Below are 57,671 nucleotides of genomic sequence, written 5' to 3' on the forward strand. Positions count from 1 at the left end.
GTCAGCGCCAACTGGCGAACCAATTCCAGCATGCCTTCGTAACCGGCATAACCGAATTCGCGCTCTTGGTTGATATCCAGGAACGGGATTTTGGCTTTCAACGCGGTGTACATATTGCGGCCACCGGCGATCAGAATATCGGCCTTGTAATCGTGAACGACCTTCAACAAGGCTTTCGGGCTGCCGTCCTCGATCATCAGCGTATCTTCGCCCATCAGCTCGCGGATGCGCGCCTTGTCTTCCTCGGTGGACTTTTTGGTACCGGTCGCGACCACGACCATCCCCAAATCCTGCAAGGCCGAAATCACCGACCAGCTCTTGACGCCGCCGGTAAACAACAGCACTCGCTTGCCTTTCAAACGCTCGCGCCACGGCGCCAGCGCCGCGCGGATTCGAGCCTCTTCGCGGGCAATCAGCGCCTCGGTGCGTTCGGTCAAATCCGGATCGTCGATGACCTTGGCAAAATCGCGCAAGGACTGGCTGGTATCGGTAATGCCGTAGAAGCTGCCTTCGAACCACGGGGTTTTGTAATCTTTTTCCATACGACGGGCCACGTTCAGCATTGCTTTCGAGCAGACCATCATGTTGACTTCGGCCTTGTGCATGGTTTGCACCTCGCGGAAGCGGGCGTCGCCGGACAAGGTGCACAGCACCCGCAAGCCCAGTTCGTCCAGCAAGGGCAGTACATGCCAGAATTCGCCGGCGATGTTGTATTCGCCGACCAGATTGACGTCGTGAACCTTGATACCGGGCCGCTCGGTACCCGGCGGCAATGGATCGGGATCGCGCGTGCCGACCACATGGTTCAGCATCGCATCGGCCGCGATCCGGTTGCCCAGATTTTTAGTGCCGTAGAAACCGGCGCTATCGATAGGTACCACCGGCACGCCCCACCGCTCCGCGGCTTCCTTGCAGGTCGCGTTGATGTCGTCGCCGACCAAGGCCGGTACGCAGGTGTTGTAGACGAACACCGCCGGCGGATTGTAGGTCTCGATGGCTTGTTTGATCGCGTGGAACAGCCGCTTTTCGCTGCGGCCCATCACGATATCCTGTTCGGTCAAATCGGTGGTCATGCCGATCCGGTATAAGTCCGGCCCCGACGACCGGGTCCCGCGGTTATCCCAAGAGCTGCCGGCGCAGGCAATCGGCCCGTGGACAATATGGGCGACATCGGCGATAGGCAACAACGCAATCTGGGCACCGTCAAACGCACAACCGCCCGCGGCGGAGCCGGGTTTAGGCTTGGCACAACCGGATTTCTCCTTCTTGTTGTGTTCGCAAGCCGGTTCGTCCAATAATTCCGCAATGTCTTTATTCGTTTTCATGACACGACCCCAAGTTTTTGCTTATCAACTTGCAACCGGCGTGCCAAGCAATAACCCGATGATTTTCCAGCGATTCCCGGACAAGCTTTTTGTAGGAAAACCGACAAACCACTAAGCGCGGGCGACAAACATTTGTCGGATACTCGGTCGTTCCGCCCGGCGATTCGGCTGGACTTTGTCGAACGCCCCGTAGCCGCCAGCCTCTCGCTAACTCTAACGCTTAACGCTACCCGCGCAATCCAGTGCGACCGGCCTACTGAAGTCCATGGCTTTTGCGCCCCTACTCGATTCGACGCTTACCAACTCGGACAGCCCGTTAAATGTTGAAAATAGGCAACGGCGGCGCGAAGCATTGAACTTGCTCATGTTCGGTTCGAAAACCTATCCGACCGGCCGCTCGACATCGGACTGGTCGTTGTCGTATTGCTAAGTATTGGTACGGAGATACGGAACAGCGTCGTCAAGATCCAACAGCGCTGTATCGGCTATTGGTCCTGAGCAAAAGGCTTACTACCGCGCTGTTCACGCTGGAACACTCAGGAACCGATGACGTAAAAAGCCGCAACCATTTATCGCAATGATTCAAAACAACTTTTTTCAGGAGATCACTATTGATTCGACACGGGCGAAAGCGCACTATCTTCGCCGTCGCCCACGCATTGTTGAAAACCGTGTGTTTGGCGATCCGATAGGGCGACTGCTATCGGAATGCCCAAACTGATGCGGATCTTTCAGAACTACTATTAAAGGGCCGGCATCGCTACACGGTTAGGATTGCGCCCCTCTACAAGCTATTAACCAGCTATGGACTTCAACCTATCATCGATCGACATGTATCCGCATCATCTATATGTCGCCAACTCTAGAAACCCGCGCATCGCGTTCTCTAATCCGCCGAACTGATGGGCTGAATCTCTTCCGGCAATTTGGTACCCAAATGCTTATTCAATTGGCCCTTGCTCGCCAAAATTCGGTACTGCGAGAATAACTCGTCGTATTTGGCGTTAATCAACGAGCTCTTGGCAACGTACATCTCGTTGTAGGTATCCAGCAAGTCCAACAAGGTGCGCTGACCGATATTGAACTGCTGTTGGTAGGCGGTGATGGTTTTTTCGGCCGAGTCTGCGTGTTGTTTGTAGAACTCCATCTGGCTTTTCACGGTCTGGTAAGCCACCCAGGACAAACGCATACTTTCGACCACTTGGCGATGGGTGTTGTCGCGGATGTCCTTGGCCTGATTGATCAATTGCGCGGTCTGCTCACGGCGGGCGATGTCCTTGCCGCCGTTGAACAGATTGTAACGCATCCGCAACATCGCGGTCATGTCCGAGTTGGTGCCGCGGATACCGTCCAAGTTGTAATTGTGGCTGACGCCGGTTTCGATATCGAAACGCGGAAAGTACGGTGCCTTGGCGGTTTCGTGCTGGGCGAAGGCCGATTCCACGTCCGAATTCGCCGACTTCAGAATCGGATGGTCGGCCAGCGCTTCGTCGATGGCTTGTTCCATCGTCGCCGGCAACGCGGCGGTCGGCGCGGCGACCGGTTCGACCGCGTCCGGCAAGATGCCGATCACCCGTTGAAAGCCGGTTTCGGCGTCTTTCAGGTTACCGGTCTCGGACCAGACGTTCTTCTCGGCCAAAGCCACCCGGCCCATCGATTGATCGACGTCGGCCCGCTTGCCGACGCCGCGCTCGCTACGCAATTTGATTTGCTCGTTGGTGCGCAAATGCAGTTGCAGGTTGTCCTTGGCTAGATTCAGTAACTCCTGACGGCGCAACACTTTCAGGTAGGCTTCGACGCCGTCCAGCGCGGTGATCTCGGACTGGCCGAACACGGTGTAGGCGCGCGAATCGGTACGTTTTTCCTGGCGCTCGACTTCGTTGGGAGTAGCCAGACCGTCGAACAACATTTGCCGGACCTGGATGGCGCCTTCCTCGCGATGATAAAACACCGAGCCGTCGCCTCGGGTACGGGTGGTCGGATTGTTCGACTCTTCCCAACCGATGCCGGCCGTGGCGTCCACGGTCGGAAAGTAACCGGCCTTGGCTTGGCCAATTTCTTCCTCGACCGCCCGGCGTTCGGATTTGGCCGCCTGGATCTTCGGGTTGTCGTCCAGCACTTTCTGGATCGAATCCTGTAACGTTACCGCGTAGCCGTCGGTCGCAAACGCTAGTTGTATCGCGATGCTTACACCCCATCCGGTCGTCGATTTCATGCCTATCCTCTTTGATATTGGTCGGTTTCTTTTAACAATATGGCCAGATGCAAGCGATCGTCGACACCCAATTTGCGGAATATCGACGATAAATGCGCCTTGACTGTGCGCTCTGAAATATTCAGCGCCAGCGCGATACGTTTATTGTTTTCGCCCTGGCGGATCAGATTGGCGACTTCGAGCTCGCGCGCCGACAAGCCGGCGATCTGCTGCAGTTTCTGCTCGGCGTCGTAACGATTTTTCACTGTTTGAGTTTGTCTGGCGCGGGTCAACGCCCCGATCACCTTGGGGACCAGGGCGCGGCGTATCCAGATGTCGCCGTCCAGAATGCAGGCGACGGCCCGCTTCAATAATTCGGCGGATTCGGATTGATCGCAGTAACCGGCCGCGCCGTTGATCAACACTTCGATTTGCCGGCTATCCGGCCAATCGCAGCCCATCACTAGAAAACGGGTATGGCGGTTGGAAAACAACGCCATCAGACTGGCATCGTCGTCCAGCTTCTTAGCGTCCAGAATGACCGCGTCGGCGGTGAATTCGGTCTTGGGATTGTGCAACATACTGACCGTGTATTCCGAAATCAACGCGTGGTTCCATTGCGCGGTCAACTGGGGATTATTAGAACAAATCAATAGGTTAGCCACGGATATGCCGTTTGTAATTATCGTTCTCTCAACGCCCTATCCCTGGCCTTGAATATCGGCTTCATCAGGTATTCGAGCACGGTTTTCTTGCCGGTCAATATATCGACCTCGGCGGTCATGCCGGCAATGATCTGCAAGCGTTCCCCTCGGTTTTGCAAAGTGTTCGTGGCGGTGCGCAGGCGGATCAGGTAATAGCTGTCCTCATCCTTTTTTTCGCCGGGAATACTGTCGGCGCTAATATGCTCCAACACTGCGTCCAAACCGCCGTATATCGAATAGTCGTACGCGGTTAGTTTTACCACAGCTTGCTGTCCGGGGTGAAGAAAAGCGATGTCGGCCGGGCGGATTTTGGCCTCGATCAGCAACTGATCCTCGACCGGCACGATTTCCAACAAATCCATACCCGGCTGAATTACGCCGCCGACCGTATTGATCTTGATGCGCTTGACGGTGCCCTTGACCGGCGACAACACCCGCGTCCGGCTGACCCGGTCTTCCAGCGCAACGGCGGAAGCGCTGGTGCGATCCAACTCGGCCTTGGTCTCGTTCAATTCCTTCAAGGCCTCGGTCCGAAAGCGCGCCTTGATTTCGGAAAGTTTGTTGCGGGCTTCGTCCAGCGCCGAACGCGCGCGCGGCATCGCCAGATTGGCCGAATTCAATTCGCCGCGCAAATCGTTGGCGGCCCGCTGCAGCCGCAACAATTCGACTTGCGACATCGCGCCGTCGGCCACCAGCGGTTCGGACATTTTCACCTCGTCCTGCAGCATTTTATAGCTACGTCCGAGTTGCTCGCTCTTGGACTGCAACTCGACGATTTCCTGTTCGCGCTGGCGAATCTGCTCGCTGAGAATATCGGTGTTCGACTTCAGTTCGTGTTGGCGGGAAGCCAACAACTGCCGGACATTGTCGGCGATTTGCGGCGCCTGCTTGACTACTTCGTCCGGCAATTGCAACGCGCCGCCGTTGATTTCGGCGTTCAAGCGGGCGGTATTGGCCAGTAGCTCGTAATACTTCAGCTTGGCTTCCTGAAACGACGAGGCAAAACGCACCCGGTCCAGTTGCAGCAAGACTTGATCTTTTTCGACGCTATCCCCCTCGCGCACCAGGATTTCCGAGACGATGCCGCCTTCCAGATTTTGTACGACCTGGATCTGGCTGGACGGTATCGTCTTGCCTTGACCGCGCGTCACTTCATCCAACGTCGCGAAATTGGCCCAGACCAGCGCGACGACCACGAAGACCAGCGTGGTCAGCAAAATCAAATGACTTTGGATCGGCAATTCGTACAGCGCGCTGCCGTCGGCGATGTCGAAATCGCGGCGGTCCTCGCTGCGATAGCGGTAGTCGGCCAGCCAAGCACCCAAAGTTTTTTTCATCCGGCCACCTTGATCTGGCCTTGCCGCAAGGCTTCCAACACGTGGTCTTTCGGCCCGTCGGCGACGATATGGCCGCCGTCCATGACGATGACCCGGTCCACCAGACTCAACAGCGAAGCTTTGTGGGTCACTAGGATCAGGGTCTGATCGGACAATTGCGCCGCGAAGCGCTGCTTGAAGGCTTCCTCGCTGCTGTTGTCCATCGCGTTGGTCGGCTCGTCCAGCACCAACAACGCCGGCTGCAACAGCAAGGCCCTGGCCAGCACGATGCTTTGGCGTTGACCGCCCGACAAACCGGCGCCGCGCTCGCCGACCGGCATGTCGAAACCGAGCGGATGGCGGGCGGTAAACTGCGCGACGCCGGCCAACTCCGCCGCCCGCAGCATCGCCGCGTCGTCGACGTACCCGGCGCCGAATACGATGTTGTCGCGGACGCTGCCGAACATCAACGCGTTATCCTGCGGCACGTAGCCGATTTGGCGACGCAATTCGGCGGGATCGAGCTGGCGACTATCACAACCGTCCAACAAAATCGCGCCTTGTTGCGGCTGGTACAGCGCCAGAATCAATTTCTCCAGCGTACTTTTGCCGGAGCCTATCCGCCCGATCACGCCGACCCGCTCGCCGGCCCGAATCTTGAACGACACATTGTCCAGGGCCGGCACCGGCTGGCCGGGATAGCTGAAGCCGACTCCGCGAAACTCCACCTCGCCGGCCAGACGCGGCCGGTGCAGATAATCCTTACCGGCCTCGCGTTCCACCGGCAGGTCCATCATCCGCCGCACCGAGGCCAGGGCCATCCGCGCCTGATGATAGCGGGTCAGCAAGGCCGCGACCTGACCGACCGGCGCCAAGGCCCGGCCGGCCAGCATCGTGCACGCCACCAGGCCGCCGGTGGTCAAGTCGCCGTCGCCGATCCGGTAAACCCCGGCCACGACCAACAGCACCGCCGCCAGTTGTTGAAAGAACGCAGTCAAATTGACGGTCAAGCTGGTGTACAACCGGGACTTCAAACCCAGCCGCGCCAATTCGCCGATATTGTTTTCCCAACGCCGTTGCAACTGGCTGGCCGCGCCGGTGGTTTTAACGTTTTCCAAATTAGTCAGGGCTTCGATCAAGGTCGCCTGGTTCTCCGCGGCGTAGCGAAACATCGTATCGACGGTTTGCCGCAACGGCGCCTGCAAGGCGATGCCGGCCAATACCGCCAGCGGCAATATCGCCAACGGAATCCAGGCTAGTGGGCCGGCAATGCTGTACACAATCAATACGAACAGCAGCAAAAACGGCAGATCGACCAAGGTCACCAAGGTGGCCGACGTCAAAAACTCGCGGAAGGCCTCGAATTCGTGCAAGCGGTTAGCGAATGCGCCGGCCGAGGCCGGGCGAGCTTCCAGGCGAATGTTCAACAATTTTTCGAAGATGCCGGCCGACAACACGATGTCGGCGCGCTTGCCGGCGGCGTCTATAAAGTAGCCGCGCAACAGCTTCATCGCCAACTCGAAGCCGAACACGATCAACACCCCGAGCGCCAGCACCCATAGCGTTTCCAGCGCGTGATTCGGCACCACCCGATCGTAAACATTCATGAAGAACAACGGCGCCGCCAACGCGAACAAATTGATCAGCAACGACGCGGCCAACACCTCGGCGTAGATCGGCCAAGCCGCGTAGACCACATTGCGTATCCAATGGCCGGACCGTGCCGCGCCGAGATCGGCGGTTCTGGCATCGAAGCGGTGATTGACTCGAACGAAGAAAGCCCGGCCGGCATACAGATTCTCCAGTTCGGTGCTGGGCAGCGTCTTCTCGCCGCCGGTTTCAGACACGGCGATGCGGCAGTTCGTCCCATCCTTGCCGATCAACACGCAGGCGTGACCGTCGCGCAGCAACAGTACCGCCGGCAAACTCAAGGCCGGAATGTCGGCCAGCGGCCGGCGCAGCAAGCGCGCCGACATGCCGGCCCGCTCGGCGGCCCGCCCGAACAGCGCCGGCGTCAGTTTGTGATCGACCAAGGGGAGTCCCGCGGTCAACGCCGCCGGGGTTTGCGAAATATGCAGGTGCCGGCAAACTGCCAATAAGGCGGCCAGCAACGGATCGTCGAAACCGGTGTCCTGGGTTCCGGCTATCGTTAGGTGGTCGAGCATGAAGGCGGGAAAAATGGTTGAATAAGTGACGGTATCGACGGTTTGGTCGGCAATTATAGGCTAGTTGGCGCGCGGCGGAGAAAATCGCCAGTCGCTGGGGCTTAATGGTCTCTGATAGGTAGCAAGCTTGACGCCGGCAGGCCGCTAGTGGAAAGCACCGAAAAGCACACCGGCGCCAGAGACATGGAGTTCGAACGACTGAATTCTGACGATCAGTGACCGTAATTCAATGATTACCAGCATTTCATATTAACTGAGGGAGGCTCTATTGCAAGACCTGACCCCGTTTTTGGACTACGCGTTTTATTGCGAGCTCCGTCTGCACCACCTAAATTAGGCCCATTTTGCATCTTTATTTATTACAAACATCAGAGAGGTACGGAAGAATCATGGCAAGTTTATCTTCACCAAAATGAACGGTCTCCATTTGCATCTCGTGGTTATACCTGATTTTAATAAAATGATCGGATATGGATCTTATTAAATCATCGATGTTTGTTGTTAAATACTTAGCTTGAAATCCATTTTTAATTATGTCTGACTGCATAGCCCATAATTCGATCAGAGAGTGATTTCTTGGAGCTTTTTTGCCATCCTTCTTTAACAGAAATTTCAGATACATTTCACAAGCAAAACACCCACAAACGACATGGGGAAACACTAACAGCTGGTTCTGCTCAGCAATTGGAACGGTTGAGTTAAAGCACCTAATCGACGCGTCCCTAAACTGGTTTGCCGTAGCGACCATGTCATCTAAGGCGTCGGAGTCCGGATTTTTCGACGGCACTCTAAATGAAGCTAAGTGAAACGTGCATTTTTCATCAGTCATCCGTATCGCCTAAACGACAAACAAAGTCCTTGCATAGATAGGGATACCATGTAGTGGAGCTAACCGGCTCTGCGCAGCTTTATCCCGCTGCATCCAGCAACTGAAAGGAGCGAGGTTGGGCGCAGAATTAGAAGCGTTCCGTACCTGCACTTTTGGCTTCCTTTCTCGGATTATGTGGCCCGCAAAAACTGTAGCCGGAAACAGTATGATTTTTCTTCATGTCGTCTGAAATGTTCACCACAAGCTTGAATAGACTACCCCACGTTGCAATTGGAATGTGCTTTCCGGAAGGGTGCTCAGGCTTGAAATCGAGCTCAATGGTCGCGGAGGCTAACCAGTTTTCCGGAATGCCCTTCGCAGAAAGATGCTTATTTAGGATTGAGCTGTAGCCGGAAACCAGTTTTGAAAACTCTGAACTTGCTGGGAATATTGATTTCGTAAGGAGATCAAGGCGAACTATTTGAACACCACTCTGTTGCGCAAGAAGACAAAGTTTTCCAATACCCCAATAGCCACCTACATCGTTGTTGCGGCTTATGAACGAACCATATAACCCGGATGCGATGTTTTTGAGCTCCTTCCGTCGTGCCATGGTGAACCTCTAATTAATCGAGCTCCGATTAGCGATAGCATAACCGGAGAAATGTTGACTTCGAAACGAGCGATTTGGCAAGCTAATTTCACAATTGAAGGCAGCTTATCTGCATTTTTTGTCTATTCAATTTCATCGTCATTGACCTGCTTAGGGTCGATTACAGTTATTAACTGTCAACACTAGACTCCCATTCACCGAGCGCTATTGGTTATTCGAAAACATCAACGGCTACAATCCTGTTCCTTATTCAAACTTCAAGTACTCGCCAGGCACCCCATTCAATGCCAAGGCCAGGTTTAAACGATCAGACGCCCCCTCAATACATCCGCTTGCGGAACAACCAACCCGCGCAGCTTAGCGAGGCCAAGCCGATCAAGGCCATCGGCCAGTATTGATGCAGCAGCGCCGGGCTGTCCAGGCCTTGCAGGAATACCCCGCGGACGATGACCAGAAAGTAGCGTAGCGGATTGAGCAAGGTCAGGGTTTGCACGGCTTCCGGCATGTTGGCGATCGGCGTGGCATAGCCGGACAGGATCACCGCCGGCACGATGACTAGAAAGCCGCCCAGCAAGCCTTGCTGCTGAGTCGTCGACAGCGAGGAAATCATCAGGCCGACGCCGACGATCGCAAACACGTAGAACACGATGCCGATATACAAGGCCGTCAAACTGCCCAGCAGCGGCACCCGAAACCACAGCACCACCATGACGATGCTGAAGGTGGCTTCGAACACGCCGATCAAGAAGCCTGGCACGGCCTTGCCGACCACGATTTCCCTGGGCGTCAGCGGCGTCACCAATAACTGGTCGAAGGTGCCCTGCTCGCGCTCGCGCGCCACCGACAGCGAAGTCACCAGCATCGTCACCACCAGGGTCAACAAACCGACGATGCCCGGCACGATGAACCAACGGCTTTCCAGATTGGGATTGAACCAGGCTCGGGTCCGCAATTCCGCGGCCGGCAGCGGCAAACCGTGGTCCCTGGCCCAGGCGAGGTTGAAATCGGCGATCACGCTTTGCGCGTAGCCTTGGGCAATTTGGGCGGTATTCGAATCGCGGCCGTCCAGCAGGATTTGCACGTCGGCCGGTTGGCGGCCGCTCAGCAGGTCGCGGCTGAAATGCCGGCCGATATGCAACACCAGCAACACTTGCTTGGTATCCAGCACTTCGGCGACTTCGGCATCGCGCTGCAAGCGCCGCGCCTCCCGAAACGCCGGCGCGCCGCCGAAGCGGGCGATCAACTCGCGCGAGGCGATGCCGGCGTCTTCGTTGTACACCGCGATCGGCACTTGGTTGAGATCGTAAGTGGCGGCGTAGCCGAACACGAACAATTGCACGATGGGCGGCGCGATCAACACGAAACGACTTTTCTTGTCCTTGACCAGATCGAGGAACTCCTTGACCAGCATTGCGTAAATCCGCCAAAACATCGCTCACTCCAAGCGGCGCGGCGCCCGCCACCAGGCCAGGGCCATGAACAGTGCCGCCATCAAGGCCAGCGCCAGCGCGTTGGGGACGACGACGTCCCAGACGTTGCCGGCCAGAAACACCGTCTGCAAGATCGCGACGAAATAGCGGGCGGCGATCAAATACGTCGCCCACTGGACGACGGTCGGCATACTATCGATGTTAAAGATGAAGCCTGACAACAAAAACGCCGGCAAAAAGGTGATGATGATGGCGATCTGGCCGGCGACAAACTGGTTTTTCGCGGCAATCGAAATCACCAAGCCCATGCCCAAGGCCGCCAGCAGGAACAACGAGCCGCACACCAGCAACACCCACAACGAACCGATCAGCGGCACTTCGAACAGCCACACCGCCATCGCGATCGAAAGCAGCATGCCGCCCATGCCTAGCAAATAATACGGTATCAGTTTGCCGAGCAAAACCTGGCGAACGCTGACCGGCGTGGCGATCAAGGCCTCCATCGTGCCGCGCTCCCATTCCCGCGCCACCACCAGCGCGGTCAGCAAGGCCCCGATCAAGGTCATGATCACCGCGATCAAGCCCGGCACCAAAAAATTCCGGCTGCGCAGCGCACTGTTGTACCAAACCCGATTCCGTAATTGCACCGGCCGTACCGCCCGCAAGCCGCGGCTTTCGGCGCGCGCGTTCAGCCAGCGGTCCCAAACGCCGAGCACGTAACCGCTGACCAGCCGGGCGGTATTGGCATCGACGCCGTCCAGAATCAATTGTATCGGCGCCGGTTCGTTACCGTGCAAGCGCCGGTCGAAGTCGTCCTGCAAGTTGACGATGGCATTGATTTCGCCTGCCTGCAACGCAGCGGCGGCGGCCGGCATATCCGGAAAATAACGACTGCGAAAATACTCGGACTGCTCGAATCCGGCGGTCAGCGCGGCGGTCTCGGCGCTTGGGGCGGCGACTACCAAACCGATCGGCACCCGCTTGGCGTCCAGCGACACGCCGTAGCCGAACAACAGCAGCAAGAACACCGGCATCACGAAGGCGATCGCCAGGCTACTGGGATCGCGCCAGACCTGCAGGAACTCCTTGCGGATCAAACCGATCAGCCGTTGCCGGGTCGCCGTCATGCCGTCCCTCCGCCGCCGGCCGCTTCCACCAAGCGTATAAACGCTTCTTCCATGTTCGAGGCCGCTTCGCTTCCGCCGGCCCGGACGATTTGCGCCGGCGTGCCGGCCGCCAGAATGTCGCCCTCGCGCATGATCAGTAGGCGGTCGCAATATTCCGCCTCTTCCATGAAATGAGTGGTCACCAGCACCGTCACGCCGCCGGCAGCCAGTTGGTTGATACGCGCCCAAAATTCGCGGCGGGCCAACGGATCGATACCGGAAGTCGGCTCGTCGAGAAACAGGATTTCCGGCTCGTGCATCAGCGCGCAAGCCAGCGCCAGGCGTTGCTTGTAGCCCAGCGCCAAATCGCGACTGTCGGTATCGGCAAACTCGGTCAAGCCGAACTCGCCGAGGGCCCAAGCGATGCGTTCCCGGCGCGCGCCGCCCCGCAAGCCATAGGCGTGGCTGAAAAAATCCAGGTTTTGCCGTACCGACAATTGCCCGTACAACGAGAATTTCTGCGACATATAACCCAAACGGCCCCTGGCCTGGGCCGCCGCCCGCCGCAAATCCACGCCGGCCACTTTCAGGCTGCCGTTGCTGGCCGGCAACAAGCCGCACAACATTCGAAACGTGGTGGTCTTACCGGCGCCGTTGGCGCCCAGCAAACCGAAAATTTCGCCGCGTCCGACCTGAAAGGAAAGTTTTTTGACGGCCTGAAAATCGCCGAACCAGCGATCCACCGCCTCGACCTCGATGACCGGCGCGGCGGTTGGGCCGATAACCGCCAGCGGGCAGACGTTCTCGACGACGCCGTGGCCGCCGTCGCGCTCGGTCAATAGCCAAATGAAGGCATCTTCCAAGCGCGCCGGCACCGACCGCGCCGTCACGCAGTCGCTTGCCGTAAACCAGCCGGCCCAGTCCGGCGCGGCACCCGGCGCCATGACCGCCCGGACCGCATCGCCCTGCACTACCGCGTCGATGACGCCATGCTGGCCCACGATGCGTTGACGCAGTTGCCGACTAGACAACACCGCGCTAGTTAGACGATAGCCGCACCCCCGCACCAATTCGTGCAGCGCGGCCGGCGCGCCCTGTCTGAGTATTCCACCATGATCCAGTACGATAACATGTTGGCAGCGCTCGGCTTCGTCCATGTAGGCGGTGCTGAGCAGGACCGTGGTACCGTGGTCGCTGACCAGCGCGTCGATGATATGCCACAGTTCGCGGCGGGACAGCGGATCGACGCCGACCGACGGTTCGTCGAGCAACAGCAAACGCGGCCGGTTCAGCAAGGTGCAAGCCAAACCCAGTTTTTGTTTCATGCCGCCGGACAAGCGTCCGGCCAAGCGGCTTTCGAATTTGCCGAGTCCGGTCATCGCCAGCAATTCGGCAAAGCGCTCGGGTCGGTCGGCCTGGGCGATACCGTGCAGATCGGCATACAGCGTCAGGTTCTCGCGCAGACTCAGATCTTCGTACAAACCGAAACGCTGCGGCATGTAACCGGTGGTGGCGTGCAACAGCGGCCCGGCCGTCGCGGTGTCGTTACCAAAGCTTTCGACGCTGCCGGCTTCCGGCAGCAACAAACCGGCGGCCAGACGCAACAAGGTGGTCTTGCCCGCGCCGTCCGGCCCGACCAGCGCGGTGATGCCGCCGCCGGGCAATTCGAAATCGATCCGGCGCAAGGCCGCCACTTCGCGGCCGCCGGCCCGGAACGATTTATCGACGCCTTGGAACCGCAGCGCCGGGGCGTTCGTCGGCGAGATCACGGCCGCTCGGCGCAGCCCGGCTGTCCGGCCGGCGGAGCGTCGACATCGATCTCGACGCTGACCGGCATACCCAAGCGCAGTTGATCTTGGGCATTGCAGACGTAAACCCGCACTTGGTAGACCAGACTGGTCCGCAACTCGCTAGTCTCGACCGACTTGGGCGTGAATTCGGCGGTCGGCGAGATATATCCGACCCAACCGGCGTAATGCCGGTCGGGAAAACTGTCGCTGACGATGCGGGCCGGCAGGCCGTGGCGCAATTTACCGAGATCGGTCTCGGCCGCGTAAGCTCTGGCCCACAGCGGCTCGGTCAGGGCCAGCGTCAGCACCGGCGTCTGGGCGTTGGCCATGTCGCCGGGTTCGAGAATCCGGTTTTGCACAACGGCGTCGGCCGGCGCGTAGAGATGAGCGTCTTCCCAGGATTTCTTGGCCAACAGCAATTCGGCTTCGTCGACTCGAAGTTGAGCTTGGGCGGCTTGAATGTCCTCGCGGCGCGGGCCGATCGCGGTCAACTGGTATTGTTCCTTCAGGGCTTGCAAGGTCTCGCGGGCACCGTCGTAGGCGGCCTTGGCTTGATCGACCGACTCCACCGAGGTCAATTTGCGTTCCGCCAAATTGCGCATGCGCTCCAATTCCTTCTTGGCCAATACCAATGCCGCTTCGGCGCCCTTGACGTCATTGCCGGCCTTACCGATTTCCTGCGGCCGCGAGCCGTTCAAGGCCTTATCGACCACGTGGCGCTGGACCTCGACTCGGGCTTGCGCCGCATCCCAGGCATACTGGAAACGTTCCAGGGTCTGCACCGCCAACAATTGGCCGCGCTTGACCCTCTCGCCCTCTTGCACCTGAATTTGCGCGACGTGTTCGGAATCATGGAAGCTGAGTTCGACTTGGCGAATATCGATATTGCCGTAAAGCTTGAGCTGGGTGGGCGGCGATTCGGAATGCCGCCAATGAAACCCTGCGGCGGCGATACCGGCCGCCGCGAGAGTGGCGAACGCCGCGATGCGTAGACTGGACATGGTGTCCTTCCCGGTCTGGTTAAATCCGTCCTGGGACGATTAAAGGCGGCCCCTTCCCGATGCCGCCGCCGTCGGCCCCAGCCGACGACGGTCTCAGTATACTGAACGGACTCGCCGCCCGCCAATGACTTACCTCCCCCAACGCACCGGCGCCGAGGGGACCGGCCGAGTTGACTGTACGCTCGGCATCGACCATCCGCCATCCTTGCCAACTTGCACGGTTCGGTTGAGGATATTGACGACGCAGTTTTGATCCAAGCCGTTGGCAATCGCTGGCCTTTGCCCTACCATTCCCAGCAGTAACGCCACGAGTACCGAATGCCACACGCCCAAACCAGTACCGAATTTGTCGAAGCAAGCGCCGCCGGCAAAATCTACGTTTGCTTTTTGTGTCCGCCTAATTTGATTTCGACCATTTATTACAATCGTCATATAAATGCAGATTATATTTGGTGTCGGCACAAACCAAAATCATCGTCGGACTCGGGTAATGTCCGTATCGAATGCAAATGGTCTGACAAAATTACCACCTGATAAGCACCTTGCAAAAGTTCACATCTATTGTGTTTATTACCAATTCATGCGCTCCTAGAGGTGTCAATCGCGCTCGCTGACTTATTGCTAAGCGCTTATCCGTCGTTTTCGGCTATACAAATCAGTTATTTCCGATGCATGCATCGCGGAAACATGGAGGCGAGCGTAACGATGCGAAACTCATTCTATCGACCTTCAAAAGCCCAATGAATATCCGCTATAAAATCCTCCTTAGCTAAAACTTGACCTGTGTCGATTGTCTGATCGAGAATTCTAGCCTTTATTAGCTCATCGTTAACTCTATAGTAGACATATGAATCGTTTACCCAGAGAATTTCACTACCCCCTTGACTAGTAATTATTTTATATTCTTTGCCTGTATTGATATTGTGCAACATTAAAATTCCCGAGAAAAAAACATTAGCGCTATCAAATCGCCAATCGATCGGCGTGCCGGTTTCTGCCATATGTTTTCTTCTTCTATCAGATCCAGGACTTTGTGTTTTCCTAGCTATATCTGCCACATAGCCCACAAGCCACTCATTCAAACCTCGCACCTCTGTTCTCCCTCCCGGAAAACCAATAATCTTCCATTTAGAGGAACGTTTGTTGAAAACATAGTAAGTACTTTTCCCCAGCTCTTCAGCGGTACTTCTTTGCTTATTGTCTCTTGAACTTAATACCAGCATATTATTTGAATTAACATAAGCAATAACATTATCGCTTTGACTAAAAAGAATATTTTCCGGAAGCCTCCAATTGGTAGTCAATTTTTCACGACCCACCCAAATTGACAATTTAGAATCAGAACCAACTTTAATATAAAAAAAATCACCAGAAATAATCCCACCAGGAATGCCACCAGCCTTTATTTCGACTACGTCATTCAACTTATAATCAATCTGGTTGCCATCAACCCCCCATGACATTGTTATATCGGAATTACTCTTACCAAGAAAATAAGTATAAGCCAACTGTTTATTAGGGAACCTCTGAAAAACTGCCGTTTTGAGTAACAGTCATTTCGAAAGCAGCTCAAAAAATTCAATAATCGCCCGTTTTTTCCATCAAAACAGTCGTTATTTGTCGAAAACAAGCCCTTTTCCGGGCCTATTTTCAAATTCCAGACGCAATCAGGCTGCGCCGCTCATACGCATCGCCGCGCAGTACATTGGCAATCGCGGTCAAAAAGGTCAGACGGGCGGCGTTTTTAGCCAAGCCGCGATAGCGGTTCTTGGCATAACCAAACCGAATTTTAATGTCCCGAAAGACGTGTTCGACCTTGGCGCGGCGACTGGCCAGTTCCCGCGCGGCTTGGCGAAGGCGCTGGGCCTGTTCGCTCTCGTCTTTCGCGAGCTTGGTCAGCTTGCCTGGACGCATCGCGATCACGCAGTCTGGCGGGTTGTCGCTGGACATCTCGGGGCGTTTATCCAAACCTTGATAGCCGGCATCGCCGTGGACGAACTGTTCTTCACCGTGTAGCAAAGAGGCGGCTTCTGCTATGTCGCTGACGTTGCCCGAGGTGACTTTGAGGCTATGCACTAAGCCGGTTTCGCTATCGACGCCGATGTGGAATTTGCTGCCGAAAAACCATTGATTGCCTTTCTTGCTGGCATGCATCTCGGGATCGCGCGCTTTGTCTTGGTTTTTGGTCGAGGTCGGCGCGGCAATCAGGCTGGCATCGACGAGGGTGCCGGCTTTTAAAAACAGCCCTCGCTCTCCCAAGGTTTGGTTGATCGCCTGAAAGATCTGCTCGGTGAGCCCGTGTGCTTCCAATAGGTGCCGGAACTGCAAAATCGTACTTTCATCTGGCACGCCTTCCAGGCGGACACCGCAAAAACGTCGCAGCGATTCAATCTCGTAGAGCGCATCTTCCATTCCAGGATCGGAATAGTTGTAGACAATCTGTGCGACATGCACGTGTAGCATGGCATTCAAGGGAAACGGCTTGCGCCCGCGTCCTTTACCAGACGCATAATGCGGCTCGATCACCGCCACCATCAGCGACCACGGCAATAAGCCCTCGAGCTGGTCGAGAAACTTCTCGCGCCGGGTGACTTTGCCTTTGTTAGCGTATTCGGCATCGGCAAAACTGAGTTGTTGGGGCTGGTCCATGGGTGTCGTCTCTACCGCGATTTCGTTGAAATATTATACCGCTTGCTGTTTTGGGGAATTAATCAGAGGTTCCTTAGGCAAATTGACCAAATGAGTTTCTAATACCGAACATGCCGCACACTTGTCAAAAACACCAGTTTTGATACGTTTTTCCTTCATTGGGTCATCCATTTCAAGAATGTTAACTGTATCCGGCTTAACAGGAGGCGAGCCAATTACAATCAATCTTTCATCGTAATAAACTTTCAGAAATTCCGCACCAAGCTGTTTAGATACGACTTCACGGCACAAATTCAGCGCCTGCTCATTGTTATCATACGAATATAATCGCGTTGGAAACGTCCCTTCACTCAAAGGCGTGGGTGTTGAACTAATAAAAAAAATATCCTTATTAATCTCCGTTGCAAATAAATGCTCATCTGTAAACAACAGCGACAACAATATAAATATGTGATTTATCTTCATCTAAATTCCATATGGCACTCAGCAACGGGGATCAGAGAAAAGTTAAATACAATGTTACTCTAGCCCTATTATTCATTATTGGCTATCCGACCAGGATTCCAAAAATTTAAGTGCATCAAGCAATGCATCAACTTGACACTCAGCACTACCAGATAATTTATTTATTAGGTTTGATAACTTCACCCACTGAGAAATAAACGATAGTAGAAACAACTCTTCATGGATAACGCAAAATTTATAACGAAATAGGCAAGCCGCACTTAATCTATCTCTATGCGAATAGAGGAAAGATAAACTCTTTTCTTTTATAGACGAATATGCGGACTCGAAAATAAAATCGCTTGAATACTCCTTTGCCAACTTAAAAGCATTTACCCTAGAATATTTTTCGCTACAAAAAATAGTTTCTTCATTTGCGTATAATACATCCGGCCTAGTAATTACGTATTGCACCATGTTGCCTGCTATTAGAGTTAACTCCTCATTCCCTGGCAATCCGTATATCTCTTGACATGAATACCAAGTTGAGTTTTCCAGGACAGAAACAAATGCATTTTACATCAAGTCAATACGATCTTTTGAGCCACCGTCCAAACAAAATAGTTTATTTAAAATATCCATTAATCCAGCCAAAATAAATTATTAAGGGACGCAGTTTTTTGCTACTGAAGTTGAGCAATGTGCGGCAGCATTTCGTTTGCTAGAAAAGGCCGCAAGGCGTAATCTTAGGGCGTCGAGAGGCGAAACCGTATTGCGCCGCATGTTGACTTTTAATCATTCGGCGCATTACGCTATTGCCAATGCGCCCTACGCGAGCTATAGCCCCTACTCATATTCGGGTTAACTATCCTACATACACCCATCATACCCAGATCAGTTACAGCCGTAGATCGCTAAGACTAATGATTTTATGCAAAGTAAATTTACCTCCTTCAATAACAGCTTTCGAATTATTTTGAACGACAAAAAGACCATTTTCGTTTTTAAATAAAAAAATCTTAGTCGAAAGGTTAAATATCATTCCTTTCTCTACAAAGTCCTTTTCAATTAACTTTCGACCTCTGCCATCTAATATATCAAGCCTCATGCCATTTTCCGGCAATCCATAAACGACAACAATTCGATCATTATAAAAACTTACACCCCCTGCTATATCAGCTACTTTATTGGCTTTTATCGAAAAGACAACGCTCTCCCATTTCTCCTTAAAATTAGAATCGAACAAACTGACAACTCTGTTTAATGAACCAGACTTGAAATTCTCATACGTAATTACAACATCACCAGTTTGATTTAATTCAAAACTCGCATTGCGTCCTTCAATGAATTTGCTTTTAATTAATTCGCCATCCGATGACAACCAACCAAACCAGATTGAATCTTTACCTTGCGAGCTAAAACCTGAACCAAGCAAAACCACTTTTCCGTCTTTTGCAAATAATCCATTATGAACATCAATATTGGACTCATAATAACGCTCCCATTCAATGACTCCGTCCAAGCCTGCTTTCAGCGCCGCACCTTTACCCTCGGAACTTCCAATCAACAAATAGCCTTTATTCAGGACTAACAGCTCCTGAAATACTGGCGCATGAAATAATTTAAACGAATCAAGCCTAATAACAGGAAATCCATCTCGAATAATTAAGTAACCAGAACTTTCTTTAATTAGACAAATAAAACCATGACCATCTTCAATCGCAGACTCTACACTAAAATCCTGATTTTCATTATTTAGATACTTGCCCTTAATCTCACTATAGACTGAGTCTGACTCAATAGCGCCAGAAACATTAACTCTCCATATTTTTTTACCTACCAATTTCGAACTGCTTCTTTCACTTTCATCTAACATAATCCATAATTTCTGTTTATCTGGAGCAAAAAAAACATTACGAACAATATAATCATTCCTCGAATCGAAAAACTCTTTAATATTTGAAACCGTTAAAATTTCAGCATTTACTAACTGTGGAAAAATAATAAAAACTAGAAATCGGAAAAATATTTTCATGACTAATACTTTGATTTGCAACTCAGTAAGTCTTTATCATCATTATCTTTTGGCGAAGGTTTACCACCTATACAACCAGTCGTGTAGGATGGGTAGAGCGGAGCGAAACCCATCACGAGAACATCAAACCCACCGAAACCCAATGTCAAAATCGACATCTGACCAAAACACGTATTTAAGTTAAACAAATGATTTCGGCCTTATCTGATAGATTTCAGCTATAGTCTCTACCCATCTACGGGGTACGGCTTTATCTTAATCCAACCACACCCAATATATTTTCATATTTCTGGCGGAAGTCGTCAGGCGTTCCGCCATGTCGGAGCCAGCTACTTACCCGAAACAGACGAGTACAGTTGAAGCCAACATTCGGCGGCTCATCCCATGGAGTACTCGCCTTACGGGTTACGGGTTAACCATCTGCGGGCCATCGAAATCCATTTTATGGGCTTTGCCCCAAACACATGAACCATCTTTAAAATATGCTAAATAGGGTAAATTTAAATAATCAACAGCAACAACTAAGGACCCATCGTCATAGCGAAACATTTTAATATCCTTATTTATTTTCGGAACACCAATTTCAAACACTAGATCCTCAGCTTTTACAGCGGATTTTTCAGAACTACTTGAGAAATATACAATCATATGCTTTCCATCTTCTTTATACACGATATTACCCAACCATTTATGTGGCACTTTTATTATGGTAGGCATTTGTATAGGAACAATTGGCATATCCATATTTAATCCATCACCGAAAACGAGGCGAACTAATGGAGCTTTAGACTTACTGTCCACAGAGTAGCGGTAACTTAAGCTTGACGCTTTAACCACGCCTATACCAATAATACCACCCGATTCAATGCATTGAGTATCAACATTACTTCTAACAATTTCCTCTTTGGAAGACTCAGCGCTACAAACACGACAAAATCCTGAAAATAACAAACAACATATTAAAACAACATAAAAATAGCGCATTACATTATCTATCCAGAAAATAAATTTTAAAATCCACATAAACCAAAACCACCTTCCATTGTCAACAATATTTATCAACAAAATCTCGGCGTTTTAAGATGTGACTTTTACTTCTATCAAAGACCAAAAGAAACACGGTCATGCACAGGATCAAACCCAGTTAAATTAACTGTTCATGCAATCGCATCAACATTTTGATCGGCAGGCAAAGTCACGCGCGCATCAAAAGCTGTACCACCACTATGATTGGAATTTGCCGCCGGCCTTTGGCTTGCTAACAAACCGTGCAAAGTGAACTATCCGTCCACATCCCGAGGGATATTCGTCAGAGTCGTCGGCGTTTTGCTGTTATCCCAGTAACAAGTGCAACTAGTATCACAACTCTGACATTCCCCACAATTAAGCGTACACCGCCCCCCTCCCGGCTGAGACCCACAATGCCAGCCCGCCTTAATCACTCCCACGCCGTCATTGGATTTAATGATGCTGACCGTCCCTAACCCAATCGCTACGAATTCTTCCAGGTCGTGGTCGTAGGAGTACATTTCCACTTGCGCGCCGGGTTTGTGGCCGTCGACGTTGGGCAGGGTCAACGTGACGTCTTGGTCGCCGACGGTTTTGGCGTTGACGGTGTCGAGTTTGACCAGGTAGATCGGCGCGGACAGCGGGTTGTCGGCACCGGCGATCGTAAGCGATCCATAAACCCCATCTACCCCGCTCACTTCAATCCGTTAATATAGGCCGGATCGACAGCCCAAGGCAGCAGTTTCTCGATGTCTGCAAGCGTCTTAGCTTTGGGCGGTTCCGTAAAAATAGGCTGCAGATGGCGATAAGGCTCCAATCCGTTGAGTTTGGCGGTTTCGATCAGGCTGTAGAGGTTGGTGCTGGCCTTGGCGCCGCCCACGGTATCGGAAAAAATTCAGTTGTTGCGACCAATCACGAAAGGACGAATGGCGCGTTCCGTGGCGTTGTTGTCGATGTCCAGCCGCCCGTCTTCACAGTAGACGGTGAGCGAGGCCCATTGCTTGCCCAAATAAGCCAAGGCTTTGGATCAGGCTGGTCGTGGCGACTTGAGTTAAGGATACATCGGCCCAGACCTTGATCTCGTTTAATAACGGCACAGCCTGTTCCTGGCGGATGCGGTATTTATCCGCCGCTGGCAGATGCTTGATCTGTGTCTCGATACGATAAAGCTTTTGGATGAAGCCTAAGGCTTTACTGGCCTTGCCGGCTTTGGGTTGACCTTTGCCGGTGGCTTTCAGCGCTTCATCGAAGTAGCGCCGGGCATGCGCCCAGCAGCCGGCGTGGCGCAAACCATTTTTGGCTCACACGGCCGCATAGGCGGTGTAACCGTCGGTTTGAACGGTGCCGGAAAAGCCTTGCAGCAGTTGGTCGGCAACGGCTTGGCTGCGACTGGGCGCGTAGTTGAACAGTACCACCGGCTGGCCGGGCGGGCCACCGCGCCTGACCCAGAGGTACGACTGACTTTCGGCCGCGCGGTCGGGCTCTTTGAGGACCTGCAGGGTCGGGGCAGAAAAATGCTCCTGCATTTTCTGCACTTCCCACATCCCTGTGGGTCGTCGTCCATCTGCAGCGCCGGATAATTCAGCAGATGTTCTTCGAACAAATTGATCAAGGGCTGAATCAACCCGCCGCTGCGGATCATCCAGGTCGCCAAGGTGGCGCGGTTCAATTCGACGCCGATCCGGGCAAACTGCTTGCTCTGCCGATTGAGCGGCAAGGCGGCGACATAGGCCAGAGGCCGGGCGAGGCGTTGCTCTTGGGAACCGGCTGAGGCGGTAACGGCGCGGTTTTGACGTATGCCTGACAACAAGGGCAAGCGTACTTCTTGCGAATATGGCGCAACACTTGCGCCTTGGCCGGGATGATGTCCAGTTGTTCGCTGATCTCTTCGCCGATTTCCTTCAGGGCGTGACCTTCGCTACACAGACGTTGGTCTTCGGGCAGGTCGTGGACGATCTCGACGCGGGGCAGTTCGGCAGGTAAGGCTTTGCGGCCGGGTTTGCGAGGTGCCGTTGCAACGGGGGTTTCCACTACCGCGGAATCGGCGTCCTCGTTTTCGGCTTCGCCGCCTTCCTCGGCATAGGCTTCCGCTTCGTTGAACAGATCGGCTTGCTCGGCGCGGTATTTTTCGCTGTTGGCACCCAATCGCTTGTGCAGCAGCAGATTGATCTGCTCTTGCAAAACGGCGCTCTTGCCCAACACCGTGCTGTAATCCGATTTCAACTGCGCAAGTTCCGTGGCAAGATCGACGGCTAAACGGCGTAGTGCATCCATCTCGTCGGGCAGTTTCAGATCGGTTTCCATGGGGGCCTATTATACCGCATGGAAAACCCATAAGCCATTGAAGCGCAATGGAAAAACATCAAATCACCGACTTGAAATCCAGCGTCTTACGCAGCGTCATCCGGTTGATGTCATAGCCCTCCAATAGCCAATTCAACTGCTGCTTCGTCAACGCCAGCGTACCGGAAGCATTCCCCTTGGGCCAACAAAATCGTTCCTGCTCCAAGCGTTTCTGCCACAAGCAAAAGCCGTTGCGCTCCCAATACAACAGGTCACCGCCGTCGCCGAGCGGTTGCGGAACACATACAAGCTCTTCGTAAACGGATTCAAGCCCAACTGCGCCTCCACCAGCACCGCCAGACTGGCCATACCCTTGCGGAAATCCACCGCCTGAGTACAGACATAGACCGACAGGCGCTCATCCGGAGGCCGCATCATGAGGCTTGCCGAGCCGGTGTCTGTAACAGCGCCGCGCCCGTCGCTACATCTGCACCAACCTGGCAACGCAAATCGCCCGGCAAATCGAACGCTAACGTCAGCGGGCCAGACGCAAGCGGTTTTGCTTCAACCAATGCGACTGCTTGAAACAATGGTCGCTGTGGCCAAGCACCTGATGCCGCCCAAGCCGACAAACGCTGACTCATCGCGTAGAACGTGCTAATCGCCAAACCCTGTTGACGCGCGTAAGCCGCCATGCTCAAGCCTGAGTGCTGCTGTTTGAAATGTTCAAGCCATCGTCGCTGCGCGATGGTCAGCGTGGCTTCGGATAAGGGTGACTCTGTCATCGGCAATCTCCTTGTTTGATTGCCTGATCGTTTCGCGGATTTACACTACGGTTTCGATTTGTGGTTATTCAATCGCTTACGTTTATTCCCCAATATCATAAAACCGCTTCTTCAGCAAATCGCCAAGATCGCTGCGCTTGAGCAAGTCCTTGATCCGGGCCGACGCGCCGCCGGTGCCGTAGGGTTGATGGAGATTAGCCAGAGTTTCGGCCAGTTCGCCGGACCAGACTTTTTCCAGCGCGGCTTGGATCGCTTCGGCTTGCGGCGGGCAATGCAATACGCTGGCGGCGCACAGCCGGCCGCGTTGGCGGTCGCCGATGTCGACGGTCGGAATCTTGAAGGCCGGCGCTTCCAGAAGGCCGCTGGACGAGTTGCCGACCACCGCGTCGACGTGGCGCATCGCCGACAAATAGCGTAGCGAACCGAGCGAGACAAAGGCCGCGACCCGCTCCGGCCAGCGCGCCAGATAGTCTTCGATCAACCCGGCGATGACCCGGCCGCCGGCGTCGGCGTTGCTGTAGGTGAAAATGACGCGAACCTCCGGAAACGCGTCCAAGGCTTGCAGCAACTGCTGAAATTGTTCGGCGGCGGTTTCGGCTTCCAAGGTCGCCGGATGGAAAGTCGCCAACAGGTTACGTTCTGCTAATTTGAAGTCGATGGCTTGTTCTAGCCCGGCGCGATCCAACAAGGGCAGCCGAGCGATATTGTCCAAACCCGGCGCGCCGACGTTAAACACCCGCTGCGGCTGTTCGCCGAGTTGAATCACCCGTTGCCGGTAGACTTCGGCGGCGGTGAAATGCAGGTGCGACAGCTTGGTCAAGGCGTGGCGGATCGCGTCGTCAACCGCGCCCTCGCTGAGTTCGCCGCCGTGAATATGAGCGATCGGAATCCGCAGGTTCATCGCGGCCTGCGCGGCGGCGAAAATCTCGAAGCGATCGCCGAGCACGACCACGATGTCCGGGTTCAGCTCGCCGAACGCATCGGCAAAGCCAATCAAGCCCAGACCCATCGCCTTGCTGATGCCGGTTGGCGTGTCCGACGACAGCAACATTTCCACCTTGCGGGCGATGCTAAAACCGTCGGCCTCGATTTGCCGCCAGGTCAAACCGAATTCCGGCGACAGATGCATGCCGGTCGCGACCAATTGCAATGTCAAATCCGGGTCGGTCTGGATTTCGTTGAGCAGCCAATACAGCAAGCCGTATTCGGCCCGCGAGCCGGTGACGACGCAAATTTTACGCGCGGCCATCAGATCGCCACGCTGCTGGGCAGATTGACCAAGCGTTCCGCCAGGCGCCGCGATTGGCTCAAACCGTCGGTTTGGCAATGCCGGTACATCGGCAAGTCGGGCATCAAGGTCCACAACGGCCGGGTCATCACGCCGTGGGCGTTGCTGTATTCCAGAAACGCGTCGCGTTGCGCGGCATCGTCCAGCAACAGCGCGTTGAGCCAGTAATTGGAGCGGGCGCCGGCCGGCTCTTGGACAATCTCGGCGCCGTTGGCGCGCGCCCAATCCAGATAACGCGCGGCCAGCGCCCGCTTGCTTTCGACGAAGGCCGGCAATTGTTCCAGTTGCGCCAGACCCAGCGCGGCATTCAGATTCGGCATCCGATAGTTGTACCCGATTTGATCGTGCTCGAATTTCCAGGCGTGCGCCAGTTTGGCGGTCGTGGTCAGATGCTTGGCCTGCCGGGCCAGATCGTCGTCGTCGGTCAAAATCATGCCGCCGCCGCCGGTGGTGATGATTTTATTGCCGTTAAAGCTAAGCACGCCGAGCCGGCCGAAGGTGCCGCAATGGCGTTCACCGATGCGGCTGCCCAAGGCCTCCGCCGCGTCTTCCACCACGGGAATTCCGTAACCGTCGCAGACCTTCAGCAAACCGGCCATGTCGCAAGGATGGCCGAAGCTATGCATCGGCAGGCAGGCGGCGATGCGCCGGCCGCTGGTTTTGTTGTAAACAACGCCGGCCCGCCGCTCGCAGCCTCGTTCCAGAAACTCGGCCAGCGCGGCCGGCGCCAAGCCCAAGGTCGCGGCTTCGATATCGATGAACACCGGCTCGGCGCCGCAATAGGCGATCGCGTTGCAGGTGGCGACAAAGGTCGCGGCCTGGGTGACCACTTCGTCGCCCGGCCGGACGCCGGCCAACAGCAAGGCTATGTGCAGTGCGGCGGTACCGTTGACGGTGGCGACCGCGTGCCTGGCGCCGCTGAATTCGGCAATCTTACGCTCGAATTCCCCGACAAACGGCCCAACGCTGGACACGAAGGTGCTGTCGATCACGTCGTTCAAATAGCGCTTTTCGTTGCCGCCGAAACGCGGCTCGTGCAGCGGGATGAAGGCGTCGGTTTGGTAAATCTCCCGCACGAAACCGACCAAACTTTCAAACATTGTAAATATCCGTTTTGTACTTGCTCAGGTTTTCGGCGCGACTAAACCAAGCCACGGTCCGGCGCAAGCCTTCCTCCAAACCGACTTGCGGCGCGAAGCCGGTCAAGGCCTTAAGCTTGGCGTTGTCGCACCACAGCCGATTGACTTCCGACTTTTCCGGCCGCAAACGCTGTTCGTCCACTAAAAATTCGACGTCGCTGGCCATGATGGATTTGATTAGCGCCAAGGTATCGCCGACCGAGATTTCGAAATTCGAGCCGATATTGACCGTCTCGCCTATCACCATGTCGGATTCGGCCAGCGCGATAAATCCCCGGCAGGTGTCTTCGACATAATTGAAATCGCGAGTCGGCGAAACGTCGCCCAGCTGGATTTGCTTTTTGCCGGCGGCGATTTGGGTGATGATGGTCGGAATCACCGCCCTGGCCGATTGGCGGGGACCGTAAGTATTGAACGGCCGGGCGATGGTCAGCGGCAGATTGAAGGCGTTGAAAAAGCTCATCGCCATCGCGTCGGCGGCAATCTTGGAAGCGCTGTACGGCGATTGTGGTTGCAAGGGATGTTTTTCGTCGATGGGCACGTATCGCGCGGTGCCGTAAACCTCGCTGGTCGAGGTATGGATCACCCGGCGTACGCCGGCATCGCGGGCGGCCTGGCAGATGTTCAAGGTGCCGCGAATATTGGTATCGACATAGCTGTCCGGTGCCTGGTAGGAATACGGGATCGCGATCAACGCGGCCAAATGAAACACCGTGTCGATGTCCCGGCAAATGGCCCGGCAGAACGCCGGATCGCGCACGTCGCCGCACACCACTTCGATGTCGTTCTTGCACGCCGCGTCGTCGAGCCAGCCCCAACTGTTAAAGGAATTGTACTGGGCCAGCGCCCGCACCTCGCAGCCGCGCGCCGCCAGCATTTCGGTCAAATGCGAGCCGATGAAGCCGTCGGCGCCGGTCACTAGCACTTTGTTCATACCAAACCTTGTTTAATAAACGCCTCGGCGATGGCCCAGTCTTCCTCGGTATCGATGTCCAGGCTTTGCACCGCGTTCATGATTAACGGCCGGGTGTTGGGCGGATAAAAGGATAGCCGTGCCAGCAAATATTCGCTGGGGCATAGATACATCGCCCCGTTCGGGGTTAGCAATGGACGACTTTGTTGCCGGCTGGTCTGAGTCGGTTGCCGACTGTCCAACGGCACCAGATAGCCGTCGTCGGCGCGAAACAGCGTGGTCGGGTCGCGATGGATTTCCTTGCAACCCACGACCGCATCGACATCCGGCTCCGCCATCATCCGCGCGGCTTGCCGAAGCGCATCTGGCGAACGAAACGGCGAAGTCGGTTGCAGCCACATCAGGCGCTCCGGCAAATAGCCGTATTGATCGCGAAACCATCCCAACGCATGTTGCGCGACTTGCAACGCCGACGCGCTATCGGTCGCGCAGGCCGCCGGCCGGATAAACGGCACCGGTAAACCGTATTGCCGGCCAATCTCGGCATACTGCTCGGAATCGGTCGATAGAATACTCAAGCAATCGGGCAAGTCCGCCTCGGCGATGGCCCGAGCGGTCCAGGCCAACAGCGGCTTGTCGCCCAGCCGCCGGATGTTTTTATCCGGCAAACCCTTGGAACCGGCGCGGGCCGGTACGACGATCAGCGTGGCGATCGACATTAGCCCGGCAACCCGCGAACCCGCAAAATTAAAAAAACCGCCATTCAGGCCATCACTTGTTCGTAAAAGCCGGTCAATCGATGAATATTGTTATGCATTTGCAATTCCTCGCGGGCCGCCACGACATTCCGCTTCAGCTCGGCCACATCCAACATCTCGATAATCTCAGGCAAAAACTCGATTTCGCGTTGATTAATAATCACGCCAATCCGGTATTCCTTAACGATACTGCAAACCGCGCTAAAGCGATCGCTTACCAAAACCGGTAATCCGGCTTCCAAATAATTAAACAACTTGGTCGGAATCAAATGTTTGAAATGCAAATCGCCGGTATAAATACCGCCAAAATCGTAAACCATTAAACCGAAATCGTAATGGGCGATTTTTTGATTGATATGTTGCGGCATATCGCCGATAAAAAAATTGAAATTGCGGTGGCGCTTGGCTAACTCGATAAAATCGGGATATAACTTGGCGTACTCCTCCTCGGCGGCGATCAACGGATTATTGTAAATATCCAGATAACATCCCCTGGCGATTAACTTCATCACCAGTCCCAGCAACTGCGAGTCCCCAAATAATTCATGCGGCCTATTCGCTGAAAACGGTGGCACCCCCCCAACAAACACTAGCCTTTTTTCTTGATTAACAATATTCGAGGCGTGGAAGAAATCCTTGACCGGTAAGGCCGGGAACGCCAAATGCTTGTTCCGTAAATGCGGCGAATCGCGCTTGACCAAGGGCTGCCGATATTCGTCGTCGCCATTAAAAATCACGCCATCGGCATGGTGAACAATATAATTCTCGCAGGCCAGTTGCAATTGATGGTTTTCGATGACATTTTCGCCCCAGGCCATTTTCATCGTATCGGGAATTTTCGATACGGTGGCCTCCGGCAGGTAAAACGATTGGCTGTCCATAATCTCGATAATCTGCCGACAATGCTTGGGCTTATACGTATCGATCAACACCGGAATATGATATCGAAACAGCCAGCCCTGAGTATGCAGCAATAGTTTTCTATCGACCGAGTTTAACAGCATTAAAAAACTGATAAAATCGGTATAAATAATATCGTCGAAGAAACCGGCTTGATGTTTAACCATATTTTGGTCGAATACCAATGCCACGGTTTTATAGCCGCAGTCGCGCAATACCTTGCTCAGCCGCAATTGATTGAAATAAACCTTTTTCGCCGCGAAAACGATGACCGAGCCATCGTGACCGGTTGCCTGCTCCAACGCTTCTTCCAATTTCCGGCGGTGCTGTTTAAGCAAGGTCTTATATTGCTGGCCCAGCCGTTCGCCGGAAAATACGTCGTTTACCAATATATCGCCGTCGCCGATCTCGCGCACCACCGGGGTGCCCATGAAGGTATTGGACCGATGGGACGCACTCAACACACCCAGATTCTGATGCAGCGGTTTCAACGCCTGCAATAATGCAATACTGAGTCCGGAAACCCCATCGATTAACCAACGCCGGTTTTTAGGCTCGGATTCTTCCGGCAATAGGCCGTAACACTGTTTGATAACTTGATGATTGATACCCTCTTCTTTTAATAATTCGATAGACGAGCCGCCGAGCACATCCTTAGCCTCTTCGCTAACGACAGTCAATTTCTCGAAAGACGAGAAAAATATCTCTTCAAAAAAATCGCTTCTCATGCCCATTCGTATCCGTTATGCCAGTCGGTGATAAACGGAATGCCCAATTTGGCGGCATATCCGGCTAATTCCGGCGCGGAGCGGTCTAGTTGTTCCTGAATCAGCTCTTTATTCTCCGCGGAAATCGAATCGAAATACCCCTTGGTCAAGCCGGCTCTAAAATGCGAGCCGCCGCCGTCGCTTTCGGCTTTTTTTTGCATCGTCGAAAACGCCGAATCCAGACAAATAGCCTCGATTTGTTGCTCGGTCAACTCCAAGCTTAAAAACTCGGCGCATCGCCGCACGCAAACCGCTTTATCTTCGACCAATTGTTCGAAGGTCAATATTAAAGCTGACCCGGCCGCCGCGAACTCAAGCATTTTTTGCATTTGAAATAATTGCCCGCCGATACCCTGCCAGTTAAAACCATCCGACTGCCTGCGACAAATAATCCTGGAAATGCCTTCATCCTTGCTCAAACTCGCGAAGAAGTCGGACTTATTGGCGCTGCGGCCAATTTCCCAGTCGATATTATCGGCAAAATGATGGTACATCGATAAGGTCATCGCATAGATATTCCTGACCACAAAGATACTGCGCGCACCGTTTTCGATCAGTTCTCGCTGAATTTCCGCTACCGGCACGAAATGCCACGAATAAAAGGCGTCGGTTTTAAATACAATATTCGCCGGATCGCTCGGATCGATACCTTTAACCAGCGCCGGCTCGAACCAGGGTAGCCCGGTCATGCCGGATATAATCTGGCGTATCATCCACGTGCCGCATTTCAACGGCGTCCCAACCACAATAGGCGAATCTGACTTAGTTAAAGTATTCATACCCGCCTATATCACTGTAAAACGCCAGGGTTTGCGGTTCGACAATCCGCTCGAACGCTAATTTTTTCCAGTCCGGCCAAGCCCGATACAGACTATCCGGCTTGGCCGACACCCGCGCCTCGCCGCGAAACGGCCGGTAAACCCAGCGATAAATATAGGCTAATAAGGCGTCGGAAAACTCGACGCGATTCTTGGTTAAATACGCCACAATCTCCGCGAAACGTTGCGGCGATGTCACCAAACTTTCCAAGGCAACCCGGCGGATGCGGGTATCGATATCGACCCGGTGGCGATTTAATTGATACATACCCTGATAGGCCGACCATATTTCGACATCGTCTTTTCGATAAGCTTTAAGCCCCAACGCCTTGAAATAATCGTGTTGGGCTATCGACCATTCGTGTTCTATCGGTCCGAAACTGCCGTCCGGCATGCGCATGTTGCCGGCCCGCCAACTCACGTAAAACTCCAGCCAGACGTAGGGATGGCGAGCCAAAAACAGCAACGGAACTTTATCGATATATTGGTCGATCACCTCGCGAAAATGCCAAGGCCGATACGACCAACAATCCCCGATCGCTTGATAGGTGGTACCCATATCTTCCAAAAATGCCGTGAAGGCGTCCAGCGGCGGACGTTCGGATCGGCTACGCTCGGCTAAATATTTCGGTCGCGAGCCTTCGTGGGCCATCAGCGCGAATATTTCCGGATGTGCGTTTAAAGCCTTGGCAAACCAACTAAACCAATGGTCGCCGGCATATCCCCAAGCTAGCACATAAAACACATGACTGGATTCGTTAATTTGGAACAATGGCGATCCCGGAACTAGGGTAAGGTAAATTGAATATTCATCGAATTACACGGACGAATAGCCTATCGTTTTTAAATCGTTGAAAATAGAATCGACGCGATGCCGCCAGGTGTGATGGTTCAGAATTTCTTGTGCGGCATTATTTCTGATTCGATTCGCCTCCTGTGGATTGTCGCGGTAAAACTCCACCTTATCGGATAAATCGTCGATATCGAACTCGATATAATGCTCACCTGGCGTAAAAAAGGTTTTAATTCCGCCGGGTTTCTCGTCGTATTCCCCTTTTCGAACAAATATCAAACCGGCCGACGCCATACAGTCCACAACTCGAAAATGCATGCCGTTTCCCTCATGGAAATTCATGGACGACTCGTATACCGCTCGCATATCGCCAGGATCATTCAAAAAACGCCGGTAATAATCGCGATAAGCCGGCCAATCGCGCCAATTTTCCGGACCGTAAATGTCCAGCGGCAATTTCAAATCGACCAGCGCATCCAGTAATTCCCGACGATTCACCAGCCGTATCAGCCGGCCGGTCATGTCGTATTCCAAGGTCCGATCCGCCCGCAACTCGACACCGAATAGCGCCAAAGCCAAATCCGAGAGCAAGCGCATATAGTCTTCATGCACTTTCAAACTCGCCCGATTTTCAAGCAAGGCTTGTTCTATATGCGGCAGAAACTCGCCAAACTTTAATGGCGGGCCGGATTGGGAAATGTCCCTCGCCAATTCCTCGTGCCGCCAAGGCCGCGGAATATGTCCAACGAACGCGGCGCGGTTCGCCAGCTCGGTGCCGCTCGGGCAGTAGCTTTGGGGACACGCGCCGGGTCCAAACCAACGATGAAAAGCGCGGTGCGGGTATTTTTCCAGCCACTTGGGGCCGAATAAATAAGTGATCTCGCTACCGTGAAAGTCATTGATCGGCCTGCCGTTAAAATCCACGATCCAACAAATATGGACAATATCGGCCGGCAAGTAAGGCAAATCGCTTCTGGGCCGATTCATATCGAAAATAACGCGCGTACCGCGCTCCTTGATCCAGGCTAGCATTTCCGCCTCGTTCAACGGGCCGCAATGCCAGGATAGGCGAACGTCGCGGCCGGCGAATCCGCCGGCAATTTGGCCGGCCAGATGGCGGTACCAAGCATTGTCACGCGGGAAAAACACCGAAACGCTAATATCCGTCACGACGCCAAGCGCGGATTATAAGGCGTTAAAATCACGAACAATTTTTTCGACCCGATGTCGCCAAGTATGATTCTGTCGGATAAGGTCGATGGTCTCCAGGCGCTGCTTGCCGTGCCGATAATCAAGCGCCAAGGCATGCGCATAAGCCTCATCGAACTGGTGCCACAAAAATTCGACATAATGTCTGGAATTATCGAAGAAACTATGTAAACCGCGCCGCTTGTGCGGGTCCAAACCCAAGCGGTTGTACTTATCGCCGGAGTTTTCATTATACCAGCACAACAATCCGCCGGAGGCCATGCAATCGATGGCCCGAAAATGAAAGCCAACCCCGTCGTGCAAATTAAACCGGCTAATTTGATGCACTCTGTTTAACTCAGTCGGGTCATCGATATAATATCGATAATACCCTTGATACTCCGGCCAGGCCCGCCAGTGTTCCGAACCGTATATGGCCACAGACCGAGTTTTCGACAGTGGAAACGCGATGATCTGTGTGCGATTTTTAACGCGCTTTACCCGTTCCAAAAAATCGTAACGCATATCCAGTGTTAATTCGACATGAAAACCCGAACGTTGAAAAACGATATTATCGATAATATTCAACAAGGACGCATGCGTTTGACCGAAATAGCTGATTTCATTCATACGTCTGTTAAAAATCTCCAGCAACTCGCCGAAAAGCATACCGGTATCGACAGCGCCTTCGCCAATAATCGGTCGATTTAATTCCGCTTGGCTCCATGGTAAAGGAATATGGCCGATAAAACTGAACTCGATAGTCGGCAGATATTCGTCGATCGGCCGATAGGTATCGACGCAGGTGCCTGGCGGTAACCAATCTTGAAACCCGCCGGTCGAGTAATTATCGTCCCATCCGGAATCGAAAAAATAAGTGATATCGCTACCTAAAATCGAGTGCTCATTACGGCCTTGAAAATCCACGATCCATGTGATATGCGGAATTTTTAAATCGTGCAGCACCGGTATTTCGTTCTTGACCCGATTCATTTCGAATATAAACTTCGGCCGATACGACTTTACCCAATCCGACATCTCCTGATTGTCAAGAACTCGGCATAAGCCGCTTACGCTAAACCCGGCTTGCAAAAACGCCTTGGACAAATGCGAGTACAGCCGTCGATAAAAAGCCGTATCCTTGGGCAAGAAAATCGAAATGTTATTCAAAAACCGATTGCCCTATAAAGCGTAACGAGACTAAGCCAAAGCCGATTGAGCCAACCAGAACTCTCGAACTTCGCCGCCTTGATTCGCGTACTCAATAGACTGAATAATCGCGTCCATCGAATAGTGATCCACTGCTCGGCGGCCGAAATGATCGGATATCCTATCGAAGCTCATCACCTCGCAAAACCGGCACAACGCGCAGGTCGAGTTATTTGGCGCCGTCACTTCCCGAACGTAGCCTTTGTACTCTTCGGACAGAATCAATGCGCTCAAGCCTTGTTCAAAGATATTTCCTAAATATTTCTTACCGTAACAGGTTGTCATTGCCCCTGACCAATCGACATAAAACCGGTCCTTATAGCCGGTGCAAGTATCTCGGCGTGATTGGCTGTTGTCCGTATCGAATAACCCGTCATTAAAACTCATGCTATTTTGGTGGGCTTCGATAATCGCTTTAATCTCTTTTACTACCTGATAAGCTCTCAACTTTTCGTAGATTAACAATTCTCCAACCAGTTGATCGTTGGGTTTGCGTAACTCCAGAAAACCGACCCTGAAACTGCGAAATTGATGATCTAACAAATAAGCCGCAAGTTGCGGAAGCTCGTCGAGATTGCAACGCATCGCGACCGCATTCGACGCCAGATAGGGGGTGTCCGATCCCAAACGAAGTTTCGCTTCGTTGATTAAGTCTATGGCTCTGGCGATCTCCGAGAATCCCAAACCCCCGCGGATTTTTTTGACCGTGACATCGGTGACACCATCCAACGAAATCGACAACAAGGTTAAACCGGACCTAACCAAGTTTTCGGCATCACCGGCATTACGAATCAGTTTGGCATTGGTTTGCAGCGATACCGGAATATCTTGCGTCCGTAAATAAGCGATAATTTCGAAAATATCGTGATTGATCAGCGGTTCGCTACCGTCACCAATATGCACCAAGCCAAAGCCATCAAAACCTTGCGTTACGGTTTTCAGCCGATCGGCTGGCATCCACCGGAATTTCTTCAAGTCATCGTGAAACGTACACATCGCGCAACTGATATTACAGCCCAACGACACTTCCAAATGTAGACTGGGTAACGTGCGTATGCCCAGCATTTGCTTGAACTCGGTCCGACTCATTAACATAGCGTATTCCTGATTTAGCAGTTAAACAGGCTCGGACAAGCGCAGTGCAACGGAATCTCGAATACGTTCCGCGATACTCCGATAGGAAAACAAGCGCAAGGTTTTTCGATAAGCCTTGTCGACGATTTCCGCGCGGGCAGCCTCGTTATTTAGATAAAACTCGACTTTCTCGATTAACTCCTTTTCATCCGCGTAATAAGCCACCTCATCGTCGGAATAATATTCCGACAGCGGCGCGGCATCCTTGTAAATACGCCGGGATAACATAAAACAACCCGCCGCCATGATTTCCAGCGCGCGCATGTGCAAACTGGTGCCTGGACTGCCGTTAAAACAAATCCTAGAGCGATTCATTAATTCGTTAATATTTCCACCATTTTCCGCGACGCCATGCGCATAAGGCAAAAACTTGGCGAATTTATCCCAATTTCTACCGTATAGCGCTAGCTCAATACTCAGCCCGGCATCGAGCAACGCGGCGATCGGGCGGGTTTTCATTTCGGTTAAATAGTGATAATGGAATCGACTGCCGCTGCCGGCCATTAATTGATTAATAACGTCAATCGTGATGGTTATACCGTGGTCGCCCAATAATTGTTCCACCAACTTAAATTTACCGATTTGATTATCTAGACAAAAGCGGTGAAATTGATCGAGCGGCAACTGATCGGTATATTCTAAAATAACCTGATATATCCTGAATAAAAGCTCGGCTGGCAGTTTACGCTGTTTCAGCAAGCTCGATTCGGTCGAATCATATTGCTTAAAATAGCCGCCGCCGGATCGGAATGGTGCCAGCGTTTTGGCCGGATCGATCAGATGGGTAATAAACAAGAAGTCGTATTGGTAGGCGCGGTTTTGGATCGGATAATAATAGGCGTCGTTAAAGCCGAGCGGTAAATATTCGACCGGAAAACTGGCATATAATGGATTGCGATTCATCGCCAACCAATCCTTGGAAAATACGAAGGTAAAATCCCTGGATTTGACGGCGCGGCGATTTTGGGTGATCGACGGCAACATATCCTGTATCCAATTGACGAACGGCACCGGTTCCGGCAAGCCGGCAAATTCGTGGCGAAAATGATCGATGGACAGTATCAGGTCCGGTTTAAACTCAGCGATTTGCGCCACGATACTTTCCATGCCGTTACGGCGGAAATTGGCGGTATCGGTGGATAGCTGAATTTCAGCGCCGGCTCTGGCAAACCCGTCCAGCAAGTCCCGCATGCAATATTGCAAAAAGCTGGTAAATCGCGATGCAAAGCCCATCACTCGAATTGGCGTTGCCGGGTTTTTCTGAAACTTGTCGCGCCAAGTTTCAAAACTGACTTGCCGGTAGTAATCGTCGATTATCGCCAGCAATTTTGCGTGGGAATCGCTTCTATAGTCCCTGGCCTCGTCCACCGCGTGCTGAATTTGCTGAAACTCGGTTTCCGTCGCGCTAACATTAATCGTCACTTCCGGCAAAATCGATTGCTTAGCATTCAATTCGGCGACAAACTCGCTAAAACCGGACGCTTGAAAGCACAACCATACTCTATTCTCGGCGAGCACGTCTCGTATATCCCGGACTAACATAGTGGCCAGCAAGCCGCCGAAATCGGCATCGACCAGATAAATCGGAATCTCGAGATTCGGCATTTCCGCGATCGGTGTCGATGTGGCGGAAAATATTGCGGCTAATTCGCCGCCGTCGCCGATGCCGGCCAAGCCGTAACAAGGTACGTTAAAGCGTTGAGCCACCTTCGCCTGGGCGCGTATACTCCTTAGGTTTTCGGCTTTTTTCGGCAAATCCAATTGGTAAAGCCGCTGCTCGCCGGCAAATACCGCGACTGAATAAAATTCGCCCGCGATGGCTTCCCCGACAAGTACGTTAATTTGGCGATCGGTTAAATAAACACCGAGGTTTTCATAGAGCGTCGGCCTGTATTGTTTTAGAACCTGCAAATTCCCGGACCAGCGTTCCGCGCATTGATTAATCTCTTCCGCCGGCCCTTCCAACACGATCGGCGGCTCGAGTATCTCGCGCCGCGAATTCGGCCGCGCATGATTGAAATTACACCGCAGTATCGGTAGAGTCAACTGGTCGGCTTCCGGCTCGATCCGAACAACGTTGTCGGCCCCGCAACGTTTTAAATGTTGAAAAACGGTTTGTTCCCGGCAGAAATTAAAATCGTTTTTTCTAAACGGCAGCGACGCCAAGGATTCGAATCCCATATCGTCGGCCAGCCAATAGACCATATTAATGACGTCGTCCGCCAGAAAACCATTATCCAATTGATTTTCCTGAATCAGAATATGCGGGCGGAATTCGACATATTGATTCAGCGCATCGACCCTGTTTAGCGTATGCATCACATCGCTAATAACATAGAACATCACCGAGTATTCGGCGCTAGCCAGCGTTTCCGCCAGCGAGCATAATATCGACGAAGAATTGGCCGCGTAGATTAGAATACGCCATGGCCGATCGGCCACGAAATCCGGTTGCTGATCCAGCGCTTGCCGTTCCAACTCAGCAGTGAATTGCGCCCTGGTTTCGAACACCGAATCCAGCACCTGTTGGTAGTCGGCCATTAACTCGGGGTCCGCTCGCAATTCTTCCGGCAAACGCAATCGGCTGAATACCAAAAACTCCAGGATACGGTCCAAATCCACATGGATCAGATTTTCCAAATCGCTTGCCAATTTTTCGCCGTGGTAATAGCAAAGCTGCAAACCGGTACTACCGTCGTCGGCAATCCGAACATTGCGTTGCTTTGCGGTATTCAAGGCCTCCAAGGCATTAAAAAAGTCGGTATCCTTATGATTCGGCCGGTGATTGTCCGCGTTTCGCAATACCAGAATTTCTTCAAGCATATTGCCGGGATCGGCCGTTAAATCATGCTCCCGACCGTCTTGGTCGACGACGTATTTCGGTATCGGCAGCGTGTTATTCGCAAAAAACTCGCTAAATTGATATTGCGAAACATAAATTAAATTCGGCAATAGGCTATCGCTTAGCGGCCCGTCGTAATAACAATATTGCAAGCGCTCCACGCCGGTTTCGTCGACGCAACGGTTTTGCCGCTCGGCTTCTAGCAAAGCCAATTTCAGATCGAGAAAATAGCAATCCGGTCTAACGGCCATGGCGTCATTTAAGGTTGGATTAGCGGCCGACAAACATTGAAATCCGGCTCTGCTTGGCTTGGCTAAGTTCACCGATATTGCTGTGTTTAATAAAGTTATCGACGGCCGCGGTATAAGTAAACCGTTCAGCGATAACCGTGGGTGAAAGCGCTGGCCGGACTTGTGTTTTTAATATCTCCAGCAATTCCCAACGGGTTTTAAAAAACAAACAGGCGTCGTCCCAGTGCGGCTTTTCCGCCACGTCGCGGCAATCGTAGACCAGCGGAATGCAGCCGCAGGCCGCGGCTTCGGCCAAACGTTGGGAATTGATTTCGAAAGGATGGGACACCAGCGCGTAACGCGCCGAACGATACACATCGGCAACCTGCGTGCCGTGTTTCAACTCGCCGTTGAAATGGGCGGCCACATCGGGATCTTGCTCCCAGTAGCGCCCGTAAATTTCTACCGGCATTGCCGTGGATTCGCACAGCCATTTCACCGAATAATCGCGTATTGCGTAATGCAATAAATTCCAAAATACGAAGGCGGGCGGCAATCCAAAGCGGACCGCGATTTCGCCGGCCATCGACTCGGTGACAATCTCGCCGTTATCTATTTTATCGATAAAAATCTCTACAATTTCGCGCTGCTCTGGACGACTTAAATCGACCGAGTTGAGATACGAACTACCGACGAATACGACCTTGTTTTGCCGCTCGATGTCGCCATCGGTATTGAATATCTCGTCATCGACCGCGAAATGTTGGCGAACGATATTTTTCGCACCGGTTAACGCCAAATGGCGGTCGAGTACCGGCGAAATCGAAAACACATAGTCATTGCCTCGCCAACGCAATGCTTTATGTTCGGTAATTTGCGGCATGCTGTCCTGCCACCAAGAGATATGCGTGACATTATCGTTAAGCGCCAAATTATTTAATTGATTGACGTAAAAAATAACGTGGGGATTAAATTCGATATAGTTTCGGTAGAACTTAATCAGGTTATTGGTTTCCATTTCCCCGTCTTCCATGTAAAACCATACTTGGTATCCGCGCTTTTCGAAGGCCTTGGCGACCGCCCGCGAGCAATATTGCATAACCGTGGTCAATCGGCTCGACGGCAGCATGATTTTCAGTGGCTCGCCGTCGTGAAATTTAGGCGTTACTTGTTTCGCTTGCGCCAGCAATTGCGAAATCAAGGTCCGCCTCCGTTGCTTAACCTCGTTAACGATCGTCTCGAATCCGCTCCGAATCGAGGTTTTCAACTCGTCTTCCAATTCGTCGGGCAATTCGATTTTCGTCGGCAACCGGTAAGCGGTATCGACGAAGAATTCGATGGCTTGATCCAATTCCAAATGCAGCAGATTTTCTATGCCGTGCTCGGGTAGTTCCCCGCGGTAATAACAGATTTGCAAACCGTCTATCGTCGGATGTCCGCAATAAATTCGGTTCCGTTGTTTGGCGACATTTAACGCTAATAACGGATCGGCGAAAAAACTGTCCGCATGAATATAATCGACGACTTTATATTGCGTACGCTGCTGGTGAATTTCGTCGATAATATCGGCCGGCATCTCGTTGAAATGCACGACGCCCTCGTGCGAAATAGCAATTAACTCAGGTATCGGCAAATGATTATGCGAAAAGAATTCGCTAAAATTGTCGGCGGGTACCTGAATAAAGTTCGGCAATACAATGTCGGTGAGCGGACCGTCGTAATAGCAATATTGCGGCCGAGTCCGGCCGTTTTCGACCACCGGATTTTGTTTAAGTGCGGTCAGGTAGGCATCTTCTATATTCATAAAAAATGCATCCTTCGCCGAATCGTGTTGGCTTTGCGTCTCGCTCACTTGATTCATCGCGCACCCGGTTTGGTCGATATTAAATAAAATTAATATGTTCCGGCGGATTTTTTAAATCCCACAGGAATTTGTTCACATAATCCTGGCGGCAGCCGATCGCGCAATCTTTGTGTACATCGACCGACTCGGAGACGTCTTTGTGCACCTGCCAGTAGCGCTCGCTGTTGGCGACCAGATCGTAAAACGAATCGCTGTGCAGATCGCCGATGTAAAACCGTTCCTTGTTGAAGAACGGTCCGCACGGATAGATTTTGCCGTTGCCGGAAATCTGCAATAGAAACGGCGTGCCGAAGCATTGGTCGTATTTACGGTAGCCGTCCTTGTACAGATTGGTTTCGCCGGCGGCGTTGATCTTGTTCCATTTGGCCTGCACCACGTAGTGCTCGTTGCTTAGTGCTTCGGCCTGTTTCAATAGGTCGTTGACGTTCAGATAGGCGTCGTAATCGATGCCGATTTCCTTGTATTCGGAATCCGAGCAATGTTTGATGACGAAGTAATCCACGCCCAATTCGGCACCCAACTTGGCTTCGGCCAGCACTTCGTCGAAGCACTCGGGGATCAGTACCATTTGCAGGCCTATCGTGCATTTGTAATTATTTTCTTTCTTGATTTTGACCAGTTCGCGGATCTTGGCGATCAGCAAGTCGAAATTGCCTTCCACCGACTGATGCACCCGGCGAAAACCTTCCGGCGTGCCGGCGGACAGGTTGAAGCGAATGTAGCTCATGTTTTTCAGCAGGTCGTGGGCGCGATCCATGTCCAAGGCGATGCCGTTGGTCGCCATCGCGGTGTCTATACCCAATTCGCCGGCCAACACGGTCGCGTCGTACAAAGTCGGATTCAGCGTCGGCTCGCCGTCGCCAATGAAACCCAACGAGCGCACGCCCAGCTTGCCGCAGTCGCGCACGAAATTCAGCAAGGCCTCGCGGCCTATCATCGCGCCTTTGGTCATGTTCTGTACCACCGCATAGCAGTACAAGCAGGCGGTGTTGCAGAACTTGGTCAAACCCATGTCGATATGCACCGGCGCGAAACGCTGGCCGTTTTGCCAAGCCTGCACCCGGTCCAAGTGATGCATCATCTTGTGGCCGTCGAAGCGGAAGCGTTCGCGCTGGGTACGAAAACTGGGACCGGTGAACTGATTGGGCACCGAAGGCTCGTGTTCGCAGCCGGCCTCCAGGCGCACGATGCCTTCCTGGCCGTCGTGCGACACGGTCTTGAATTTCTGCCCCGGCAAACGGCTTAACTGGCTGGTGTCGATGACCTGATAGTCTTGCGACAAGGCACTGCGATCGACGATCTGATTGGAGGTGCGCAACTTGTGGCCGGGCTTGTTGAACAACGGCGCGTCTTCCGGGATGGAAGTGACTGCGGCATTGCCGAATCGGTTGATTTGCTCAGGTTTGGACATGGCGAGTTCTCGAATAAGTTAAAACGGGCCGACGAAACTGCGGTCGGGCTGATCCTTGGCCAAATCGGATTGCAATTGCCGCCGGACGCTGTCTAGTAGCGGCCGGCGATCCAATAACTCCAGCACCGTCTCGGCGATGCGCTCCGCGCCGGGGTAGTAATGGTTGGCTAAAAAATGCGTGGTCGGAACCGGATGGTTGGGATAGGCGATCAGGCGCGGCGCTTGTTTTAACGGGTGCGGCTGCCGTTGATACAAGCGCGAGATCAAGGTATGGCCGAGCGACGCCATTTCCGGCGCGCAATCGGCCACCAGCAACAAGCCGGTTTCGGCGGCCGAGCGTGCGACAGCATCGACATCCAGCGGGGTCAGGCAGCGCATGTCCACCACGTCGGTTTCGATACCGTGTTCGGCCAGTACGGCGGCGGCCTTCAACGCTTCAATCGTCATATGCGAGAACGCGGCGATGCTGACATCGCGGCCTTCGCGCAAGCGCGCCGCGCCGCTCAAGCCGGCGGCGGGCCGATCTTTATCGACTTGGCCGATCACATGATGCAGCCAGCGGTGTTCGACGAACAACACCGGGCCGTCGTCGGCGATCGCGTCCAGCATGAAATGGTAGGCATCGCTTGCCGTGGTCGGCATCACCACTTTCAGGCCGGGCACTTGGGCGAACATCGCCTGCAAGCTTTGAGAATGCTGCGGCCCCTGCCCCCAGCCGCGACCGATGATGACTCGCACCACCAGCGGCACGCTTTGCTTGCCGTCGAACATGTAATGCCATTTGGCTGCGTTGTTGACCAGTTGATCCATCGCCAGCAGCGCGAAATCGATGCGCTGATGCACCAGCACCGGCCGCATGCCGGCCAGCGCCGCGCCGATGCAAATACCGGTCATGCCGTTTTCGGCCAGCGGCATGTCCAACACCCGCTCGGCGCCGTATTTCTCGCGCAAACCTTGGGTGGTGGCGAAAATGGTTTTCGGATCGGGCACGCCCTCGCCGATCAACAGCATGTCCGAAAACCGCGCCAACCCGTCGTCCAAGGCTTCGCGGATCGCCGCGCCGTAACTCAAGGTCAAGATCTCAGACATACACATGCCGCTCCATGCTCGCCAATGCCGGCGCCGGGCCGGCCAAGGCTTCGGAGAAGGCTTCGGCGATTTCGGCGCCGACCCGTTGCTCGATTTCGAGCAATACCTCCGCGCCGACGCCGGCATCGGCCAAGGTCCTCCCGGTATGCAACAGCGGACAGCGCTGTTTCCAGGCCAACAGTTCGCCGGGCATGCGGTAGCCCAGCTCGTCGTCCTCGTTCGGTCCGCAATGTTCCGGCCAACGGTGAGTATGCAATTCCAGGAACTGCGGGCCCTCGCCGTTGCGGGCGGCGGCGATGGCGTTTTCCGCCAGCGCATGGACGTGTTCGACCTTGTTGCCGTCGCCGCTGACGGCCTGCAAGCCGTGGGCGGCAGCAATTTGATAAATGTCGCGAGCCGGCTGGCGTTCGTATAACGGCGTCATCACCGAGTATTGGTTGTTCTCGCAAACCATCACCAGCGGCAGTTTTTTCAGCACCGCGAAATTCATGGTTTCGTGCAGCACGCCTTCCTCGAAACAGCCGTCGCCGAAAAACACTACCACGACGTTGTTTGAATTTCGGCGCTGTTCGCCCCAGGCGTAGCCGGCCGCGACCGGCACCGTGCCACCGACGATGGGTGTGGAGGCGATAAAGCCGGCCGATAAATCGCTCAAATGCATCGAACCGCCACGCCCGCCGCAACATCCAGCGGCTAAACCGTACAGTTCTGCGATCAGGCCGACCAGACTGCCACCCTTGGCCAGATAGTGACCGTGGCCGCGATGGTTGCTGAATACCTTGTCGCTCTCGGTCAGATGCGCGCAAACGCCGACCGCGATGGCTTCCTCGCCGATGCACAAATGGGTCGGGCAACGCATGTGCTGCTCGGCGTAACGGGCGGCGATGGCCTCTTCGGCACGGCGGATGCGCAGCATGCGGTAATACAAATCTTGCAGTTCGGCGGTTGTCGGCACGTTCATTTGAGCAAAGTGGTGATGTATTTGAACAAAGCCACCGCCCGCACCGGCTCGCGGTTGCAGACGATTTGCACGTCCAGCGCCGCCGCCGCGCTACCGGCGAACAAGGCCGCGTCCGGCGCCAAGCCGGCGCCCAGACACAAGCCGGCCACCGACAAGAAGGCGTCGCCGGCGCCGATGCGGTCCACCACCTTGGAAGACAGGGCCGGAATCTTGTACTGGGTCTTGGCTTGATCCAGCAGCAACGCGCCCTTGGTGCCACGGGTGATCGCGATGTGGCTGGCCGCCAGCCTGTCGGCCAACTGTCCGGCCAGTTCCTCGATCGCCCCGCCTCTGTCGTGTACCGCCAAACGCAATTCCGGTTCGTTCATCGACAGGAAATTGGCGCGCGGATAGCGGGTGATCAAATGGTAACCGCGATTGCCGCTGTTAACTTGGGCGTTGACGGCCAGGAACTTGGCGCCGGCGCACAAGGCCGCGACCATGTCGCCGGAAATGAAACCGTTGCCGAAGTCCGGCACGATCACGACGTCGAAATCGCCTAAATGCCGCTCCAGCCAGGCCACGATCTTACGATTGATTTCCACCGGCAACGGGGCGTCGTTGTAAAAATACACCTCGAACAATTTGGCGATGTCGGCATCGACGTAGCGGCGCTTGACGATGGTCGGCCGATCCTGGCTAAAGAAAAACACCGGATCGATGTTGGGATTCAAATTAGTGCGGATGAAGTCTTCGTGGCTTTTAGTCGCGCCCAACCCGGACAACAAGGTCACGTTGCCGGCAAACTCGGCCACGTGGTTGGCGACCGCGATCGCGCCGCCGGCGAAGCGTTCGTAGTCGTTGTACTTGACCGAAAACACGTTGCCCTTGCCGGACTGGCCTAAGGCCGAGGTGTAATGGTATTCGTCGACGATGGCCTCGCCGACCACCAGCACGTTCAAGCCCTGCAAGCGCTTAAGCTGGTCTATCATCGCGTTGGCGGAAATCCGCTCCTTGAATTCGTCCAAGTAAGCGGAAATCTCCGGCGAGAACACTTCGAAATATTCGTTCAACAAGCGGGTGGAACTCGAGGTCAATTCGTCGGTGAAGAACACCTTGCCGCCGTGGCGCTCGACCGCGTCCCGTTCGTGCTGGATGTTGCCGGTCAAATCGTCGCTGGTGCTCTTGTAGTCGCTGCCCTTGACGTACAAATCCGGCTTGACCGCATCCAGCACGTTGACGGCGGTCACGGCATGGTTGATCGCCACGCTATCCACGCAAGCCAGCGCGGCAATGTTTTCGGCGCGCAAATATTGGTTGAACACCGGCCTACCGGGGCCTTTGTTGACGTATTCGTCGGCGGTGACGCTAACCAGCAGGGCATCAGCCTCCCGCGCGGCGGCCTGTAAATGGCGGATATGGCCGATGTGCAGCAAATCGAAGGTGCCGTGGCACAGCGCCACGGTTTTACCCGCCGCCTTCAATTCGGCGGAACGCTGGGCCAGTTGCTCGATCGAGACGATTTTGGATGTCGACATAAGCCTACTTTTTAATCAATTGATCGGTGATGTGGTGCAGCACGAACAAATGCGCCAACTCGACCATGCCGTAATGGCTGCTGTCCAGCCAGACATTCCAGCGCCCTAACCGGCGCAGCGGATTGTCGGGCTTGAAACCGCTAAGGGTCAGTACCGCGAGTCCCTTGGCATTGGCCGCCGCCACCGCGTTGACGATGTTGGCCGACTGCCCGGAGCTGCTGATCGCAATCAGCACATCGTCCGGATAAGCGAAGGCCGAGACTTGCTTGGCGAACGCCTGTTCGTAACCGAAATCGTTGGTAAAGCAGGTCAGAGGCGCCGCTTCGTGCAAGGTCACTGCGCACAAGCCGCCGACGTTGCGCAGATCGGTGATGACATGGCTGGCTATCGCCGCGCTGCCGCCGTTGCCTAAAATGATGACTTTGGCCTGTTGCTGCTTGACCCGCGCGAATTCGGACAAAACGTCGGCGACAACGCCTTCGCCGTCCAAAGCAGCCCCGTCCGCCGCGTTGAAACGGCAGCCCGCCATCAGTTCGGCGAATTGTCCCGCGGCTTGTACTAATGGCATCGCGACCTCCTATTTATCCAGGTATTTAAACCAATCGGCGGTGGCGTCGGCGATCGAGGCCGAGGTCCACAGCGGCGCTTCCCGCCAATAATCGATGTGCGCCAGCATGTTGGCGACGCCTTGTTCGAAACTGACTTGCGGTTGCCAGCCCAGTTTCTCGCGAATCTTGCAAGTGTCGGCGAAGGTGCAGTCCGGCTCGCCGGGTCGTTTGGGAATATATTCCACCGGGCCGCCCAACAAGCCGACCAATTGATTCACGCTGTAAGTGCCGCCGCTGCCGACGTTCATCACTTCGCCGGCTAAGCCCGACTCGGCGGCGGCGATAAAGGCATTGGCCACGTCGGTGACGTAAGTAAAGTCGCGGGTTTGGGTGCCGTCGCCGACCACGGTAAACGGCTTGCCGTTGAGTTTTTGCGCCAAAAACACGCCGAACACCGCACCGTAAGCGCCGGTGGTGCGGGCGTGCGGTCCGTAAACGTTGAACAAGCGTAGCGATAGCGCCGGCAGGCCGTACAACTGCGCCCAGTGCAATACCAATTCCTCGCCGAGATATTTAGTCAAGGCATAGGGATATTGCGGTTTGACCGGCGCGGTTTCCGGGGTTGGGCACTGTTCGGCCAGGCCGTAGCAAGACGACGAAGCGGCATACACCAAGCGCTTGACCCCGGCGGCGCGAGCCGCTTCCAGCACGTTGAAAGTGCCGTCGACATTGGTTTCGAAATAGGCGCGCGGCTTTTCGATGGACGGTACGATGTCGGCCAAACCGGCCAGATGAAACACCCAATCGGCACCGTCGAATAACGGTGCGATGGCGGCAAATTCACGAATGTCTGCCTGATTAAACGCGAAGCGGTCCTGGCCCAGCAAATCGGCGATGGTTTCCTTGCGGCCGCCGATCAGGCTATCGATGACTTGGACCGAATGGCCCAGGCGCCACAGCTCGCGGCTGAGATGACTGCCGATAAACCCGGCACCGCCGGTAACAATAACCTTCATGATTTGTCCTTAAATGAAATTGACATGGGCGGGTTGGTTGTCGGCCAGTTTGTCCAAATATTGATTGACAGCTTCCATCCGGCAGTTTTTGCGGCACTCGTGAATGTCCAGTTCGTGGCCGATGTAATGCCAGTTCGCCCGGCGCTTGTCGCCTTCCCAGATCGCCTGAAAACTTTGTTCGGCAATATTGCCGTAGGCAAAACGCGAGTCGGTCAAATAGGCGCTGCAGCCGTAAACCTCGCCGTCGGCCATGATGTAGGCCCAAAAATACGGCGTGGCGTGACAGGTTTGGTAACGTTGCTCGTCCGACTGGCTGTAATTTTTCATGGTTTGTTCGCGAAACACCACGTTGAAGCCGTCGCCGTTAAAGGCCGCCAGTTCTTCGGCCATGCCCAGCAAATCGTCGTAGCGCAGATTTTCGTAGAGCCGAGTCTCGCTGAACAGGTGTTGGGAATAGGGTTTGACCACCAGATAATCCAGGCCGATGTCCTTGCAAATCCCGGCCAAAATGGCGATTTCGCCGCGGTTTTCGGGTAACAGCAAAATCTGCGCGCCTAGCGTGCAAGTCAGGCCATAGGCGCGTTTATGCGCGACGGCGGCTCGCAAATTGTTCAGCACCAAGTCGAAATCGGCGGCTTTGGTACGGTGTATCGCCGCGTAGTTCTCGGCGCTACCGGCGTTCAAGGAGACTTTAATCCACGAGGTCAGCGGCAGCGACTGTTCGATAAACTTGGCGTTCATCAGGGTGCCGTTGGTGGTAAACGATACGTCGATGCCGGCATCCACGGTGGCTTTGACGATGTCGTTAATGTCCTTATGCAGCATAGGCTCGCCTTCGCCGGCGTACATGATGCTTTTCACGCCCAGCCGGCCCATCTCGGCCAAACGATCCGCCAGAATGTTGACGTCCAATCGCTTGGCCTGATAGCCGATGTAATCGACCGCGCAAAAAGTGCAGCGATGGTTGCAGGCGCCGACCGGCGAGATTTCCATGTAGATCGGGTAGACCGATTTGGCGAGTTCCCAGTCCTGCCTGCCGTCCAGCCATTGAGCGACGCGCTTGGGGTGGTACACCAATTTATGACTGTCGATGCCGTATTTGTCCGTCATATTTTTGTCGCTTGCCGGTGAAAAACGCTATTGTCCCAGTAAAAGCGATAATTGTGCCAACGGGATAGCTATTAAGTGTAGCGTCCGGCCGGACGAATGCGGAAATGTCCGCGCGCACCGTCAACATCCAATGCAGGCTTACCGGAACCGCTTGCCGTAGCGCGCACCTAGCCAACTAGCCGAGTTTCCATCAAAAATTTTGATTGACATCACAAAATTTCGCTCGATAGAATGGAACCGTCGCAATAATTGTCACACGATTGTCATAAATACAAGGCGAAGAGCTGGAAAACAATCGGGAGCAAACACTTGCGCGACACCAGTCCATCACAATTGCAGCAAGGAGAGTGGAATGAAAGCACTGATAGTCGGCGGAATTCTGTCCCTGACGTTAGCGGTACCCGGTTCGGCAAACGCCGTTTCGTTGTTGACGCTGGCGGATGGCACATTCGGCGAGATAGCCCTGACCCCTAACGATGACGAATCGAGTTCGATGTTGAATCTGCCGTTTGCCGTTAATTTTTACGGAAACGTGTTCAACAACTTTTACGTGAACAACAACGGCAATATCACGTTTCAGTCGCCGCTATCCGAATTCACGCCCAGCAGTTTCCCGATCTCCGAACAACCGATGATCGCGCCCTATTGGGCCGATGTCGATACGCGTTGCGACGGTTGCGGCAACGTTTACGTCGGCGCGCCGAACAGCAATACGACCATCGTCACCTGGAACAACGTCGGTTACTACAGCGAACACGCCGACAAAACCAATAACTTCCAACTGGTGTTGCGCAACCAGCAAAACGGCGATTTCGACGTCGAATTTCGCTACGACCGGCTGGAATGGACCACCGGCGACGCCAGCAACGGCAGCAACGGCTTAGGCGGCACCCCCGCGCAAGCCGGTTTCGACGCCGGCGACAACGTCAATTACTTCACGCTGCCGGGTTCGTTCACCAGCGATATTCTCGATATTGCCAATAACACCAATGTCGTCAACGGCGATCCCGGCTTCTGGTCGTTCAGCATCCGCAACGGTTTGACGCCCGGCGCAACGCCGTCCAACCCGTTGTTGCCGGTTGTCGTAGACGGCGCTTTTGTCTTCGATTTCAATGTTCAGCCTGAACAACCCATCTTTATCGACCCTGAGGTAGCGGTCGGTTACGACTACGAAGTCACATCCGGCCCCAACATTGCTTCCGTTCTGTTGCCCACCAATCTCGGGGACGGAATTTACGATCTGTACCTTTGGGAGAATACGGAGTACGTGTTCGCGGCGGCATTGACCGCAGGCATTGAGTACTTCTTCGAACCCGGCGGCGTCAGCCGCTTCCGAATTCTGGGCATCGAAGTCAGCGCGGGCCTGGACCCCAACAATCCGCAAGCCTTCGTAACCGGTCTGACCTTCGTCGGTGCCGGCGCGGTCAGCCTGACTCAAACACCGCTGGTCAGCCAAGTGCCATTGCCCGCTTCCGGACTGCTGATGTTCTCCGGATTGCTGGCTGTCGGTTCCATGAAACTCTCGCGATCCGCACGTTCGGCCGGCTAACGGGTCAGTCGCTACTCCAAAGAGGGGCGGCCGTCGCAAGGGACCGCCCCCACCCTAATGACGGAGTGAAGACTCCTCCCATCCCACTCGAGTTCGAAACGGCGCGTTGACCGCGCCAATGATTTTCGCCACCTTTACCAAGCTTTACACCCAGCTACGGCTCGACCGTCTTGCCAAGCGTCCGCGCAACACCTAAACTGAACACCGGCTCACTAGCGAGCCGCGATCCCGCCGCCGAATTGTTCAGGCTCGGGAAGATTTACCCACCTACCGCTGTCGAAGCCATCGCCACTACTGCCGGTCGGAATGTTTACTAGTACCAACCGTAATCAACCGATACCGTTGCCATGCCGCCAAACCCGGAGAATAACCGTAGCCGTCAACGTCGGCCCGCGATCATTTTGCTGTTGCTGTTGACTACCGCGATCGCGGCTTATCGCTGGCTGACGCCCACTAATAAGTCCACGGATGCCGACCGCCCCGCGTTAGCGACCGTCACGCTCGGGGACATTGAGGAAACCGTCACCGCTCAAGGCAAACTCGAGCCCAAGGAATACGTGGATGTCGGCGCCCAAGTCACCGGTCAGTTACAAAAAATCCAAGTCAAAATCGGTGACGATGTCGAGGCCGGCCAACTACTGGCGCAGATCGATCCGCGAATTTATGCGGCTCGGGTCGCCGCCGACGAAGCCAATATCAAGAACCTGCAAGCGCAATTGCGCGGTCAACAAGCCCAAGCACTGTTCGCCCGTCAGCAATACGAACGCAACCGGGAATTGCTGGTCAGCCACGGCGTCAGCGTCCAGGATTTTCAAAACAGCGAATTCACGTTGAAAAACGCCGACGCCACCGTCGCGGCGCTGGAAGCGCAAATCGAGCAATTGCAATCGACGCTGAACGGCGATAAAACCAATTTGGGCTACACCAAAATCTACGCGTCGATGGCCGGCACGATGGTCGATCAAAAAGCCCGCGAGGGCCAAACGTTAAACGCCAATCAAACCACGCCGATGATCCTGCAGTTGGCGAAACTGGACACGATGACGGTACGCGCCCAAGTCGCCGAAGCCGATGTGATGCGGCTCCGCCCGGCCATGGCGGTATATTTCACGACGATGGGCTCGGGCGAGCGGCGTTGGCAAGCCACGGTCAGGCAAATACTGCCGACGCCGGAAGTCATCAACAACGTCGTACTGTATAACGTGTTGGTCGACGTCGACAACCACGACCGGCAATTGATGACCGGCATGAGCGCCCAGATGTTTTTCGTGCTGGGCAAGGCCGAGCAAGTCCCGCTAATACCGATCAACGCGCTCGGCGCCCGCGACCGCCGCAACGACAGCGACTTGGGAGACGCCTATCGCGTCAAGGTCGCCGGCCCGGACGGCGGCGAGAAAGTCGTCCAAATCGGCTTGCGCAATCGCCGTTTCGCCGAAGTGCGGGCCGGACTGGCGGTCGGCGACCGGGTCGAACCGCCCGCCGGCGGCGAAGACAAGATCAAAAACCGCCGTAAGGACCCCGGACCGCTCGGTCCGAATGCGGCGCCCGGAGTACCGCGCCTATGAATCAGACGCCATTGCTGCAACTGACCGACATTCAGCGCGTCTATCCGAACGGCGACGCCACGGTTCGAGCGCTGGACGGCGTCTCGCTGACGATTTGGCCCGGCGAATTCGTCGCGATCGTCGGCCAATCCGGGTCGGGCAAGTCGACGCTGATGAATTTGATAGGCTGCCTGGACCGTGCCGACGCCGGCGCTTACCGGGTGCTCGGTCGCGACGTGGCCGACCTGGACCCCGACCAACTGGCCGCGCTACGGCGGGATAGCTTCGGTTTCGTATTCCAACGCTACAATTTGCTGAATACCGCCACCGCCACCGAAAACGTCGAGATACCTGCCCTCTACGCCGGCCTACCGAAGCTCGAACGCCGACGACGCGCCTTGCAGCTGTTAAGCAAACTGGGTCTGGCCGAGCGTGGCGAGCACCGACCGATGCAACTTTCCGGCGGCCAGCAGCAACGGGTCGCAATCGCCCGTGCCTTGATAAACGACCCGCCGGTGATTCTGGCCGACGAACCGACCGGCGCGCTGGACAGTCACAGCGGCATGGAGGTGATGAGTCTGCTCGGCAATCTGCACGCCGAAGGCCGCACGGTATTGTTGATCACGCACGACGAAAAAATCGCGGCCCATGCGCAACGCGTGATTCATATCGCCGACGGCAAGATCGTCGGCGACGGGGAAGCTCATATCGGCGGTTCGGCCCTGCCGCCGCCGGCGCACTCCGGCATCGGCGGCGCGGGGCTGGCGGCGGAACTGGGCGAAGCAGCCAAGACCGCGCTACGCTCGCTACGCGTCAACCTGTTTCGCACCGCGCTAACCTTGCTGGGCATCGTCATCGGCGTCGCCGCCGTCGTGACCATGTTGGCGGTCGGCCAAGGCAGCCAGGAAAAAGTGCTGGAGCAAATGCGGGCGATGGGCACCGACATCCTATCGATCCGCCCCGGCCTACCGGGCTTTCGCGGTGGCGGCGACGTGGCCACCTTGACACTCGCCGATACCGACGCGATCGCGGAACTGGCCAACGTCGCATCGGCCGCGCCGGAACGCAACGGCCGGATGACCGTGCGTTACGGTAGCGTCGATTACGCGACCAGCGTGCAAGGCGTCGCGTCCAGCATGCCGTGGGTACGCGACTGGCCGGTCGCGCTTGGCGATTTTTTCGACGAGCGCGACCAGCGGCGCTACGCACCGGTGGTGGTATTGGGCGAAACGGTACGCAAACTGTTGTTCGCCGAAGGCGAAGACCCGCTGGGCCGTTTCGTGATGATAGGCAATATTCCGTTCGAAGTGATCGGGGTAATGGCAACCAAGGGTGCCGACGCCCAAGGCAGCGACCGCGACGACGCGGTGTTCGTGCCGATTACGACCGGCCTGACCCGTTTGTTCGGCCAGAAGTATCTGGGGGGCATCACGGTGCGGGTCGAGGACGTCATTAAGATCGACGCCACCCAACAAGCGATCACCGATTTGCTGATCGCCCGTCACCAGACCGAGGATTTCCGGATACGCAACATGGCCTCGATTATCGAATCGGCCACCGAAACCCAGAATACCTTTACCTTGATGCTAGGCATTGTCGCCGCTATTTCCTTGCTGGTCGGCGGCATAGGCGTCATGAACATCATGTTGGTCAGCGTCACCGAACGCACCCGCGAAATCGGTATCCGTATCGCCACCGGCGCCCGCCGCCGCGATATTTTGTTGCAATTCAACACCGAAGCCGCGGTGGTCTGTACCTTGGGCGGATTTATGGGTGTGTTGCTGGGATTTGCCGCCGGTTACGTTTTGAAGTACTTCGAGATGGCGGTGCTGTTTTCGCCGCTGCCGGCGATCCTCGCTTTTTCCTGCGCCTTCGGTACCGGCGTGTTATTCGGCTACCTACCGGCCCGCAAGGCCGCCTTTCTGGATCCGGTCGTGGCCTTGGCGGCGGAATGACCAAGAAAGCCCGACATCCAGCGTTCCTAGTTGTGTTACTAAGCCTGAACGCCGGCTGTAACCTGTTGTCCGACTACCGACGCCCCAGCGCCGAAACGCCGACGCATTGGCGGGAAGCGCGCGCGGACGATCCGGCCGATATCGATGAGCAATGGTGGCGAGCTTTCTCCAGCGAGCAACTCAACCTTTTGATCGGCGAAGCCTTGGCCGCCAACAAGGATCTGGCCGCGGCCGTTCAACGGATAGCGCAAGCGCGCGCTCAAGCCAGAATCGCCGGTGCCGACCTCTGGCCCAGTGCGACGTTGGACGGCAACTTCAGCGACAGCCGCAACGAACTGAGCGACAGCCAGAAAACCAGCGGCCAAATCGACATCGGTTACGAGGTGGATTTGTGGGGCGCCAATCGGGCCAAGCGCGACGCCGGCGGCGCTCGCGTGCTGAGCCAGCTGTTCGCCCGCGACGCGCTACGGCTGGTCGTAATGGCCGACATCGGCCAGACCTATTTCAACCTGCTGGCCCTCCAAGAACGCCGGCAAATCGCGGCCGATTTCCTGGAAACGGTCGGCGCGATCTTGACTATCGTCGAAGCTCGCCAACGAGCCGGCGCCGCCTACGAACTGGAAGTGGCCCAGCAACGCACGGCCCATGCCAATGCCCGCGCCAGCCTAGACCAGCTGATCCAGCAACAAGCGCTCGCGGAAAACAGTTTGGCGATTTTACTCGGCCACCCGCCGCAACATTTACACTTGGCGCCGGCGCGCTTCGCCGATCTGGCGACACCGAGCATTCCCGCCTCGCAGCCCGCCGACCTATTACAGCGAAGACCGGACATCGGTCAATTGGAAATGGAGCTGGTGGCCGCCAATGCCGATATCGCCGTGGCGCGCGCCGCGTTTTATCCGAAGTTGCAGTTAAGCCTAAGCAGCGTGCTTGCCAACCCGCAACCGGCCGGCGTGGCGGCGAGTCTGGCGGCCGGACTTTCCCAGCCGCTGTTCCAAGGCGGGCGCTTGGAAGCCGCTCTGGACTACGCATTAGCCGCGAATGCCGAGTTGATCGAAAACTACCGACAAACCGTGTTGACCGCCTTCAAGGAAGTCGAGGACGCCGCCGCGACCTTCGCCAACAGCCGCCGCCGTGTGCAAGCCCTACAAAGCGCCGCGGAGCAGGCCAAGTTGGCTTACCGGATTTCCGAGGACCGTTACCGTTTGGGCGCGGTGGATTTCCAAGCATTGTTGAATGCGCAGAGCAGCTACCTGGGCACCGAAAACAACCGCGTCCAAGCAAGATTGGATGTGTTGACCGCTCAAATACAAATGTATAAAGCTTTAGGGGGTGGTTGGTCGCTGGCCGAGCAAAACACCGATCCGACGGAGCAAGTCTTGTCGCCCTAGCTAACAAGAAAACGCAATCACGCAAGTCGGGGCGCGCGGCGGCGCTGCTTTTCTCAGCCTGTCGGCCCACTAATCAGGGCAACTTCGGCGGATCTCCTACCCGTACCGACCGCAATTCCTCCGGTATTGTCGTTGTCAACGAATGTTAGCGAGCACGTCGATGCCGTACAGATGTTTCAACTCGGCTTCCGCCACCAGATAATCGAACAATTTATCCAAGCGCTGGGTTTGGGTCGCATCCAGATTGCTTTCCAGATTCCGGTATTCCATCGGGTTCATCGTGCCAAGCTCCACACTTTTCCGGCCGGCTTCCAGTCGGCGTTCCTGAACCTTGCGCAATTTGTCCAGTAGTTCGATCTGCTCGGTCAATTTGGTTAATTTATTTTGAAATTGCCTGGATTGGCTGCGGGTATCGTCGATCGCGCCGCGCAATTGCTCGTCCAACATGGTCTTGTCGTGAGAGGCCACCTTAACGGCGGCATCGCGAGCCTCGAAATTGGGCAACTCGACTTGCACTTCCACGCCCACGGTCACCAAGTCGTTGATTTCCCTGGATTGCGAAGTACCGACCGACTTGATGTAGGGACTGTAACCGGCCCAGGTCGAGACGGTGGGTTTCCAGACATCTTCGTGCTTGTCGATTTCGACCGCTTGTTGAACTATCTGGATATTGACTTCCTGAGTTTGGAACTGCAAGGCCCGGTCGATATCGTAGGCGTGAACATCGCTCTTGCCCGGCTCCAGCGGATAGTCGTCCAATTCCACGCCGGTGGCATTCTTGATATCCAGCCAGCCCAGCAACTCGTTCATTTTGGTATCCATCGCCTCGCGGGTGTCGCCGGCGGTCAATTGCTGATTCAGCAAATTGCCTTCCTCGATCACGACGCCGACTTCGGAAGCGCGCCCCAATTCGAAATTGCGTTGTTGGGTTTTGCTCTGGTCGCTGATCGCCTCGAGTTTGCGAGTCTCGATATCCAGCTTATGTTTCTGCACCAGCGCCGCCAGATAGGCCTTATAAACCGAGAACATCACATCCTGTTCGGTACGGTTCAAACGCGCCTCGGCTAACTGTATACCCAAGCGGCTCTTGGCTGCCTCGTACTTGAATTCGGATTTGTACCACCAGGGCGCGGTCCAGCGCAGACTCATATAGGTGCGTTCCGAATTGGAACGGATCGAGGTGGGATTGGCCGGGTCGACGTTGACCACATTTTCGATCTGGCTGGTATCGCCGAACTGATAACTTTCATTGACGGTGAATTCGACCTCGGACGCGTATTTGGCGTCCTCGGCGTCGTAGTTCAAACGCGCCGACCGCACGTCGCGACGCGCTTTAACGACCGAAGGGTTGTGGCACAACGCCATTTTGATCGCGCCCGGCAAGCTCAAGCGACCGACCGACTGGCGCGGTATGCCTTCGCAAAATGCGGGCGCGGCGACTTCGCCGCTGTCGGCTTCCGCATCGTCGCCATACGGCCAAGCCTGAGCCGAGGGCATGCCGGCGCAGGTCATCGCCGCACCGATCAGCCAAGCCCGAATCCAGTCGCGGCTTCTGGCTCCGGTTTTGTCTAGACGTCTATCACCGATCTCCGCCCCGTTCGAGGCTTCGACACTCATCTTCGCCGATTTTCTATTCATCATTCTTCAAATTTGACTTTATCGCCGGATTGCAAACCAACTTGTCCGCTCAATACCACGCGCTCCCGCTCGCCGAGCCCGGACGAAATCGCTACCATGCCATCCATGCTGGCGCTGTAGGTGACCTGCTTCAACTCCAAACGCCGCTCGGCATTGACCGTCATGACGACGCCGCGCTGTCCGGAATAATTCAGCAAGGCTTTTTCCGGTATCGCTAGGGCCTGAAACGGATAATCGAAGCGGCAATAGCCGTTCATACCACGCGCCAGCGGTATCGATTCGGTCGGCACCCCCTCCAATTCCAACCAAACGTTGAACGTATAGGGGACTGTCGCGTCGGCCTTGCCGGCGACCGCGATGAAGTTGTCGATTTTAATCACCTTGGCGGCGAACGGCTTATCGGGATAGGCCTGCAAATAGACTTCCGCCCGATTGCCGGCTTGTATCGTCGAAAAATAGCGCTGATCGACCGAAGCCTTGAACATCAAGGTATCGCCCAGCGACATCAAGCCGTTCTTAGGGCCTAGGATGTTCTCGCCCGCATAGGTCGCCACCTGGACGACTTCGCCGTCGATCGGTGACAGGATGTCGGTCTTGGCGCCGCGACTGCTTTGCTTGGCGTCGCCGAAGATGTTCTTGCTGCGCGACTCGAACGATTGGCTCAAACTTTCCTGCGCCTTATTCAATTCGATTCGGGCCTGATTCATGTCCGCTTCGTACTGCGCCAAATCGGTTTGGGCGATGATGCCGCTTTTGAAGGCCTCTTTCTCCCGCAAATAATCGCGGCGGGCCTTTTCGTAGGCATTCCGTTTGTCCTCGACATCCAAACGGGCCAAACGGGTCGGACTGCCGCCGTTATCCAGACGTAGCAACAGATCGCCGACCTTGATTTTCGCGCCGCTCTCCACATACACATCGGTCACGATACTGGCGACTTCGATATTGATCGGCACCTCGTGCAAAAAGCCGATTTCACCGGCCGCCGACACGGTCTTAACCATTTCCCGCTGGCTCGGCAACGCGGTTTCGATTGGAATCTCCGCGTTCATTTTGCGCAACATGGCCGGATAACCCATCGCCGAGCTCCACAAGCGGGAATTGGGCGATTTATAGGTCGGCACGATCGCCGCGTACAGCAAGTAGGCGCCCAGCAGAATTAGGCCTACGTAAAGCCAAAACCAACCGGAAACGCCGGATAGTATCGATAGTGGTTTAGGACTTTTCACGAGTAACCGAACCATATACGTTAGACAAGGCGTCTATGATACGCCGCCAATCGAAATATGTCCTCGCGTGGGCCGCTCCGGCATTGACCAAACGCTCGGCCAATTCAGGGTTTTCGAGTACTTTCAATACCGCATCCGTCAGCGCCTTGGCGTCGCGCTGCGGCACCAGCAAGCCGGTTTCACCATCGCGAATCACGTCGGAGATGCCGCCGACATCGCAAGCCACCACCGGCGTCAAGTAAGCCAAGGCCTCGACCAACACAATGCCGAGACCCTCGGTGTCGCCCCGGCTATCGACAATGGACGGCAACACGAACACGTCGGCCTCGCGATACAATTGTTCCAATTGCTCGTTGGTCACGACGCCGTGGAAGCTGACACTGGCTTCGATGCCGAGCGTTTGGGCCAAGGCCTTCCACTCGGCCGCCTTGTCGCCGTCGCCGACGATATGCAAGCGCGCTTGGGTGTGCTTGACGATGTCCGGCCACGCATTCAGCAAATAGCCGACACCTTTGCGCTCGATTAGACGGCCGACATACAACACGTCCTTGACCGGCTTGGCGCGGTTTTTCTCGACGGGTTTGATCTCGACCGTGGCGCCGAACGGAATCACGTGTATCGATGCCACCGGAACCCCGGTCAGTGCCGCGAGCTGTCCGGCGGTATAGTTGGAATTGCAGATCAAGGCCTGGGCGTGCCTGACCGCATGGCGAATGAAATAGGCGACGAACGGAAACTTCTTGGATAGCAGCAGTTCGGCGCCGTGAAACGTCAGCACGATGGGCGTGCGATGCGCCATCGCCGCGAAATAGCCCCAGATCCCATGCGGGAACGGCCAATGGACGTGAATAACATCGTAATTGCCGCGCCGGCAAAATCCGATCGCCTGGACCAGACCGGACAGAATATAAAACCCGGCCACGAACAAATACAGCGGATTGCGAATCCGGTTGGGCGCGCCCTGAAAATGGGTCAAATTTTCGAAGCGTTTGAAAAAATAACGGAAGCGGTAAACCGGCACGCCTTGCACGCTATGGTTTTCCCGGCCTTCGTAGCTGGGCGCGAACACCTCGACCCGGTAACCGCGCTCGGTCATGTATCGGTTGCACTCGACCAAAAACGAACCGTTACGGTCCTCTTCGCCGAGCGCATACACCGAAGTCATCATGCACACTTTCATGGTTTAGCGATCTCCGGTTTTTAAAATGAATTCGACG

46 protein-coding genes and 1 pseudogene (2 of these 47 only partly in view) are annotated in these 57,671 nt (G+C 54.8%); 4 read left to right on the top strand and 43 right to left on the bottom strand.

Translation table 11 applies throughout. The features are described from left to right. From nifE to ACQE3E_RS18580, 39 genes and pseudogenes are all read right to left on the bottom strand, one after another. Positions 1-1,325, bottom strand: partial view of a nitrogenase iron-molybdenum cofactor biosynthesis protein NifE gene (gene nifE, locus ACQE3E_RS18390; RefSeq protein WP_064029651.1) — the 5' portion only. It extends 118 nt beyond the left edge of the window; only the first 1,325 of its 1,443 coding nucleotides appear in the window; it begins with the start codon at positions 1,323-1,325; its stop codon lies off the left edge, out of view. 886 nt (positions 1,326-2,211) lie between these two features. Further along, positions 2,212-3,540, bottom strand: coding sequence for a TolC family outer membrane protein (locus ACQE3E_RS18395; RefSeq protein WP_071160495.1), 1,329 nt, complete (start codon positions 3,538-3,540; stop codon positions 2,212-2,214). Between the two features lie 2 nt (positions 3,541-3,542). Next, positions 3,543-4,184 carry a response regulator transcription factor gene (locus tag ACQE3E_RS18400; RefSeq protein WP_064029655.1) on the bottom strand — a complete coding sequence of 214 codons (642 nt, stop codon included), beginning with the start codon at positions 4,182-4,184 and terminating at the stop codon, positions 3,543-3,545. Between the two features lie 17 nt (positions 4,185-4,201). Next, positions 4,202-5,560, bottom strand: a complete 1,359-nt coding sequence (locus ACQE3E_RS18405) for an HlyD family type I secretion periplasmic adaptor subunit (protein WP_427500921.1) — start codon at positions 5,558-5,560, stop codon at positions 4,202-4,204. Beyond that, positions 5,557-7,704: a type I secretion system permease/ATPase gene (locus ACQE3E_RS18410; RefSeq protein WP_427500922.1), complete on the bottom strand. Its 2,148-nt coding sequence runs from the start codon at positions 7,702-7,704 to the stop codon at positions 5,557-5,559. Before ACQE3E_RS18410 ends, ACQE3E_RS18405 begins: the two co-directional genes overlap by 4 nt. 352 nt (positions 7,705-8,056) lie before the next feature. Further along, positions 8,057-8,533, bottom strand: coding sequence for a HEPN domain-containing protein (locus tag ACQE3E_RS18415; RefSeq protein ID WP_071160498.1), 477 nt, complete (start codon positions 8,531-8,533; stop codon positions 8,057-8,059). A gap of 127 nt (positions 8,534-8,660) precedes the next feature. After that, complete coding sequence (locus ACQE3E_RS18420; protein WP_427500923.1) at positions 8,661-9,125, bottom strand: hypothetical protein; 465 nt, start codon at positions 9,123-9,125, stop codon at positions 8,661-8,663. A 319-nt stretch (positions 9,126-9,444) separates the two neighbouring features. Beyond that, positions 9,445-10,557, bottom strand: coding sequence for an ABC transporter permease (locus ACQE3E_RS18425; protein ID WP_427500924.1), 1,113 nt, complete (start codon positions 10,555-10,557; stop codon positions 9,445-9,447). 3 nt (positions 10,558-10,560) lie between these two features. Continuing rightward, the gene (locus ACQE3E_RS18430) at positions 10,561-11,682 is read right to left on the bottom strand and encodes an ABC transporter permease (protein WP_427500925.1); all 1,122 of its coding nucleotides are present in this window, start codon (positions 11,680-11,682) and stop codon (positions 10,561-10,563) included. Further along, the gene (locus tag ACQE3E_RS18435; RefSeq protein WP_427500926.1) at positions 11,679-13,430 is read right to left on the bottom strand and encodes an ATP-binding cassette domain-containing protein; all 1,752 of its coding nucleotides are present in this window, start codon (positions 13,428-13,430) and stop codon (positions 11,679-11,681) included. Before ACQE3E_RS18435 ends, ACQE3E_RS18430 begins: the two co-directional genes overlap by 4 nt. After that, positions 13,427-14,452, bottom strand: a complete 1,026-nt coding sequence (locus ACQE3E_RS18440; protein ID WP_064026699.1) for an HlyD family efflux transporter periplasmic adaptor subunit — start codon at positions 14,450-14,452, stop codon at positions 13,427-13,429. The genes ACQE3E_RS18435 and ACQE3E_RS18440 overlap by 4 nt, the downstream gene beginning before the upstream one ends. Before the next feature lie 719 nt (positions 14,453-15,171). Beyond that, the gene (locus ACQE3E_RS18445; protein ID WP_427500927.1) at positions 15,172-15,960 is read right to left on the bottom strand and encodes a hypothetical protein; all 789 of its coding nucleotides are present in this window, start codon (positions 15,958-15,960) and stop codon (positions 15,172-15,174) included. A gap of 142 nt (positions 15,961-16,102) precedes the next feature. After that, positions 16,103-17,101 (bottom strand): IS5 family transposase, encoded by a 999-nt coding sequence (locus ACQE3E_RS18450; RefSeq protein ID WP_427500928.1) that lies wholly within the window; start codon positions 17,099-17,101, stop codon positions 16,103-16,105. Positions 17,102-17,134: 33 nt separating this feature from the next. Beyond that, positions 17,135-17,566, bottom strand: a complete 432-nt coding sequence (locus ACQE3E_RS18455; RefSeq protein ID WP_313730788.1) for a hypothetical protein — start codon at positions 17,564-17,566, stop codon at positions 17,135-17,137. Positions 17,567-18,443: 877 nt separating this feature from the next. Then, positions 18,444-19,580, bottom strand: coding sequence for a hypothetical protein (locus ACQE3E_RS18460; protein ID WP_313730787.1), 1,137 nt, complete (start codon positions 19,578-19,580; stop codon positions 18,444-18,446). 405 nt (positions 19,581-19,985) lie between these two features. Next, positions 19,986-20,603, bottom strand: a complete 618-nt coding sequence (locus ACQE3E_RS18465) for a hypothetical protein (RefSeq protein ID WP_313730786.1) — start codon at positions 20,601-20,603, stop codon at positions 19,986-19,988. 257 nt (positions 20,604-20,860) lie between these two features. Further along, positions 20,861-21,286 carry a hypothetical protein gene (locus ACQE3E_RS18470; RefSeq protein WP_313730785.1) on the bottom strand — a complete coding sequence of 142 codons (426 nt, stop codon included), beginning with the start codon at positions 21,284-21,286 and terminating at the stop codon, positions 20,861-20,863. Then, a pseudogene (gene tnpC, locus ACQE3E_RS18475) lies at positions 21,283-22,892 on the bottom strand (IS66 family transposase). Before tnpC ends, ACQE3E_RS18470 begins: the two are co-directional and overlap by 4 nt. Before the next feature lie 58 nt (positions 22,893-22,950). Then, the gene (gene tnpB / locus ACQE3E_RS18480; protein WP_427500929.1) at positions 22,951-23,139 is read right to left on the bottom strand and encodes an IS66 family insertion sequence element accessory protein TnpB; all 189 of its coding nucleotides are present in this window, start codon (positions 23,137-23,139) and stop codon (positions 22,951-22,953) included. Between the two features lie 166 nt (positions 23,140-23,305). Beyond that, positions 23,306-23,656 carry an IS66 family insertion sequence element accessory protein TnpA gene (tnpA, locus tag ACQE3E_RS18485; protein ID WP_313730781.1) on the bottom strand — a complete coding sequence of 117 codons (351 nt, stop codon included), beginning with the start codon at positions 23,654-23,656 and terminating at the stop codon, positions 23,306-23,308. A gap of 82 nt (positions 23,657-23,738) precedes the next feature. Next, on the bottom strand, positions 23,739-24,905 hold the full coding sequence (gene neuC / locus ACQE3E_RS18490) for a UDP-N-acetylglucosamine 2-epimerase (RefSeq protein ID WP_427500930.1): 1,167 nt from the start codon (positions 24,903-24,905) through the stop codon (positions 23,739-23,741). Beyond that, positions 24,905-26,044 (bottom strand): LegC family aminotransferase, encoded by a 1,140-nt coding sequence (locus ACQE3E_RS18495; RefSeq protein WP_427500931.1) that lies wholly within the window; start codon positions 26,042-26,044, stop codon positions 24,905-24,907. The genes neuC and ACQE3E_RS18495 overlap by 1 nt, the downstream gene beginning before the upstream one ends. After that, the gene (locus ACQE3E_RS18500; protein WP_427500932.1) at positions 26,037-27,017 is read right to left on the bottom strand and encodes an NAD-dependent 4,6-dehydratase LegB; all 981 of its coding nucleotides are present in this window, start codon (positions 27,015-27,017) and stop codon (positions 26,037-26,039) included. Before ACQE3E_RS18500 ends, ACQE3E_RS18495 begins: the two co-directional genes overlap by 8 nt. Next, complete coding sequence (locus tag ACQE3E_RS18505) at positions 27,014-27,715, bottom strand: cytidylyltransferase domain-containing protein (RefSeq protein WP_427500933.1); 702 nt, start codon at positions 27,713-27,715, stop codon at positions 27,014-27,016. The genes ACQE3E_RS18500 and ACQE3E_RS18505 overlap by 4 nt, the downstream gene beginning before the upstream one ends. A 44-nt stretch (positions 27,716-27,759) precedes the next feature. Then, complete coding sequence (locus ACQE3E_RS18510; protein ID WP_427500934.1) at positions 27,760-29,382, bottom strand: hypothetical protein; 1,623 nt, start codon at positions 29,380-29,382, stop codon at positions 27,760-27,762. Further along, the gene (locus tag ACQE3E_RS18515; protein WP_427500935.1) at positions 29,379-30,200 is read right to left on the bottom strand and encodes a sulfotransferase domain-containing protein; all 822 of its coding nucleotides are present in this window, start codon (positions 30,198-30,200) and stop codon (positions 29,379-29,381) included. Before ACQE3E_RS18515 ends, ACQE3E_RS18510 begins: the two co-directional genes overlap by 4 nt. Beyond that, positions 30,184-31,011, bottom strand: a complete 828-nt coding sequence (locus ACQE3E_RS18520) for a hypothetical protein (protein WP_427500936.1) — start codon at positions 31,009-31,011, stop codon at positions 30,184-30,186. Before ACQE3E_RS18520 ends, ACQE3E_RS18515 begins: the two co-directional genes overlap by 17 nt. A gap of 45 nt (positions 31,012-31,056) precedes the next feature. After that, positions 31,057-32,202: a glycosyltransferase gene (locus tag ACQE3E_RS18525; RefSeq protein ID WP_064030647.1), complete on the bottom strand. Its 1,146-nt coding sequence runs from the start codon at positions 32,200-32,202 to the stop codon at positions 31,057-31,059. A gap of 15 nt (positions 32,203-32,217) precedes the next feature. Next, positions 32,218-33,390 (bottom strand): hypothetical protein, encoded by a 1,173-nt coding sequence (locus ACQE3E_RS18530; protein WP_313730771.1) that lies wholly within the window; start codon positions 33,388-33,390, stop codon positions 32,218-32,220. A gap of 30 nt (positions 33,391-33,420) precedes the next feature. Beyond that, positions 33,421-34,518, bottom strand: coding sequence for a radical SAM protein (locus ACQE3E_RS18535; protein WP_313730770.1), 1,098 nt, complete (start codon positions 34,516-34,518; stop codon positions 33,421-33,423). A 27-nt stretch (positions 34,519-34,545) separates the two neighbouring features. Then, positions 34,546-37,656: a glycosyltransferase gene (locus ACQE3E_RS18540; protein ID WP_313730769.1), complete on the bottom strand. Its 3,111-nt coding sequence runs from the start codon at positions 37,654-37,656 to the stop codon at positions 34,546-34,548. A 19-nt stretch (positions 37,657-37,675) separates the two neighbouring features. Beyond that, complete coding sequence (locus tag ACQE3E_RS18545; protein WP_313730768.1) at positions 37,676-39,439, bottom strand: glycosyltransferase; 1,764 nt, start codon at positions 39,437-39,439, stop codon at positions 37,676-37,678. Positions 39,440-39,518: 79 nt separating this feature from the next. Then, positions 39,519-40,910: a radical SAM protein gene (locus ACQE3E_RS18550; RefSeq protein ID WP_313730767.1), complete on the bottom strand. Its 1,392-nt coding sequence runs from the start codon at positions 40,908-40,910 to the stop codon at positions 39,519-39,521. Positions 40,911-40,928: 18 nt separating this feature from the next. Then, positions 40,929-41,999 carry an alpha-ketoacid dehydrogenase subunit beta gene (locus ACQE3E_RS18555; RefSeq protein WP_313730766.1) on the bottom strand — a complete coding sequence of 357 codons (1,071 nt, stop codon included), beginning with the start codon at positions 41,997-41,999 and terminating at the stop codon, positions 40,929-40,931. Continuing rightward, positions 41,992-42,960 carry a thiamine pyrophosphate-dependent dehydrogenase E1 component subunit alpha gene (locus tag ACQE3E_RS18560; protein WP_427500937.1) on the bottom strand — a complete coding sequence of 323 codons (969 nt, stop codon included), beginning with the start codon at positions 42,958-42,960 and terminating at the stop codon, positions 41,992-41,994. The genes ACQE3E_RS18555 and ACQE3E_RS18560 overlap by 8 nt, the downstream gene beginning before the upstream one ends. Next, entirely contained in the window at positions 42,957-44,477 is a 1,521-nt protein-coding gene (locus tag ACQE3E_RS18565; protein ID WP_427500938.1) for a PfkB family carbohydrate kinase, read from the bottom strand. Before ACQE3E_RS18565 ends, ACQE3E_RS18560 begins: the two co-directional genes overlap by 4 nt. A gap of 4 nt (positions 44,478-44,481) precedes the next feature. Further along, complete coding sequence (locus ACQE3E_RS18570) at positions 44,482-45,045, bottom strand: SIS domain-containing protein (RefSeq protein WP_313730762.1); 564 nt, start codon at positions 45,043-45,045, stop codon at positions 44,482-44,484. 9 nt (positions 45,046-45,054) lie between these two features. After that, entirely contained in the window at positions 45,055-46,041 is a 987-nt protein-coding gene (locus tag ACQE3E_RS18575; RefSeq protein WP_313730760.1) for an SDR family oxidoreductase, read from the bottom strand. A gap of 9 nt (positions 46,042-46,050) precedes the next feature. Continuing rightward, on the bottom strand, positions 46,051-47,151 hold the full coding sequence (locus tag ACQE3E_RS18580; RefSeq protein ID WP_168032616.1) for a radical SAM protein: 1,101 nt from the start codon (positions 47,149-47,151) through the stop codon (positions 46,051-46,053). Between the two features lie 352 nt (positions 47,152-47,503). Between ACQE3E_RS18580 and ACQE3E_RS18585 the strand changes: the two genes are divergently transcribed. The 4 genes from ACQE3E_RS18585 (at position 47,504) to ACQE3E_RS18600 (ending at position 53,590) form a co-directional block, all read left to right on the top strand. Continuing rightward, positions 47,504-48,700 (top strand): nidogen-like domain-containing protein, encoded by a 1,197-nt coding sequence (locus ACQE3E_RS18585; RefSeq protein ID WP_313730759.1) that lies wholly within the window; start codon positions 47,504-47,506, stop codon positions 48,698-48,700. Between the two features lie 347 nt (positions 48,701-49,047). Beyond that, a complete protein-coding gene (locus ACQE3E_RS18590; RefSeq protein ID WP_313730758.1) occupies positions 49,048-50,265 on the top strand; it encodes an efflux RND transporter periplasmic adaptor subunit in 1,218 nt (405 codons plus the stop codon). Further along, on the top strand, positions 50,262-52,199 hold the full coding sequence (locus tag ACQE3E_RS18595; RefSeq protein ID WP_313730757.1) for a MacB family efflux pump subunit: 1,938 nt from the start codon (positions 50,262-50,264) through the stop codon (positions 52,197-52,199). Before ACQE3E_RS18590 ends, ACQE3E_RS18595 begins: the two co-directional genes overlap by 4 nt. After that, positions 52,196-53,590, top strand: a complete 1,395-nt coding sequence (locus ACQE3E_RS18600; RefSeq protein WP_427500939.1) for an efflux transporter outer membrane subunit — start codon at positions 52,196-52,198, stop codon at positions 53,588-53,590. Before ACQE3E_RS18595 ends, ACQE3E_RS18600 begins: the two co-directional genes overlap by 4 nt. 135 nt (positions 53,591-53,725) lie before the next feature. Here the strand turns inward: ACQE3E_RS18600 and ACQE3E_RS18605 are convergent, their stop codons facing one another. The 4 genes in view from ACQE3E_RS18605 to ACQE3E_RS18620 are tightly spaced (at most 3 nt apart) and all read right to left on the bottom strand, a layout consistent with a single transcriptional unit that may run on beyond the window. Then, complete coding sequence (locus tag ACQE3E_RS18605; protein ID WP_427500940.1) at positions 53,726-55,231, bottom strand: TolC family protein; 1,506 nt, start codon at positions 55,229-55,231, stop codon at positions 53,726-53,728. After that, on the bottom strand, positions 55,228-56,454 hold the full coding sequence (locus ACQE3E_RS18610) for an efflux RND transporter periplasmic adaptor subunit (RefSeq protein ID WP_313730753.1): 1,227 nt from the start codon (positions 56,452-56,454) through the stop codon (positions 55,228-55,230). Before ACQE3E_RS18610 ends, ACQE3E_RS18605 begins: the two co-directional genes overlap by 4 nt. After that, entirely contained in the window at positions 56,441-57,634 is a 1,194-nt protein-coding gene (locus tag ACQE3E_RS18615; protein ID WP_313730752.1) for a glycosyltransferase family 4 protein, read from the bottom strand. Before ACQE3E_RS18615 ends, ACQE3E_RS18610 begins: the two co-directional genes overlap by 14 nt. A gap of 3 nt (positions 57,635-57,637) precedes the next feature. Next, a protein-coding gene (locus ACQE3E_RS18620) for a glycosyltransferase family 2 protein (protein ID WP_064030665.1) crosses the window boundary here: on the bottom strand, positions 57,638-57,671 show its final stretch. 827 nt of this gene lie beyond the right edge of the window; the window shows 34 of its 861 coding nt (coding positions 828-861); its start codon lies beyond the right edge, outside the window; the stop codon is at positions 57,638-57,640.

Origin of the sequence: Methylomonas sp. MED-D, assembly GCF_050276835.1 — a bacterium.
Taxonomy (GTDB): domain Bacteria; phylum Pseudomonadota; class Gammaproteobacteria; order Methylococcales; family Methylomonadaceae; genus Methylomonas; species Methylomonas koyamae_A.

Coding starts and splice junctions, on each gene's coding strand:
- ACQE3E_RS18395 (WP_071160495.1), bottom strand. CDS start 3,540: ATGAAATCGACGACCGGATGGGGTGTAAGCATCGCGATACAACTAGCG.
- ACQE3E_RS18405 (WP_427500921.1), bottom strand. CDS start 5,560: ATGAAAAAAACTTTGGGTGCTTGGCTGGCCGACTACCGCTATCGCAGC.
- ACQE3E_RS18410 (WP_427500922.1), bottom strand. CDS start 7,704: ATGCTCGACCACCTAACGATAGCCGGAACCCAGGACACCGGTTTCGAC.
- ACQE3E_RS18415 (WP_071160498.1), bottom strand. CDS start 8,533: ATGACTGATGAAAAATGCACGTTTCACTTAGCTTCATTTAGAGTGCCG.
- ACQE3E_RS18420 (WP_427500923.1), bottom strand. CDS start 9,125: ATGGCACGACGGAAGGAGCTCAAAAACATCGCATCCGGGTTATATGGT.
- ACQE3E_RS18425 (WP_427500924.1), bottom strand. CDS start 10,557: ATGTTTTGGCGGATTTACGCAATGCTGGTCAAGGAGTTCCTCGATCTG.
- ACQE3E_RS18430 (WP_427500925.1), bottom strand. CDS start 11,682: ATGACGGCGACCCGGCAACGGCTGATCGGTTTGATCCGCAAGGAGTTC.
- ACQE3E_RS18440 (WP_064026699.1), bottom strand. CDS start 14,452: ATGTCCAGTCTACGCATCGCGGCGTTCGCCACTCTCGCGGCGGCCGGT.
- ACQE3E_RS18450 (WP_427500928.1), bottom strand. CDS start 17,101: ATGGACCAGCCCCAACAACTCAGTTTTGCCGATGCCGAATACGCTAAC.
- ACQE3E_RS18455 (WP_313730788.1), bottom strand. CDS start 17,566: ATGAAGATAAATCACATATTTATATTGTTGTCGCTGTTGTTTACAGAT.
- ACQE3E_RS18460 (WP_313730787.1), bottom strand. CDS start 19,580: ATGAAAATATTTTTCCGATTTCTAGTTTTTATTATTTTTCCACAGTTA.
- ACQE3E_RS18465 (WP_313730786.1), bottom strand. CDS start 20,603: ATGTGGATTTTAAAATTTATTTTCTGGATAGATAATGTAATGCGCTAT.
- tnpA (WP_313730781.1), bottom strand. CDS start 23,656: ATGACAGAGTCACCCTTATCCGAAGCCACGCTGACCATCGCGCAGCGA.
- neuC (WP_427500930.1), bottom strand. CDS start 24,905: ATGGCCGCGCGTAAAATTTGCGTCGTCACCGGCTCGCGGGCCGAATAC.
- ACQE3E_RS18495 (WP_427500931.1), bottom strand. CDS start 26,044: ATGTTTGAAAGTTTGGTCGGTTTCGTGCGGGAGATTTACCAAACCGAC.
- ACQE3E_RS18500 (WP_427500932.1), bottom strand. CDS start 27,017: ATGAACAAAGTGCTAGTGACCGGCGCCGACGGCTTCATCGGCTCGCAT.
- ACQE3E_RS18505 (WP_427500933.1), bottom strand. CDS start 27,715: ATGTCGATCGCCACGCTGATCGTCGTACCGGCCCGCGCCGGTTCCAAG.
- ACQE3E_RS18510 (WP_427500934.1), bottom strand. CDS start 29,382: ATGAGAAGCGATTTTTTTGAAGAGATATTTTTCTCGTCTTTCGAGAAA.
- ACQE3E_RS18515 (WP_427500935.1), bottom strand. CDS start 30,200: ATGAATACTTTAACTAAGTCAGATTCGCCTATTGTGGTTGGGACGCCG.
- ACQE3E_RS18535 (WP_313730770.1), bottom strand. CDS start 34,518: ATGAGTCGGACCGAGTTCAAGCAAATGCTGGGCATACGCACGTTACCC.
- ACQE3E_RS18540 (WP_313730769.1), bottom strand. CDS start 37,656: ATGGCCGTTAGACCGGATTGCTATTTTCTCGATCTGAAATTGGCTTTG.
- ACQE3E_RS18545 (WP_313730768.1), bottom strand. CDS start 39,439: ATGAATATAGAAGATGCCTACCTGACCGCACTTAAACAAAATCCGGTG.
- ACQE3E_RS18550 (WP_313730767.1), bottom strand. CDS start 40,910: ATGTCCAAACCTGAGCAAATCAACCGATTCGGCAATGCCGCAGTCACT.
- ACQE3E_RS18555 (WP_313730766.1), bottom strand. CDS start 41,999: ATGTCTGAGATCTTGACCTTGAGTTACGGCGCGGCGATCCGCGAAGCC.
- ACQE3E_RS18560 (WP_427500937.1), bottom strand. CDS start 42,960: ATGAACGTGCCGACAACCGCCGAACTGCAAGATTTGTATTACCGCATG.
- ACQE3E_RS18565 (WP_427500938.1), bottom strand. CDS start 44,477: ATGTCGACATCCAAAATCGTCTCGATCGAGCAACTGGCCCAGCGTTCC.
- ACQE3E_RS18570 (WP_313730762.1), bottom strand. CDS start 45,045: ATGCCATTAGTACAAGCCGCGGGACAATTCGCCGAACTGATGGCGGGC.
- ACQE3E_RS18575 (WP_313730760.1), bottom strand. CDS start 46,041: ATGAAGGTTATTGTTACCGGCGGTGCCGGGTTTATCGGCAGTCATCTC.
- ACQE3E_RS18580 (WP_168032616.1), bottom strand. CDS start 47,151: ATGACGGACAAATACGGCATCGACAGTCATAAATTGGTGTACCACCCC.
- ACQE3E_RS18585 (WP_313730759.1), top strand. CDS start 47,504: ATGAAAGCACTGATAGTCGGCGGAATTCTGTCCCTGACGTTAGCGGTA.
- ACQE3E_RS18590 (WP_313730758.1), top strand. CDS start 49,048: ATGCCGCCAAACCCGGAGAATAACCGTAGCCGTCAACGTCGGCCCGCG.
- ACQE3E_RS18595 (WP_313730757.1), top strand. CDS start 50,262: ATGAATCAGACGCCATTGCTGCAACTGACCGACATTCAGCGCGTCTAT.
- ACQE3E_RS18600 (WP_427500939.1), top strand. CDS start 52,196: ATGACCAAGAAAGCCCGACATCCAGCGTTCCTAGTTGTGTTACTAAGC.
- ACQE3E_RS18605 (WP_427500940.1), bottom strand. CDS start 55,231: ATGATGAATAGAAAATCGGCGAAGATGAGTGTCGAAGCCTCGAACGGG.
- ACQE3E_RS18615 (WP_313730752.1), bottom strand. CDS start 57,634: ATGAAAGTGTGCATGATGACTTCGGTGTATGCGCTCGGCGAAGAGGAC.